This window comes from Bacillus sp. JJ1503, from assembly GCF_036965125.1.
Classification (GTDB): Bacteria; Bacillota; Bacilli; order Bacillales; family Cytobacillaceae; genus Cytobacillus.
Genome location: NZ_JBALOZ010000002.1, coordinates 1 through 55,563, shown reverse-complemented (window position 1 = coordinate 55,563; position 55,563 = coordinate 1). Strand labels below are relative to the sequence as shown.

The following is a 55,563-nucleotide window of genomic DNA, read 5'->3' as shown; positions in this document are numbered from 1 at the left end:
GCAGCGGCTGGCGTGCCGAAAGACTATCGGCTGGTGACCGTAAGCAATTCACCAGCCCGTGCGAGTCAAGCGGAGGTTTATCGGGCGGTGGACGCTTACGTCAAGACATTCGAACGGCAATTCGAAGCGAATGGCGAACGCGTAAAAAGTTTGTATCTATTTTCGGAATCACCTGGAACGGGCAAGACGACAACGGCAAGCGCGTTATTAAACGAATGGCTTATCGCACATTACGTCGGTTCGATCAAGCGGGGGCTGCAACCGTTACAGCAGCCGGCTTACTTTCTCGACGTCAACTCGTTCCAGACCGATTATAATCTCGCATCCATGACGAACGATGACGCGGGCATGTCGGCGATTAAGGCGTCCATCAAACGGACACAGCAAGCACCTTTCGCCGTTCTTGACGATATAGGTGTTCGTTCGGCAAGCGAGGCGTTCAGATCGTACATTCACGCGATAATTAACCATCGGACTACGAACGGGATGCCAACGATTTATACATCGAATTTGCCAATCGAGGACATGGCGCAAGTTTTCGATGCGAGATTATATGATAGGATGCGCGACATGTGCCTCGAAATATCATTCGTAGGCGAGTCGAAAAGGGGGCGGAGGTAGTGAGGGCGTATAAATTTCGAGCATGGGATCAAGTAGAAAATCGCATGAGATATGAAAACGATGTTGATAGCGTAAAGGAATGGCCATCGATATTAGCCGTAGGATTCCACGGTCTGCCGATTAGTATTGATACCGACAGCTTTAAAGACGGCGAAATAATCGGCTGGAATCGTGACCACAACTTAATTTTAATGCAATCCACCGGCTTGCACGATAAGAATGGGTGCGAGATTTATGAAGGCGATACTCTAAATATTTCTGATCGCCATCTTCCGCAAATAGTAACGTTTGATGAAGGAATGTTTTGTACGGACGAATTTTCTCTATTTGAACTAACGCGAAACGAATATCGGTCGTTTGAAGTCGTAGGAAACATCTACGAGAAGGAGGCGACCGAATGAACTGGCTTAAACGGATATTCAAACGCAAGCCTTCCGCCATTGAACTCGAACCGATATACGAGCCTGGCGATCTAGTTATCGTATATGACCCGTACGTCCTCGACGGCATGGATGCGCACGAAGTCAGCCGTCCGTGGATTGCTACGGTGTACCAAAGTGCGTACGTGTATAGCATCGATATATTCGCGTACCAATTCGAGGAAGGTGGCGAGTGGTATAACGAAGCATGGCTGTTTCCAGCGATATATGGAACAGAAGTGATTAACATGTACGTTCAAAAGGAGCCGACCAAGGCGGAGCAGATTGACGGGCTGCTGGACGAGTATCGCGATTACAAGGCGATGGCCGATTCGTTTGGCGATGCGGAGTATGGCGAGAGGCAGGCGGAGATCGAAGAAAAAATTAAAAATATTTTATAACACAGTTTTAACGCCGAGAGCGATCGGATGTAATAGTAGTAAGGGACGCGTTAGACATAAAATATGTAATAAAGGAATGCGAAATAGAAGGTAGGATGTGATTAACATGTTGTTCTTTGACAATTGAATAGTACGGTATCGCATAGTATATTTAATTTAAAGGCGGTGTTTTAAGTGGAATATTTAAATTTACAGGGAAAAACAATACAGAAATTAGAAAAAACAGATAAGGAGATTATTATCACATTTACAACTGGAGAAGTCTTGAGTATTAACAAAGATTTGCAAGTAAAAGCGAAATAATTGAAACATGAGAAATAAAGATACCGTACTGTTCGATAAACAGGCGGTATTTTTTGTTTAGTAAACAAAATGATAGTTTTGTTAAATAGCAGAAAGGAGGTTTAGTTTTTGTGAAAATAAATATTGTGAAGGTAACTAATAAAATCGGTTGTCCGCAATGTGGATTATGGTTCAAAGCAACATATAAGCCATCTGTAAATATAATCGTTTGCCCTCAATGTGGCAATAAAATGAATAGTTAAAAAAGATAATAAGGAGGATTATATGAGAAGTAGGGAATATATTTGGATAAAGTACAAGTTGCCTTTGTGGGAATATCGGATTTTAAAAAGAACATTCAAGCCATTTAAGAAAAAAGTAGTTCGCAGTAAAAAGATTTAAGTAAACACAAGGTAGGAGGAGTTAATTTGGAATTTAAAGATAAAGTGCAAATGTGGCGATTAGCATTAGAGGAACGAAATGCCAATCTAGGTGTTATGCAAGTGTTTGATAGTATGTTGGTTTTTATGGGCGAACAGCAGCGGGAAATTGAACGGTTAAAGTTAGAAAACGTAGCATTGCAGCCTGTATATAGCAGAAGGCAACTCGAAGAAAAACTCCAAACTTATGAAAATGCATTAAAAGAAATTGCTCTTGAGCCATACGGTAAAGGCGAATGGGCAGACATTGCCATAAGGTACGAAAGGATAGCAGAAACAGCGTTAAATATTTAAGGAAACAAAAGATAGAGTAAGTAAATTAAAAAGGGACGAAGAAGCTAAATGCTCTTCTTCATTCCACAATTACTGCATTTAGTTTTACAACAATAAATGTAATAGCAGCAATTAGATTGGAAACCCAATAAGCATTATGTTTATCAGTCTAAAAAGTAAGGAGTGGAGAAAGTGGCTAAATGCGGAGATTGTAAACATTGGATGAAAAAATCAGATTGTCCTAAAGAAAAAAGCGGACTTAATAAGCCAACGTCAAAAACATGGGCTTGCGAAAAATTCACATCAGATAAAGAAACTGAATGATAGAAGAGTTTCCCACTAACATGTAGGAGGTTGACGAATGCATTACGCAAATCTACTATTCTCGAAAGTGGTCGACGAGAACAATCCGACAGCACTCGCACGATTTAATATCACCGAACGCGACATGCCAACGGTAGGCGAACGGCAAGTTTATCGATTCATCGAGGACTACGCGGCTCGCAACCGAGGCCAAGCACCGTCGTACGCGACTCTTACGGCGGAATGCCCCGATTTCACATATACGCCACAAGTTGGCGACAGCTACGAATTTCTTTCGCGCGAAATCAAAAAACACGCAGCACAACGTGAGTTCATCGAATTAGTCAGCGGGCGAACGGACGAGCGGGGCCGACATGTTGCGGGTGAATTATCGCAAAAATTTGACGAGTTAGGCACGTCAGACATATTTTCCTATTTCGAGTGGTTGCAAACGGAGCTGGAAAGTATTAAAATGAGAACAAGTGTTCGAAACAAAGTAGGAACAGACGTCAAACACGATGGCGAAAAGTTCCTCGCAGAGTACGAACGGCGCAAGGCCGGCGAGTCCTTTCGCATATGGCGGAGCAAGTTCGACTTTATCAACGAACAGGTCGGCGGCTATGTTTCGTCAAACGTCTACACCGTTTACGGAAAGTCGGGGCGAGGGAAGTCCGTCATCACACTCGAAGAATGTATCGAGGCAGCGTTCCAGGGCGCGAACGTGCTAATTTGGGCGATGGAAATGGGCTGGTTCGAGGTGCTCGTGCGAATATTCGTCAGCATTTCGGCAAGGCGGGGCGTAACGACTGCGCAGGTGGGAAATTTGGACATGGCGGCTGGTTTCGATTCAAGCGAGTTGCGCTACGGAAAACTTAGCGAAGAATTCGAAGTTGCATTCCGTGCGTTTGTCGAACAACTCAACGATTTAATGCCCGGCAATATCACGGTGCGAGCGGTCGATGACGCGGACTTCTCAAACCGCAACCTGCAGGCGCTTGAAGCCGATATACTTGCGACAAAAGCTGACGTTGTGATGGTCGATCCGTTTTATTACCTCGATTACGAAAAGAACACGAGCAAAACAACGGGCGGGGACGCTGCAGCCACTTCGCAAAAGCTAAGACGATTGGCCGGTTCGACGCAAACGGTGATATTCGCGATAACACAGGCGGATGAAACTACTACCGAAGAAGATGACGAAGGCAATCGCGAATTGGAGCTACCGCAACGTAAAGACGTAGCGAAAACGAAGCAGTTATTACAAGACGCGTATTTGCTAATCGGAGTCGACACGGACTACAAACAAGGGCGCGGGCTGATCGGCTTGAACAAGGGACGCGATGGAGGCGAAGGGCAAAGCGCTGAAATCCTATACATTCCGCAAGTCGGCATCGTCAAGCAGCCGGAGTCAGGCGAGGCCGTTGCGAGTCATTTCGGATTTTAGCAAAAATGTTAAATTTAAGAAAAACGGAGCAAATTGGCAAAAATAAGAGGTCAGACCACTTTTCCTACTAGGGACGTTTTTGAAAATCACCGAATTTGGCGTTTTACGAGAAATTGGAAATCGGATTATAATACGAGGGAGGTCATCGAATGGCAATCGTACATGTCCGCAAGCAACCCATCGACATTGACGTTGAAGCGGAATTACGCGAATTTAACTGGACTCGTCCACGCTGGACCAGCGATAAGTTACTCGCAGCCAGCCCGTTTCGTTACGACCAAACACCGTCATTCTTCGTCCGGCTCGAACCATACGGCGATTGGCCGGCGGGCACATGGAGCGATTCGGGCGCGTACGACACGGAATGGGCAAGCGGGGGCCTCGTTAAATTACTGTCGTTTCTGCGCAATGAGACCTACGAGGAAACCGAAGAATACCTGCTAAACGCCTATGGATTTTCGTACGATACCACCGATATTAAGATAAAACCACCACGCTTAAAATTTCAACGGGTTAGGCAGCCGTTGAACGAGCGTGTGTTAGCGGATTTTACCGAAAACTATTCGTATTTGGAATCGCGTGGCATAAGCGCAGACGTCCAGCGGCAAATGAGCGTTTTGTATGACGAGCGAAATCGAGCTGTCGTGTTGCCATGGCGATTGCCTGACGGGAGGCTTGCGAATGTTAAGTACCGTAAAACACGCGGCAAAGTGTTTTGGTACGATCGGTCGGGCGCGGGTATACCGGTTCGCGATTTAATTTACGGGATTGAAAAAGTGGCGCCAGTGACGGTTTTATGCGAAGCGGAAATAGACGCAATGAGTTTTCGACAAGCAGGCTACGCGGCGATTGCGGTTGGCGGGGCGAGTTTTAACGCAGTCAAACGGGACTTGATTATGCGATCGCCTATCGAGGAATTGATTATCGCGACGGATAACGACAAAGCAGGCGGCAAACTGCGGACGGAAGTCGAACAGGCGTTGCGGGGCTTGCTTCGGATAAGGCACGCGTATGTAACTGGCGGAAAAGATGCGAATGAGGCGCTGGTGAAATGCGGTGCGGAAGCGTTGAGGGATGCGGTCGATAAGTCGGAAAGTGTTAGGGCAATACACGTTAAAGTTCGTTAATTTACGTACTCATTGCCGAGGTAAGGCGCGCGAATCGATTATCGTTCGCTCTTACCTTCCGGTATCCATTCGTAAAGATCATCAATCGAGCAATCTAGTACAATAGCAATCTTCTTTGCGCTATCGACCCACATTCCGTGTGAGCCTCGGTTTCGTACCTTGTCGTTGATGAACGATTTACTCATACCGGTTTTTGCCGCGAGTTCTTGTTGCGTCATACCTTTCGCGTCTAGTAACTCTTGAATGCGGCACTTTCCGACTTTGATCGTAATAAACACCTCCAAATAATGGGATGCCTTCCTATTTTATATTATTTTAATTATTTTTTCAAAGAGTATATATTTTCCTTTACATGCGTAAGCGCACTGTGTTATATTCTTAATAAGACGTGCGTAAGCGCATATTAAGGAGGGCGAGAATTGTGCTTGAAAATGTAATTGGAGTAAAAGAGGCCGCAGAATTATGGGGATTAGAGGCAAGTTATATAAAAAACCTGTGTTCTCAAGGCAAGGTAAAAGCAAAGAAAATCGGAAATGTTTGGGTGATTGATAAAACACAGGAAAATCCAAAGAAGAACCAATAGTAAAGTAAGCGGGAGGGGAAGGGAACAATGATTGCAGCTGAAATTGAAGAAGCTATGGATTTATTCGATAAAAAAATCACCTGGAAAGACTTAGCTATAGCCGTCAAATTGTCGCCTGGGTCATTGACCAACTTAAAAAACGGGACAGAAATGAAGTTCCCAACCCTTTTAGAAATTGCTAAATTCATCTATAAGAATGAGTACATAACTCGCTTCAAAAGATGGTGCTTAAAATTCGAGTCACCTAAGAATGTGCGTTTTGCCTTAGAATACCTGGCAGTAAACCGACAAATAGAAGAACTAGACGAACTTATAGAAAAGGTAACCACAAGTAGAACTGACCAAACGATGAATGAGTGGGCAAAAGGTTACTCGATCTTATCTTGTTATCTAAAGAGAGAAAAACCAGAGGATATTAAAATTAAGATAAGGGGATTCGCGCCCAAATCAATCGAAATGCAAGTTCTTTCAACAATTACGGAAGTTTGGTGTCGCTATAAGTTATCCGATTTCAAAACGATGAATTCACTAATTAGCGGTTTAGAGATTACTATCAGTAAAATAAAAGAAGAATATATTCGGGATTCTTATAGTATGCGACTTAAAGAAGTAATGGCGTATGTTAATCTGTACAAGCTTTATAACATTGACGAAGCTAGAAAACTTGCCGAAGAAATAATTTTTTCAAATTGTAGCGCGACTTTCACAACTAGCGCGTCATACTTATTAGGAATGTCATTCCTATTCGAAAACCACGAAAAGTGCTTGGGGCACATCATGAGACATCGAGAGTTGTTAAACGAATCCGGAAGACACAAAGAAATAGCAGTTATTGATAATTGCGACATACCTTTTATTAACAACATTTGGGGGAAAAATAAAGAGCGCCCAAAAACGAATGACATTTCCGAAATTGCACATTACGAGGCGGTGAGTGGGGACAAAGAATTAGCGCGTGAATTAATCGATGAGGCAATCAAAGAAAACGGAGCTAGCGGATTTAAGTACTACTATAAAGCTTTAGCAACAGGCGATATGACACTATTCATGAATGCGCTAATAATTTTCAGCAAGAACGGGGATAGATTTTATGCCAATCTCCCGTACCGGCATCTAAAAGAAAATGAAACTTATAAAACAATGGCCGAACTATTAATGGCCGAATAAAAATAACTAGACAAGGGGATGGATGATTTGAAAAAACTATTAGCAATCGCATTACTAGCTGGGATCATATTTGGAGGGACTGCGGTTAGTTCATCCGCGGCAACTTTAGAAGACAACACGGTGGTAGCACCTGCCAAAGCTGACCCAGGCGGTGGCGGACACTAAAATTTAATAAACCCCAAGCACTTAATTTGAAGGAGAGTTGACCACTCTCCTTTTTTCTTTTTACATAGAAAATTCAGTGTTTTTAACTTTCGAAAAATCTCTAAAATTTCCAATGATTTGCATTAATGGATGATACTATTAGGACAAGCTAGTACTTGAACTAACGAACTAAAAATAATTTTAACAAAAGTGCGCGAATCCAAATTGACGAGCGTCATACTTATTACAAGGGAGGAATTTTAAAATGAATGAATCTAGAAAACTACAAATTAACGAAATGATTGCGAAGTACATCCTAACCAAAAGCGAGATTGATTTCGAAAGAGTTTATCGCAATTTATTATCGGAATACCAACCGAAGTTAAATTATTGGGCGTCAACTACAGCGTTTCTAGCCGGCAAGCACGAAGCGCAGGAATTGTTCGATGAAACTTTTATGAGAGTAGTAGATTCGATCGAGGCTGACGGAGGTGACTTCGTAAAACTATTTAATTTTTCGCTTCATAATCGATTTAAGTCTCTACTACGAAAGTTACAGGTAAAAAGGAAATACGAGGATTACGGATTGGATTCGGATAATGAGAAGACGGCAATCTTCGAATTTGTAGACGATTTTAATCTCGAAGAACATATTACCGCAAAGAAAAAAGCCGACCAGCGGCAACTGATCGACTTCCTTCTGAACGGCGCGGACGAAACAACGACGGCAATCGTTGAAGCGTTCCTTAGTCACCCGAAACCAACAGCGACGGCAATCGCGAAGGAATTAGGATTTCACCATTCGAAAGTATTACGCGCATTAACCCGCCTGGCAGCGAAGTATGATACTAAACAATTCGGCTCTCACCGTGACTATTTAGTTGCGCTATGAGCGAATTAAGTCCCTTAGGCATTACGACCTAATTACGCTTATTTTCATTATACGTCTTGTTCGTTAAAGCGTAAACACTATTAACACAAATGTAATAATAACTAATTTCGACAAGTATTGCAAGGGGGAGTGATTTCGTCATGTCCGTAAATTATACGCAGTTTTTGCGAGAAATAGAACGCCTTATGCAACAAAAAGATTACGAAAAGGAAATAAATCTTTCGGAGCAGTTGCCGACGATAAAGGCGGTGCGTCTCGGATGATCGTTGCGGATGAATTAATTGTCAAACAAATTACGCAGCCGCCGAAAATTGACAAACACGCAAAACAACGAGCGGAAGAACGATACGGAATGACTCCGGATGAATTAAACAAGTACCTCGGTAAACACTTTCGCGAGTTTGAGTTCGTCACTGTTACTTATGGATACGGCGGAAAGCCCAGCCGAATGTTTGTACACGAAGGTAAAACGTTCATCTTTCGCATGTACGATAATTACCTACAAACGACCTTTCCTGCGAACGGTGTTAAATCGGGAACCATCACGAAGAGATTAGCGAAGAAATTCGCCGGGCTATATAACGAAGAGTTGCGAAAGTTTGAACGCTGGGAAGCGCGAAAGATTCGAGAACTTGTACGGTTCCAAGCCGAACTAGAGCGTGAGTTATCCGATATTCGCTATCGGCTTACAACCGTAAGAAGTCTAGCTAAAAAGATAGCGTATAGAGCGAGAATTGTAGCGATTGAACTTCGCATCGCCGATATACCGGAAGAGATTGCGAAAGTGCATATCGAAAAGATGCGGAAAGTTCAAGCGTTAGTTCACATATCGAAAGGGGCTGTCTAAGGTGAAAGTCGTCAACTTAAACGAAGTCAAACGCAATAAGCGACGCAAGCAAATCGAAGCGCAATACGTTGCGTTTTACGGAAATACTTGGGCGAAGGCGGCGAAATAATATGATCGAATTTATTACGGCATTCTTCGGTATCTGTGCGGTACTTAGCGCAATATCAGCATGGCGGGCAAGCGGCGAATAAGCCGCCCGTCCGTGAATGTTCCGGATCAAAGCGCTGACACAGGCGGCGGAGCCTTGCGCCCACGGCCAACTGTCCAGGACTATGCGCTTCCGGAACGTCCACGGGCGCGGGAATTATCCGGCGTTCGAAACTACAAATGGAGGTAGATAAAATGAGTATTCGCGACATTTTAAAACAGCGTGAACAGGCACGCGATCAAGCATCGAAAGGGGATTCGGAATTTCCCGAAGGCGTAACGAGATACGTCCGCATGGGCCGACACGGCGAAGTCAACGCGGACGGCAAAACGTTCGTTATCCTCGCACAGCCTGACGATTGGTACGTTTACTTCGTGCATGAGGACAAGGTTTTCGAAGGCAAAACGGTGCATAAGTTCCGCAAGCATACGTGCTTGCACTCGCCGAAGGAAGCCAATGCGGATCTGCTTACGTACTTCAAGCCGGGCAAATCCGAGTGTATTTCGTGCAAGGCGGGCGCCAAACGCAAAATGTTCTTCATGATTCCGGTGTTCGACCCCGAATACAACACGTATCGAGTCATCGACGTTGCCGAGTTCCATGCGAACAACTTAATCGCCGACTACGACAAGGCCGAAAAGCCAGCGAAAAAGTTCAACAAGGATTATTCGCTAGTGGGCGACGCGGTGTTCATCAAACAGTCCGACAAGACGTACGCACTCGAATCGGCTGAGCTGGACGACGCGGTTATCGAAGCGGCAAAGGCATTTATCGGATTCGACTTCGGCTACGCTGACCTCGCTAACTTCCGCGAAGAAGCTGACATCATTACGCTATTACAAGAGGCGACGGACGGCTCGGTTGACAAGTCGGTGCTTGGCGGCGAGCAACAACAAGCGGGCGATGCTAGCGGGCAGCAGTACGATTTTTAATAGGAGGTGACATCGTATGAAATACCTTAATTATTTTAATGTGATTATCTGGTTGCTACTATTCGTCGGATACTGTGCCGGATGGGTTAAACCTAGTAACGTATTCATTGGCGCAATGTTCTTCCTTATCACATTTAACGCATTCATTGATGGATTGGAGGCGAAAGAATGGCACATGAAACGCAAATCATCGGAGCAATATCGGAATTAACCGCAGCCACTCGAATGATGGAGACGCTCGGATGGGAAGTTGCCAAGCCGTTAGTGCCGGAGGTCTACGACTTCCTGGCGCGCGATCCGGCGAATGGTCAAAGTTATCGCGTTCAAGTTAAGACGTTGCGAATACGTGCCGACCGCGACAATGCACTCGTGGTCTATGCACGAAAGGGCAACGGTCAGCCATACACAGCGGACGACTGCGACTATATTATTGGCGTTGACGGCACTCGTGCTTTTATGTTCGAATGCGTAGGTCACGCGGAGTATTGGTCGACGGAACAAACGGCAAAGAAACGTTGGATTGAGTTGCACGGCAGTATCAATATCGAAAAAGGGGCGATTGCGTAATGGCGAATTTAAATAATATCACGGTAAACGTAAGTTTGAACGGACCATTGGACGTTGATAAAATTGCGGAGGAATTAAAAGCGACGATCCATGCGGAGATGATGCGGGTCGGTATATCGGTTGAAGTGTCGAAACAGTACCGCCTAGTCACCGATCGCGAGCCGAAAGTGGGCGACTTCGTAAAGTTCACCAAAACGGACGACGACGATTTGACAATCGGAAAATATTACGAGGTTGAGGACGTCGACTGTGACGGTGACCTTGTGATTACTGGCGATAACGGCGACACAAGCTTTGCAATGTATACCGAGGAAGAGTTCAAAGTTTATGAAAAGGTCAGCGCCGACACGTCGATCACGCACAATGGCACGGAATATTCGCAAGTTGACCGTAAAGCACAGCCGGGCGATGTCGTAGTGTTTACGGCTACGAATAGTGACTATTTTACGAACGGTAAAATTTACGGTCCGGTAAGTAAACATATGACCGTTGTAGACGATGTCGGTAATGGCTGCCTGAGCGTTTACAATAACGTCAACAAACGCACGGTCGACAACGTTAAGGTTTACGCGCCGGTGACGGACGGGCAGCCGAAGGGGCAGACGTTCAAGGTCGGTGATTATGCGAAGGTTGTAAACGCCAGCACTATTTATAACGAAAACAGCATTCCCGAAGGCGAAATCGTAGAAATTGTCGAGGACGATAAATCTGAAACGCCATACCGAATGAAATCGTTGATTAGCGGAGAACTTCGATGGGCAAAAGCTAAGCACATCGTCCGCGCAACCGATGAAGAAGTTGCGGAAGCAAAGGCGCAACAAGCCGAACTGGCGAAGTGGGCCGCCATCGGACGCAAGCCTAACGAGTTCAAGAAGGGCGATATTGCAAAACTTGTCCTATCGAACGGATCCACTTACTTCGGTGAAATTGCAGACGTACGAACGGAATCATCGGTTGGTTTTAAGCATCTTCACGCAATAAAGTACGGAACGACCAGAGAATATATTAAAAACCTAACGCTAATCACGCCAGTCGAAGCGAGGTTCGACTGGCAATGACTTGCGCAAACTGCAACGTAGACATTTCGCCAACCAACTCGCACCTTTACGACGACCATGCGGAGCTGTCGTTCTGCGACACGCAATGCTGGCGAGAATGGGCGTGTGACAAGGGCGAAGAGACGGTCCTGGCGTTTTACAAACGATTAAACGTAGACGAAGTATCATAGCGGAAAGGAGCGATATTACTTGACGCTAAACATTCAGTTGAATTTGCGGAGTAAGGCGAGCGAAGAAGTTAGCGAAAGGGTCAAGGCGGCGGGCAAACGGAAGGCATCGGCAAGTGAAACGATCGAGGAAGCATTCGAACGTGTCGGCGGGATGAAACTTAGCGACAAAGAACGGGAACTTTACGCAATAGCAAAAACGGCTTACTTTTCCGGAACGATAGGCAGGCTTCGGGAAGGTAAGCTCGCGAAAGCGGAAGTGCTCGAAATGGGACGGCGAAAGCAAACGGAAGAAGCGGAGAAGTTGCGGCAACAACGACTCCGCGAAACTGCGGACCACGTGCCCGACAATTATCACATCGTAACGGACGACGGTAAGCTCGGCAAGATGATGGACCGATTACGCGAGGAAGTTCGGCTACAGGCGTCTGACCCGTGGTTCAAAGCGATATTCGCACGATTCAACGATACTGCTATCCGAAAAAAGTTGCTCGAACGAGGCATCGAAATTCCACTCGTTCAATCACTCACCGTTTGGGATACGGAAACAAGCGGAGTCGATACGATGATTGACCTAACGGGTGGTTACTCGTTTTGGTTACCGTTGCTCAACGAAGGCTATTACGTTGCCTACGGACATTTAACTGGCGAAAAACAATGCACGCGATCGAAAGCGTTGGCGGTCATTCGCCGATTTATGGAACTGGAAGCGCATCTTAAATCGTTCCACAACGCCGAGTTTGACTTGAACATGTTTCGCAACGACGGTATGTATCCGATGGGCGTTCGCTACGACTCTATGGACGCGCAAAAGATTTTACTAGATTACGAGTCAACTTACGCATTAAAGTCGTTGTTTACGAAATACAAACAAGCAATCGGTGGCGAAGCGGCAGAAATGGACGACACGACTTTCGAAGATTTATTCGGTAACAGTTCACCGATGATTCATCCGATTAAACCGGTCGGCGTTTATGCGATAAAGGACGTTCACAAAGGCTGGCTACTCACGAAATGGCAGCTCGAAACGATGCTGAAAACGGATGATCTTGCGAAAGCCTACTTCGAAATTCGGCAGTATTTACCGCAAGTAAACGTTGAAATCACACGGACGGGCTTCGAGGTCGACCTCGAAGAACTCGCAAGGCTAGGCGTTGATTATCGTGAACAGCACGGCAAGGCTATGCGGGAGTTGTACGAAACGTACGAGTTAAACTCGTCTGACTTCCTTTACGAAATGTCAATGACGCTAAAAGGTGACAAGATAGCGGAGTGGGTCGATGCACAGCGAAAGAGAATCGAAAAGCAGGCCGAAATGTTGCGAAAATGCCAAGCGGAATTAGCAACGGCAAATCCAGTGACGAAGAAATACGATCAGCTAAAAGATCGAATTGAACGCTATCGAAATAATCCTTTGCCGGAAGCTATACCGCAAAATGCGCCGGATTATGTGCCCGAATTTAATCTCGCAAGTAACGATCATCTTGCGTTTCTAATATACGACAAGCTCGGCATCAAAGACCGTACGAAAGAAATCGTCAAGGACAAGAAGAAAACGCGGGCTGTGTCGGCTGACGTTCTCGAACGCTACTTCAAGGAGGAAGAATCGCTCAAGCCGTTAGCGACATTTACCAAGTTCGAAAAGTTGCTAGGCACATATGTCGATAAGATTCCACAAGCGCTTGACGTGGATGGTCGGATTCATACTTCGCTTAAAACCGTGTCGACAGGACGTTATGGTTCGAGTGGTTATAACGGAAAGCCAAACGAGGTCAAGCCAGCGGAAAACACCGACGAGAACTACATCGACATCATGCGAAAGTTGGTCGATTGTGACGAGAAAGTGCCGAAGGGAACGAATTTGCAGAACATACCGTCGCGAAACGAAGAAGGCCTAAAGGTGCGTAAGACGTTCAAGCCTCGCGATGGTTACACGTTCCTCGGCTCGGATTTATCATCGATTGAGCCTCGTTTGCAAGCACATCGTATGGCGACTGAGTTCGGCGATGAAATGTTCGCAGAAATGTTTCGTAAAGGACTCGACCCATATATCGAATTTGCTTCGATGATGTTCGATGTTCAGCGCGAACTTTGTGCCGAAAAGGCTTATCGCGAAGGTTTAATTAACATTCCATATCGTAAGCTGACGAAAGACATGTTCCTCGCGAAAGGTTACGGACAGGCAGAAGATCAATTCGTCAAGATTGCGGTCAAGCGTGGTATCACCGAACAAGCAGCGAAAGAAGGTTACGCAAAGTTTGACGTGATTCTGCCAGGGTTTAGCAAAATGGTCGAGGAGACATTCGAACACTTACGACAACACGGCTGGGTCGCTACATTGTGGGGGCAAAAGCGAAGGTTCCCGGATTATAAGGCGCAATGGCAGAGGTTATGTGTACTAATGAAAAAAGCGAAAATTAACGGCAAAAACGACCCCGAATTGGCGCCGAAATCACGCCGATTAAAATGGGAAGAACGGTCGGAATTTTGGGAGTTAATCAAAGCGACAGGTCGTGCGGAGCGGCAGGCGTTCAACCATACAATTCAAGGTTCGGGCGCGAACGTCTTGCAACTGTGTATGATTCGCAGTTATTACGAATGCACACTCGCGCGAGGCTGGGAATTTAATCTAACGTTGCACGACGAACAAAAACATTCGATTCCTAACGATCAATTAACGCCCGAAGCAGTTGCGCTGTACAACGACATCATGACGAATACCGTCGCGCTAGAAACTCCGTTAGAGTGCGATACGGTCATCGAAGTTTGCTGGATGGAGGAATACTCGGCGGACGAATGGGATTTCGAATTACAAAAACCGAAGGAGGCGGTCTAATGAAAACATTTTTATTCGGGCTACTAGCGATAATCGCCGTACTACTATTCGTGGCCATCATTTACGCAGCGGTCGGCGCAATCTTTTACCTCGGATTGCCGGTGCTAGGCGTTGAGATAACGTACGGACAGGCGGTTGTACTAGCGATTCTGATTTCGACAGTCGGGTAGTTGTTACGCGGTGGAAATGGCGGAAAGCAAGCGAAAGGGGACGATTAATCTGACGAATATAAACATCGAACAAATAGCGCAGGAATTTACGCAACAACTCGACAGATGGTACTCCATGCCGGAGCAATATGATAACGAACTCGACCGGCAAATTCACCAATGGTACGCAAACCCGCCGCAAGTATGGCCGAAGCGTCCGTATTTCTCGCCGTCAAATTCGAAAGCCTGTCCGCGCGAACTATACGTCAAAGCCAAACGTGCGAAAAAGGACTCGTTTCCCAAACCGCCATATCAAGGACGTTGGCAAGAAATCGGAACGGCGATCGGCGACGTCATTCAGCGGACCATTCTCGCAATGGAACGTAATCTGCCCGGCTGCCCTTTCCGATTTGAGCGCAACGCCGATGGGACGCCTGTTTTCGAGGACTTTGCGAAGAAGAATCACGAAATCACGCACAAAGGGCAACGGTTTTACCTTTACGGTACCTGCGACGGCGTCATGCAGTATATCAACGAGGATGGCGAAATAATTCGCGTGGGCCTCGAAATCAAGTCGAAGCAATCAACGCCAGCGAAAACGTCCTTGTACTCATTTAAAGAGGCGGAGGAAGGGCACCGTCAGCAATGCGTAGCCTACTCGATTATGTACGACGTTGACTACTACATCATCTTGTACGTGAACACAGCGAAAAAGGCGTGGGTCATGAGCGATGAGGATTACGCAGCGACACCGGACATTAGAGCGTTTGGCTTCGAGATAACGGACGCTGATCGTGAAGCATTACTCGATAACTTTGCGGAAATAACGAGGTGCATCAATAACGACACGCCACCAGCGATTGATTTGTCGCGATGGACGTTCAACAACTTCAAAACGGCGTGTGCGTTAAGTCTTAGCGAAGATGAATACGAAACACTTCAAGCGCAAGTCAGCCGAGCAATGCGATCGGGGCTGTCGCAACGGACGAAGGAACAGTATTACGAAGCGTTCGAGTTTATTCGCGAGGTGCGGGAAAAGGAGGCGGTTTGATGGTTAACGGAAAAATAAAGAATTTCACTCACGTAGCACAAGAAAATGCGGATGTCTTTTTCGAGAAGGTCAGCAAGAGGTTACAGGAGCTTGCCAATTTAGACGTCGAAGTTCAGTACCAATGCACAATGCAACCAAACGGGGTAGCCTTATTTTCTGCGGTGATTATCGGACGTGAGGTGAAGGCGTGAGAATTCTCGCATTTGACACCTCGCTATCAGCACCCGGCGTTGCCATCATCGAAGTTGTTCGGGGTAAACCTCGCATAGTCGACCTATCGCACGTCACGACCGACTCGAAAACGCAAACGCACGGACTCCGCGCCGACATTGTCGAGAGTTGGACGACGCTATTCATCGCCAAGCACGCGAAAAAGGGATTCGATTTCATTACTCGCGAGGATTTCCACGGACAGTCCAGCGCGCAAAACTATCCGGTGATGGCTGCGTGGAGCGGTTGCGAAAGGGCGGTCGAAAAGTTCGGCTTCAAGTTCGACAAGTTTACGTATACGCAAAAGAACGGGCGCCGGAAAACGTTGCTCGGAATCCCGCAGTCGCAAGTCAAGTTGCTAGTGGTCGGAAAGGGTAAGGCGGAAAAGGACGAAGTAGCCGTAGCCGTGCGAAAGTGGACGGGCTACACGGGCGAATTTGCGACGGATGACTGTTCGGATGCGGCGGCCGTGGGACTGGCGTATCTAATAAACGAAGGAGTGATCGCGGAATGAGTTATCTATACGGAAGTGAGTGGGTCACTGTGGAAGAGTTAGTCGGCAAAACGATTGTTAGCGTAGAAAATCGCGATAACTACGAACTTCATTTTCAAACCGACAACGGGGAGAAATACGTCATGTTTCACGAGCAAGATTGTTGCGAAAGTGTTTCAATCGAGGATATTAACGGAGACTTAGACGATTTAATCGGTACGCCTATCCTTATGGCGGAGGAAGTAATGCAAGAGGGCGAGGAAAGCGAGTGGGGCGAATCATCGACATGGACGTTTTATAAAATCGCAACTATTAAAGGTACGGTCGTCATTCGATGGCTTGGCGAGAGTAATGGCTATTATTCGGAATCAGTTGACTTCGTTAAATTAAGGGAGGCGGCGGAATGAAACAGCAAGCAATCGAAAAGGCAACGCAATATATCGAAGCAATGGCGGCGAAACTCGGAGTAGCTGCCGAGCATGTTTACGGATTGATGGTTCGCCAGCAGATTGCGGACGGGGTTGTTGCGATCGTCGGGTATCTAGCGTTCTTAGCGATAGGGATAGCGATTATTTTAATTGCGAGAAAGTATGCAGACTATAAGGACGGAAATATGGCGACCGTTATCGTGTTATTTGGAACACCGCTGTTTATGATATTCGCATTACTTTTCGGGGCATTTGACGTACTAACTGCGATTAAGCAACTAATTAACCCCGAATACTACGCGATCAAAGAAATCCTCGACGCACTATCGGGCGGGAAGTAACATGCACGCCGAAGCATACCGAAAGTTCATTCGAGTATTAACGCAAGAATTAACGGAAATTGACCGTGACCTTGCCCGTGAGAGCGAGCGCCAATCGGAATTACTCGCTAGGCGGGCGGAGGTCGTCGATGGGTTAAACGGGTTGAAAAAGGAGCTTGATAAGCGGTGATTTATTACGCCACATTAACGGGTAACGTTCGGCGGTTCATCGCCAAGACCGGACTGCAGGCCGAAGAAATCAAACCGGGCTTAATCGCAAATAAACGATTTATATTAGTTACCTACACGATAGGGCTCGGAGAAGTACCAGCCGTGGTCGCCGACTTTCTAAAAGAAAACGGCGAATTACTTGCGGGTGTAGCGGTTAGCGGTAACCGTAATTGGGGCGACTACTATGGAAGGGCTGGCGATATTATCGCGAAAGAGTACGGTGTTCCCTTAATGCTGAAATTCGAATTAGCAGGCACGCAGGACGACGTAAATAAATTTAAAGAAAAGGTGATCCAATGCAACATATAGCGTTAAACAACGAAATTATGCAACGAGATAACGACGGTAGTTTGCAACTCGATAAAGATAAAGAAGCGGTCAAAGCGTATTTTATCGACTACGTTAACCAAAATACCGTATTCTTTCATAACTTGCGTGAGAAACTCGATTACCTTGTCGAAAACGATTATTACGACAAAACGCTGCTTGATAAATACACCTTCGAAGAAATTAAGGCGGTTTATAAAACGGCATATGCGAGGAAATTTCGCTTCCCTTCGTACATGTCAGCGTTTAAATTCTACAACGATTACGCGTTGAAAACCAACGACGGGAAAAAGATTCTTGAAAGGTATGAAGATCGCATTTCAATAGTCGCCCTTTTCCTCGCGGACGGTGACGCAAAAAAGGCAATTGAATTTGCGAATCTATTAATCAATCAAGAATATCAGCCGGCCACGCCTACGTTTCTAAATGCTGGCAGGGCGCGAAGGGGCGAGCTAGTGTCGTGCTTCCTACTCGAAGTAGGCGACAGCTTAAACGACATCAACATGGCGGAATCTACAGCGAAACAATTATCAAAGATCGGCGGTGGCGTCTCGCTTAACCTTTCGAAAATCCGCGCAAAAGGCGAATCGATTAAAGGCATAGCTAACGTCGCAAAAGGCGTAGTGGGCGTTATGAAACAATTAGACCACGCTTTCCGTTACGCAGACCAAATGGGGCAAAGACCCGGCGCTGGTGCCGTTTACTTGAACGTATTCCACGCCGATATTAACGACTTTCTTGAAACGAAGAAGATTAACGCCGACGAAGATTTCCGAGTTAAAACATTGTCAATAGGCGTAGTCATTCCCGACAAGTTTATCGAACTAGCCCGCGAAAATAAACCCGCATACGTATTTTACCCTTATACGGTTTATAAGGAATACGGCGAGTATTTAGACGAAATGGATATCGACGAAATGTACGATAAATTAGTCGATAACCCTAACATTCGTAAGGACAAGGTAAACCCACGCGCCTTGCTAGAAAAGATCGCTGCCTTGCGGTTTGAGTCCGGCTACCCTTACGTTATGTTCGACGGTAACGTCAATAAGGCGCACGCACTCGGTAATCTCGGCAAGGTAAAGTTTTCGAATTTGTGTTCGGAAATCCTCCAGTTCAGCGAGTTATCCGAGTACGCAGATTACGGCGAGCAAGACGCGCTAGGGTTCGATATTTCGTGCAACCTAGGCTCTCTGAACATCGCGAATGTTATGGCGAATAAATCCATCGAAGGATCGGTCAAGCTCGCTATGGACGCGTTGACACGTGTATCTATCGAATCTAATATCGCAAATGCGCCGGCAGTTGCTCGAGCCAATCGCGAAATGAGGTCGGTAGGTCTTGGCGCAATGAATCTACACGGATTTTTAGCGCAAAATGGCATCGCGTACGAAAGCGCCGAAGCACGCGAATTTGCAGACGCATTTTTCGCAGCTGTCAACTACTATTCGCTAGTACGGTCGAATGAACTTGCGGAAGAGACTGGCGAAGTATTCCACGGATTTGAAAACTCGGCATACCACGATGGCAGTTATTTCGATGACTACGTTAAAGCGGATTACTTGCCGAAATCCGAACGTCTCAAGGCGTTGTTCGACGGTATCGAGCTTCCAACAACCGACGACTGGAATGAACTGCGTGGGCGGGTGATGGCAGGCGGTCTTTATCACTCGTATAGACTAGCGATTGCGCCGACTGGCTCTATCTCATACGTACAGTCAGCGACAGCAAGCGTAATGCCGATTATGGAGCGCATCGAGGAACGGACGTACGGAAATTCGAAAACATATTATCCGATGCCGGGCTTGTCTCCGCAAACGTGGTTCTTATTTAAAGAGGCGTATGACATGGACATGTTTCGAGTGGTCGACATGATCGCGACAATTCAGCGGCACGTCGATCAGGGCATTAGTTTCACGCTGTTTATGAAAGACACGCATTCAACACGCGATTTAACGCGAATTGACTTATACGCACACCATCGCGGAATCAAGACGATTTACTATGCTAGGACAAAAGATACGGGCCAGGCCGACTGCTTATCTTGCACGGTTTAAGGAGGACGATAACTTGACGAAAGTATACACGGCGGCTAACTGGTCGCAACAAGACGATGATTTTACGCAAATATTCTACGCACAAAATACGCGCCAGTTTTGGCTACCCGAAGAAATCTCGCTAACCGGCGACATTCATTCGTGGAAGGGACTCTCCGAAGAAGAACGGCGCGCCTACATGCAAGTCCTCGCTGGCCTAACGATGCTAGACACGATACAAGGCGATGACGGCATGACGTCAATAGTCCGGCACGTAGAAGGACACCAGCGAAAAGCCGTCCTAACGTTCATGGCAGCGATGGAAAACGCTGTGCACGCGAAGTCATACTCGAATATTTTCATGACGCTTGCTTCGAAAGAAGAAATCGACGGCTTGTTCGAATGGGTGCAGGAAAATCCGCATCTACAACGCAAGGCGGCGGTCATTCGTAAATACTACGATAATATCACGGACGACGAATCGTTATATAAGGCGATGGTTGCGTCAGTATTTCTCGAAAGCTTCCTGTTCTATTCCGGCTTTTACTATCCGCTGTATTTCTACGGGCAGGGTCGAATGATGAACAGTGGTGAGATCATAAATCTGATAATCCGCGACGAGTCGATCCACGGCGTGTATGTTGGGCTACTTGCGCAAGAGCTTTACGCTACATTTTCGACCGCCAAGCGCGAGGATTTACGCGACTTCGTAATTACACTGCTCGAGGAGCTTTACAAAAATGAAGCCGAGTATACTTGCGAAGTGTACGACCCCGTCGGGCTATCCTGCGATGTTAAGGCGTTCGTACGTTACAACGCTAATAAGGCGTTAGCTAATCTCGGATTCGATTCGTACTTTGACGACGAGCGAGTAAATCCGATTGTTATGAACGGCTTATCAACAAAGACGAAATCACACGACTTCTTTTCGATGAAAGGAAACGGCTACAAGAAAGCGAGAGTTGAGCCGGTAAGAGACGAAGATTTTATCTTCGAATAATCGAAAGTGGGGCGAAGTAAAAATGCCATTACCAGCGAATAATATGCTATTCGGCTTCGAGCCGTTATTAACCGACGAGCAACGAGCGTATGTCGATTCAATTTTCGATAACCAACTTACGATAGTCAACGCGAAATCAGGCACGGGCAAGACGACGCTCGCAGTTGCTTGCGCCAAATTACTAGGCAAGCCGTTGTTATACACATTTTCACCAGTCGAAGAAGGCTCGCTCGGCTTCACGCCAGGCACGGTCGAGGAAAAAGAATCCAAGTATATTCAACCGCTGCTCGACGCGTTAGTCGAGATTCGAGAGGACCAGCGCTTTGCAATTAAAAGCGAAAAGAATCCCGACATTATTAACGAGGGTGCGTGGATTACAGCGAAATCGCATACATTCGTTCGCGGTACGAATATTAAAGACTCCGTTCTGATCGTCGATGAGGCACAAAACTTCACTCGCGGCGAATTAAAGAAATTGCTGACTCGATGCCACGATACTACGAAGGTCATCGTAATTGGTCACGACAAGCAAATCGACCTTAAAGACCCGAAGAAGAGTGGCTTCGTGCCTTACATCGAACATTTTCGCAATGAACCGTATGCGAATGTATTGGAACTTACGAAAAACTTCCGCGGGCGATTAGCGCAGCATGCGGACGAATTAGAATGGTAGGAGGATGATAGGATGAACGTAACTGCGAAAATTAAACAATGGGCAATCGACCGCAATCTCCATACGGCTAATCCCGACAAGCAAATGCTCAAATTATTCGAAGAGTTAGGCGAGTTGGCGGAAGGAATGGCGAAAGCACGGCCGGACCAAGTAAAGGACTCAATTGGCGACATATACGTTGTGCTAACGATTCTATCGCTTCAACTCGGAATTGACATAGAAGATTGTATCACGATTGCCTACGGTGAAATAAAAGATCGCAAAGGGCGTATGGTCGACGGAGTTTTCGTAAAAGAGGCGGATTTAAAGGAGGCGGAATAATGGCTGACAAACAATATCTCGAACTAGCGCAGCACATTCTCGACCACGGCGTCGAAAAGACCGACCGAACCGGCACTGGCACGTTGTCAGTGTTCGGGTGGCAGTCGCGATATGACTTATCGAAAGGCTTTCCGTTGCTAACTACGAAAAAGCTTCACTGGCCGTCGATCGCTCATGAACTGTTGTGGTTTCTTAGCGGTGACACAAACGTCAAATATCTTCGCGAAAACGGTGTTCGGATATGGAACGAGTGGACGGACGAAAACGGCGACTTAGGGCCGGTGTACGGGGCGCAATGGCGAAGTTGGCTTGTGGAGCCTCACGTTATGATCGACCAAATCGCGCAAGTCATCGAACAAATCCGCACGAATTCCGACAGCCGGCGACTAATTGTGTCAGCCTGGAACGTTGGCGAAATCGACGAAATGGCGCTGCCACCGTGTCATCTATTGTTTCAGTTCTACGTTGTGGAGGGGCGGTTGTCGTGTCAATTATACCAACGTTCGGCTGACGCATTTTTAGGAGTTCCCTTCAATATCGCGTCTTATGCACTACTAACGCATATGATCGCACATGTGACCGGCTTACAAGTCGGAGAGTTCGTTCATACGTTAGGCGATGCACATATTTATACGAATCATATCGAACAGGTCAAAACGCAATTACAGCGTGAGCCTCGACCTTTGCCTACGCTTAAAATCAAGCGAAAAGTATCGAACATCGACGATTTCACATTTGACGATTTCGAAATTATCGGCTACGACCCGCATCCTCACATCGCAGGCAAAGTCGCAGTTTAAAGTATTGTGACCGGAATGTAATGAAGGGCAAGGAGTGATTCCATCGGTACGACAACCTTAGCGATACTACTAATGACGCAAATACTGACGCACGCAAACGAAGTAGCCAGCGAGCCTTACGAAATGCCGACCGTGCTAGTCGAGGCGGTCGAAAGCCCTTGGCGCACATTCGAAGCTACCGCATATACCGCGCAATGTGACGGATGTATCGGGATCACGAAAACGGGCGTTGACGTGCGCAACACTATTCGACATAACGGGCGGCGAATCATCGCAGTCGACCCGAATTTCGTTCCGCTTGGGTCGGTCGTGGAAGTCCGGCTGACTGATGGCAGCACTTTCGAAGCCGAGGCGCAGGACATCGGCGGGGCGATCAAGGGCGCACGCATTGACTTGTTGGTTGCAGACAAAGCAACGGCGAGGCAGTTCGGGCGACAAAACGTTGAAATACGAATTATAGAAGAAGGGAAGCGGTAAAATGGGCGGTCAATTAGTTGTATTAACGGAGGACGACATTCGGAAACAACCAGATAAGGTAATCGAATTACTTGCGAATCTAGCCCGCAGAGTCACATCGCTTGAGCAACAGTTGAAAGACGCGCAAGGTAACGTCGAGCGACAGGCGCAGGAATTAGCGGAAGTCAAACACCTCGCGGTTTCGAACGAAAAGGACATTGCGGCGTTGGACGAGCGTACTCAGCCGATACCTTGCGAAGAGGGGCCTACAACAGATGAGTCGATCGTTATCGACCTTGCGAAAATTAAGACGTTCAAACTGTCGGACTTAACCGGCAAGACTTTGCGTATTTACTCGGCGACAGATACGGCTGACGGAATTAGCGTTACAACTACGGTCGCAATCGATGGGTTTGACGGCAAAATGTACGTATTAGAAAGCGAGGTTTCCGCCAATGAATCACACGATTGAAGTTTCGCGAAAAGTCATCGTTACTAAAATTTGTCTCTGTGGGAAATTGAGGGCCGGCAAGGATGCGGTGGCACAGCAATTATACTTGCACCACGGCTTTGACAAGGTCGCGTTCGGTGACGCGCTTAAACGAGTCGCACACGAAACCTTCCCGTGGGTGAGCGAGTTTTCAAAGCCCCGCGCGCTGTACCAGCAAGTCGGCCAGCTGATGCGCGAAATCGAGCCGGACGTGTGGATTCGGCATGTCGAGCGCAGGGTTGAATCGTTTATTAACATACGCAAAGACGATCGAGATCGCGTTGGCATTGTCGTCACAGATTTGCGGCAGCCGAACGAATATGAATGGGCACGGGCTAACGGCTTTACGATTATTCGTGTCACAGCTCCCGAAGCCGACCGTTTGCTGCGGGCAAAGTTGGCTGGCGACGACTTCTCCGAGGCGGACTTAGCGCATGAAACGGAAAGCCATGTCGATGGGTTTACGGTTGATTTCGAGGTGGTCAACGATGGGACGGTCGAGGAACTACATGCGAAGGTTGACGCGATAATGGCGGAGATAAACGCGAAAGGGGCGGTTTAATGTCGTTTAATTTGACTCCACAATTACCGGCGAATGGTCTAACAGTGCTTGAATTGTTTTGCGGTGGGGGTCTTGGGGCAATCGGCTTCAAAGCGGCAGGTTACGAGATTATAAAAGCGCTAGACTTCGATAAAAACGCGGTCGCTGCTTATCGGCATAACTTCGGCGATTACGTAGAACAAGCGGATATTAGTTCGGTGGATATAGGCAGTTTACCGAACGCGGATGTCATTTTCGGAGGACCACCGTGCCAGGACTATTCTGTTGCTGGGAACGGAGAGGGGGAAGAAGGCGAGCGCGGCAAACTCGTCTTTCGATACCTCGATATTATCGCGGCGAAACAACCGAAAGCATTCGTATTTGAAAACGTAAAAGGGCTTATCGGCAAAAGGCATCGGCATACGTTTGACGCGCTACTATCTAAATTTAGCGAAATTGGATACGAAGTAAGTTGGCAACTAATTAACGCGTGGGATTACGGTGTAGCACAAAAGAGAGAGAGGGTATTTATCGTTGGGGTTCGGCAAGACCTCAGCGTTAAGTTCGAGTTTCCTACGCCGATGGAAGGAGACTACCGGACGAAAGTATTGCGGGATGTAATCAGAGATTTACCGGACCCTCATCCGGAAGAGCGTAACCCTCAAGATGGCAGGTATTCATCTCAATTTCTTTCTCGGAATAGAGTGGTTGGCTGGGAATCCCCTGCGTACACGGTCCTTACAAGTCCGCGGGATGCTTCCATTCATCCGGGGGACGGAGATCTTACGATGGATGTCGTTCGTGAACGTACCGAAAAACATTACTCATCGCCAAAAAGCGATAGCGAGCAGCCGTTTCATCCATCGGAAGCGCCGCGAAGGTTTACCGTCCGAGAGGCCTTGCGTATTCAATCTGTGCCGGATACGTATGTGCTGCCCGATTCAATCTCGCTGTCAGCGCAGTACCGCATCGTTGGCAACGGCATCGCAAGTCGGGTCGCTTGGTACATCGGAAAGGCACTAGCGGATCAATTACCGCGCTAGTCCTTCGGCAGCTCAAACGCATGCCAAAACACGCTTCCCTCGTCAACTTTTCCGACATAAACGAATTTCGCCGGTAATTGTCCGGGTATTGCGAGCTTGTCCGCAACCATCTTGCCGGCTTTCACGCCGAGGTAGCCACGCTTGTCGGGGCGGACAGTCGTCGCGTTCGGTATTTTCGCAAGGTCTTGTTTTACAACGCCAATTCGCTTGTTTTCAACGTCAACGCTGACGACAACAGGCGTAAATTGGGTAATCGCAAGCTCGCGGAGGGCTGACGCTGACACGCGCAAGCGGTAAAACTTATCGATCGTCAGCGCAACATCGCCACGCGACGTTAATTTCAACGGTTCAAAAGCCAATATAATCACGTCCTATATACGAAATAGTTAACGTTATTATAACGCAAACGAAACAAAAACGAAAGCGAGGCGGTTTATATCGACAAACAATCGAAGGAACGGGCGCTCGAATCGAAATACCCTGCGCTAGACAATCCGCAAGGCGTCCGCATGTTGCTCGGCGATTATCATGCGTTGGTCGAGCGCCAGTATGCGGGTGACTACGATGCGATCGTAATACTTGTCGACTTGGCAACGGCAATCGAGCGGGCGGGGCTTACGGATAGGCAGCGTGAAGCCCTGTCGCTCGTATATGTCGAGGATTTGACGCAAGAAAAGGCGGGCGAACGGATGGGAATTCGGAGGGAAGCAGTTAAGCGTCATGTAATCGTTGCAGAAACGAAGATTGCTAGAGTCTACGAGTCTTGGGCGAGAAAAGGCGAGGGATATTCATTAAATATCGGGGAGGAAACGGAATGACATCGAACGAATTTAACTCAAAAATAGACGAGCTGTGGTCGCAAACAAAGGCGGGTAACTTACCGCGCGAGGAAAGATTCGCCGCAATCGAGGCGCTAACGGTCGAATACGTGTCGGCAACGGGCAAGCGTCCTGATCCCGCGCAGCTCGATCGGTTGGCGACGCTGTGCTTATACGAAGAATTAACCGACCCGCATCCGGATAAAATGGCGCGCGATGAGTACCCGATTATGAGTGATTCGCAGGAAGAAGAACGTCACAAGGACGAAGTATCGCTGACTTGGGCGGAAAGTGTCGGTACTGACGGAAGAGATTACGCAAAACAGACGAGGGAATATCGTCGAAAGTTACGAAATTTATAAGAAAGTAGTACCATTTTAGGTCGTTAGTTGGCTATACCTTATAGAGGGAAGTTTATACGCTCGTCAGCGTTATGTTGACGGGCTTTTTTATTTTGCGAAGGAAAACGAATGAGTCGGGTATACTCCGACCGTCCTTCCGATTATTCAAACGGAGGGGAATCAATTGGTACAGAACTATATTTGCGGTCACAAAATGAAAGAGGTAGTCGTTGACATTACGCGAAAATCTGACAGAAAGACAGCTGAAAACGTAATCGTCAAACATTGCGAAATATGCAACGTTTACTACGTGGATTTCGAGGTGATTTCGTTTGAATAAAGCCGAACTAAGCGCGAAAGTTTCGCGGCTAATCAGCGGAGCGCCTCGTGGCACGATAACGCACACTACTGGCAATTTCGGACGCGATGAAATCGGAACCGTGTACTTTATACAATCAGCTGCTCAACGAGAAACCCAACGACGAATCATGCGGCAGAAACGAGAAGGACGCAAAGAAGCGTTCTTTTTTAGCGTTATGGAGCGAATGCACTACGTCGCGAGCGTACTAACTCCGGCTCAATGTGGTTATTTGCTCGTACTAACAAGCCACGTCGACTTTGACGGGCAACTCATTAAGTCCGAAAAAGACCCGACGCCAATGACGCCGGCCTGCATGCAGAAAACGTTGAAGCTAACGTCTACCAAACGTCGTACATTCTACGACTTTATGGACGCGTGCCTTGACCACGGAATTATTAAGCGGAAAGATGACGCCTATTACATCGAGCAGGGCTTTCATTTTCGGGGCAAGACGGAAGGTGAGCGTGTTGTTCGGACGTATATCGCACAGCTTCGCGAAATGTACAAGGAAGTAAATGCGCACGACATCGGCCTGCTGTACCGGCTTCTCCCGTTTATCCATGTTGACACGAATATCCTTTGCGCGAACCCTAACGAAAAGAATCCGAGCGCGGTCGTTAAGTTTAATCGTAAGTCCCTGGCGGAAGCGATCGGCGTAACTCCGCAAGTCATTTCACGAGCGACATCGCGTATGATTTACGACGGTAAGTCGGTCTTTGCGAAAGTGTCCACGGCTACTGACGGTACGTTTTATATGCTGAATCCGTCGATATTCCGGAGGGCTGATCGTGATGATTACGACGTGACGACGCGTGTTATATTCGGGCTGAACTAAAAGTGTGTTCCCATTCGTACAGTTTCGGCCAAAAGTGTGTTTCTATTCGTACACCGAAAAAGTGACGCAAACCCTTGTGGGAGTAGGTGTGGAGGCGGTTTTAGGGGCGAGATGATATATAATATAAGATACGTAATCCTTGCGCCCTCGTTCCGCTTTGCTACACTACGGCGCCTCGCTTTTATATTTAAATACATTTTCGCGAAAAGAAACATATGCGTAGCAGAACGTCGGCGTTAGCCGGCGGGCTGCAATGTTTTAATAACCGAAGGTTAAACGTTAGTAACGTATGAATTTACGGAAAGGAGAACGATAGACATGGCGTTAAAACGATTAAACACCGAGCATCTTATCGCTATTAAGTGGCTTGCGCTACCGAAGAAAGGCGGCAAGACTATCGCTGAAATAGCGCAGTTATGCGACGTAAGTGAACAGTCGATTTACAACTGGCGTAAGGATCCGTTGTTCGAGCGTGAGTTAAAGCGGGAAATGGTTCGTAATACGCTCGATAAGTTGCCGGAGGTACTCGAAGCTGTGCCGGATATTATCGTACGTGACGGTAACGCTGCGATGTTCAAGACGTTGTTGCAAGCGCATGATATGCTGACGGACAAGGTCGAAGTTGAGACGAAGCAGTCGGGCGATAGCGTTAATGTGGACGAGTTACGTGCGAGATTAGAACGGTTGAGGGCTGACGATTCTAAAGCGGAGTAATTTACGCACATATAATAGGAAGGTAAGCGGATGCGGGCGATTTAGTTAGGTTTAGCTTACGAGGACGTTTCGCTGAATACATCGGTTGGGGCCTCCTGACGCACGACCCCTCGGAAATTTTCAGACGCCCGCATAAACGCTGCATAAACTCGCATGTAGTTACGAAAACCGTATGCAAGAACGGTGGGAAATACCGTCGCCCAACCGACCTACCGTCCGCGTCAAATCAACAATGTATAAAATCGTGCATAAACGATATAAACAGGCGGAGTGCAAACGTTGATATACCGCGGGTTGCGATCGGACCCAACTTCCGATAGGAATTATTATGTAAACTAGAAATGAATATTTTATACATCGATATGCAGCACGAGAATATTGTCGATGAATAAATATTCTAGTAGGGGGTACCAAGGGGGACTACCCCAATTTTTTCAAAATAAAGGCGGAACTTCAATCCGCGCTTCAATTTTTAATTTTGGCTTTAGCGTAATAAAGCGTATGCCTGCCGAATGCCTAACGGTGGGCTTTTCGTATTACATAGCGTCACACCTAACGGTAGTCGGCGCAAATAAAAACGAAGGATGATGACGATGAGTAAAATCGAAGAATTAAGCGTATATCTTAAAACCTTACGCGAATTGAAAGCCTGCGGGTATAAGTGCGAAAAGGAGATTGCGGAGGCTATTCGAGAAATGCAGGACGTACTTGAAATTGGCGAAAGAGTGAAAAGTGACGATAATTATGTTCGTTACAAACTCGCTATAAGAGGAATGGTAGACTCGTATGCCGGAATACCTACGAACGAGCAAGTTAAACTAAAGGTAACGAATAAGTTTATTTACGATTTATATAAGGATTTCCCTAGGCTAACCGACGTATGTATCGGATTCGAAAGGGGTAGCGGAGTAACTACATCTATTGCCGCATTAATCAAGACGTTTGACGACGTTTACTTTATCGTTAGAAGCGATAGGGAAGCCGAACATTTAATGGCACGACTTTGCAAGTCTGATCGAGTACTAGCGGCTGCAGCAGGAAACAATTTACGAGGTAGACATTTTGGAGGGACGGTATTCGTAGACGACAGTGTGGGCGACATCTCCATAAAAGCTACGAAGGTAATACGTATTAAATCGTTCGAAGTATAAACGGAAGGGAGGTCGATGTTCTATCGCATGGGTAAACGGAAAATGGCTCGATCGTAATTCGCGGGCTGCACTTATCGATGATCTAACCGAAGTAATCGACGCAATGGGCGCAAATGTAGCGTCACTTGACGACGTGGATTTAGCGAAACTTGACGGCTATATCACCGAGCTTGAGCGCTTACGCCGTGTCCATCGTGCCGAAGTCGACCTCTTATATTTCGCATGGTGTTACTTTAGCGATGTTGCCAATCCGGACAACGACGGGAACTGGGACGGTTTTGACCTCCCCTCGGTTGATTTCGCGCCACGGTTTCACAAGGAAATCTGCGACATAATAGACGATGTAGCCATTCGGACACCTAACGCTAAGGTCGCGGTTGCAGCGCCTCGTTCGCACGCCAAATCGTCGTACTTATCGAAGGCATCGCCGTTGCGTGAGATCGTTATGCGCAGGCGAAAATATATCATTATTATATCCGAAACGCCATCGGTCGCAACGGCCAACCTCGAATGGATCGCGAACCAGCTTAAAGGAAACGCCAAGCTACGCGCCGACTTTGGGCCGTTGTTATCGCCGAAACAACAGATGAACCCTCGTGACAATTCCTCGGAGTTTATCGCATGGGAGTCGCAAGGGGAGGTAGTAGCCCCGAAACAACTAACGCTGACACAAGCGGCATCGACAGGGCAGGCGCTCCGTGGACGTAACTGGAACGGAACGCGACCCGACCTCGTTATCTGCGATGACCTAGAGGACTTGCGCTCGAACGCAGGTACAAAGGAGCAACGTGAAAAGCTGGCGGATTGGTTTAGCGCGGTAGTCATGCCGTTAGGTGACCCGAAAGGAAAGAAAACGGCGTTTCAGTATATGGGGACGGTCGTACACGCGGAATCCTTGCTGAATAACGTAATTAAGCATCGCGCCGACTTCAACTCCGTCAAATATAAGGCGCTGATAGACGAGCCTGATCGTATGGACTTATGGGAACGATGCCGTGCGCTATACCTTGATGACGCCTTGACGCCTACCGAGCGAAAAGAAGCAGCCGAGCAGTTCTACGCTGACAATTACGAAGAAATGGAGCGCGGAGCAGTCGTCTTGTGGCCGGAAGTCCAGCCGTTATGGAAGCTAATGACGTGGAAATGGGACAACGGTTCCAAGGCGTTTAACACGGAATATCAAAACGAGCCGCGCGACGAAGAATCAGCGATATTCCATGTCGATAAGTTGCGCATGTTTGACGAGTCGGATTTGTTCGATAAAGAAGGGCGCCCGATGCCGTTGGAGTTTTTCGGCTTTTGGGACATCGCATTCGGAAAGTCTCGTAGGTCGGACTACAACGCTATTGTGACGGTTGCTCGCAATCGAATCACCGGCGTTTTATTCGTTGTTGACGCGTGGGCAAAGAAATGCCAGGCGCATGAAGCACTCGAAGTCGCCGTCGAGAAAATCGAGGAATACGGTCATAAGATATTCGGCGTTGAAACAGTCGGCGCCCAGCATGACCTTTATCGCCAGTTACGCGAACGTCTCGCTAAAGACGGCATATATGGTACAAAGTTAAAGCCGATTGTAACGCGGTCAAATAAAGAAGAACGAATCGAGTCGCTTGAGCCGTTGTGTGAAAGCGGCTTTTTGCGTTTCCGAAAAGACCAACGCTTGTTGTTCGAGCAGCTTGAGCAGTTCCCTGGCGGAACCCATGATGACCTGCCGGATTCGCTCGCAGGTGCAGTTGATTTAGCCGGTGGAACTAGACGTAGGCGAACGTTCTATACCAAACCGAAAGGAGTGTAACCGTGACATTATTTAAAATTGGCGAATACTACCCGCATCCCGCACATAAAGATCGCATCTTGCGGTATCGCGAAAATAAGAAATTATTTAAGGGCGATCATTACAGCGTGCTTGAACAGAAAGCGGCTTATTTAACCGGACGACAAGCGAATCTCGTTTATATAACGGTGAATATTGCCGGTATCATATGCAAGAAATCGGCGGACTTCCTTTTCGGAGAAACGCCGATATTTAGCGCAGGAACATCGGACAATTCGAGGGAACAAAAAGCCATCGAGCGATTGGTTGCGGATAACGACCTAAGTATCACGAATTACGAATCGGCGCTAGGCAATTCCTATCGCGGCGACTCATTCTATAAGGTTCGCTGGGGGCAACGTTACGGTGGGCTACTCCCTGTTGCAACGGATCCATACCGCGTAATTATCGAAGCGCAAAACGCGGAGTATGTTTTCCCGGAAACATCGCCGACCGATGCGAATACGATTCTTGCTTACCACGTTGCGTACCCGCAATTAGTAGAACACATGAAAGGCGAAGAGTGGATTTTAAACGTAGAAACGCATTATCCAGGGCGTATCTTTTATCGCAAGTTTCGCATGAACCCGATTAACTACGTGCAAGGCACGAACGAGGTTGCCGAGTGGAAAATCTATGCGGAGCTCGTTGATGCTCGAAACGCCCTCGAAACAGGCGTACCGTTCCCATTAGTTATACACGTCCCTAATTACGCAACTGACGACGAATGGGAAGGTATCGACGACTTAACGGAACATACCGGCATATTTGACGAAATCAACAACCGCCTAAGTAAGATCGCTGAAATCCTCGACAAGCACAGCGACCCAGCGATGGCGGTTCCGGCGGGAACGCTCGGCGAGGATGAAAACGGACAGCCGATATTCCACGCAGGCCGCGATAAGATATTCGAGGTCATGGATAAAAACGAAATCATGCCGCAATACATTACGTGGAATGGTCAACTTGACGCAGCGTTTAAAGAACTCGAACGGCTTGTCGACTTGCTACTAATGAACGCGGAAATTCCAGCGGTTGCGCTCGGACGAGACAACAGCGGCACTTCGGGGTCGAGCGGTGTATCGATTAAATGGCGCATGAACTCGTTGTTAGCGAAGATTAATAGGAAGCGACAATATTACGAAAAAGGACTGAAACACGTTCTACTAATTGCGCAAATCCTAGAACACGCGCAAAGTGACGAGAAGCTAGATTACGCAATTTCAACGCCGATAATCAGATTTAAAGACGGATTGCCTGACGATGAAATGGAACAAGCGACTATTGCGCAAATCAAGACGGGCGGCAAGGCAACACAATCGCAATTATCCGCGATTATGCACCTGCACGGATACACAGAAGAACAGGCGCGCATTGAGCTGGAACGTATTCAAGCCGAAGAAAAGGCGGAAAGTTTCGTTGATTCTTCGATATTCAATAAGGAAGGCGGCGAAGAATAATGCTCTTTCCGCCACCGCCTAACTACGATTACGACGCTAAAAAACTCGTAAGATATTACGAAAAAGCTATTGACGATATTTTACGAGAATTAGAGCGTATAGATTTAACGAATTTTCAGCGCGCTAACGCCATAGCAACGCTGGGCTCCATTAGCGAGATTCTACAAGACCTTGACGGAAAAGCCGCGGCATGGGCTACGGTTGCTATTACTAAAGCGGTCACAGACGGTGTAGTCCGATCAATGATTACGCTAGGAGTCGCGGATAACGTTCAGCAAGCGCAGACAATCGTTAGGTTCAACCGAATCAACCGTGAACTTGTTAAGGCAGCGACTGCAGACACGCAAGCCGACTTACTCGCCGTTACAAAAAACGTCGACCGAAAAGTTCGTGCAGCAGTCCGACAGGTTACGGCGGAGGTGTTTCGCGCGAACTTACCGAAAGGCATAAACGCGACACAATCGTTACGGAGGGACATTACGGCTGGTCTGCGAAAACAACTCGGCGAGTCCGTAAATACCGGCATCATTGACGCGGCTGGGCGTCGGTGGAAGCCGGTAACCTACGCCGACATGCTTGTTCGCACGAAAATGATGGAAGCGCACAAAGAAGCGACTGTTAACGAAGCGATAGCGCAAGAGGCGTATTACGGGGTGATTAGTCGCCACGGCGCAAAGGACGCTTGCCGTACGTGGGAAGGTCGAATCATCAAACTCGACCGAAACGCGCCGGGCAATTATCCGTATCTGTACGACTTGCCCCGTAATGAAATTTTTCACCCGTACTGCCGGCACGTAATAACGCCGGTTAGGGTAATCGATTATTTACCCGATGACATCAAAGCATTAAACGATCTTTAATACTCCAAATCGTGTCGCACACGTTAAAAGCGAAGGAGGTAACGAGTTGAAACGATCAAACTTTTTATTACCGTTAAATTTACAAACATTTGCGGAGGATTCAAACGCAACCTCGTCGGACGCGACGTTAAACACGGGAGCACAAGCGAATGATAAACCCGCCGGCGAAGCGTCTAAACAGCAGACGGATCACATGATTCCGAAAAGCCGTTTTGACGAGGTTAACCAAAGATTCAAGGACGTCCAAGCACAATTAGACTCAATATTAGCTGAAAAGCAAGAGGCAGATCGAAAAGCGCAAGAAGAGCAAGGAAAGTTCCAGGAACTATACGAAAATACAGCGAAAGAATTTACGCAAGTTAAAACGCAGTATGAAAGCGTAGAGAATCGAGCGAAGGAATTAGAAGGCGTAATTACCGGATTACTAGAAACTAAGCTTTCAACTATTCCGGAAGATTATCACGACTTAATTCCGGGCAATCTTACGCCGGAACAGAAACTCGACTGGATTAATAAGGCGGAGACGAAAGGGCTATTCGGCAAGAAGGAACAAAAGCCAATCGGCGAGACAACCAGCCCGTCACACGCACAAGCATTCGATTTAAACACTTTATCACCGGTTCAATTATTGAAAGCGGGCTACGGCTCGAAATAAGGCGCTTATAGGCGTCTTTTTTAAATACAAAAACTATTCATAAAGGGGATATTAAACATGGCATTAACATTAGCAGAAGCAGCAAAATTATCGCAAGATACGTTACAACGTGGAGTTATTGAAACATTCGCAAGGACTTCGTCTTTCCTTGAACTATTACCACAAATGGATATCAGCGGAAACGCCTACGCATACAACCAAGAGGGCGCGTTACCTGGAATCGGATTTCGTGACGTTAACGAAGGCTACGAGGCATCCGAAGGCGTAATCAATCCGCAATCAGAGCGTTTATACATCGCTGGGGGAGACGTTGACGTTGACCGTTTTATCGTTCAAACACGTTCGAACATTAACGACGTTCGCGCTATCCACACAGAAATGAAAGCGAAGGCTTTAGCGCTTGCTATCACAAACCAATATTTCAACGGAGATCAAGCTACTAACGCGAAAGGTTTCGATGGACTTAAAAAGCGTTTAAGCGGAAAGCAAGTTATCGACGCTGGGGATAACGGTGCTCAACTAACAATCACAATGTTAGACGAGTTAATCGACGCAGTAGAAGGCGAACCTGATGCGTTGTTCGTATCTAAGGCAATGCGCCGTGAAATCAAGCGCGTTATCCAAAATCATAACGGATATAGCGAGGGTCAATACGATGCGTTCGGACGTCCAGTTATGTCTTACGGCGGTATCCAAATCCGTACGATTGAGGACGATAACACGGGCGCAGCAATTCTTGGCTTCAACGAAACGCAAGGATCAGCTTCAAACGCTGGCTCTATTTACGCGGTTAAATTCGGACCGGAGCAGTACGTGTCAGGACTACAAAATGGCGGCGTAAGCGTTCGTGACCTTGGCGAACTTAACGAAAAGCCAGTATTCCGTACTCGTATCGAATGGTACGCGGGAATGGCGGTATTCCATCCGAAAGCTGCTGCACGTCTAAAAGGCGTACTAAAAGCGTAATTAACGGCGGGCCTAGCGCTCGCCTTTACTTTTTATGACGGAAGGAGCCGAACAAAACGTGAAATATAAAATTTTAACGCCAAACGAACAGTACAACGGAGTTACCGAAGGAGTCCCGTTCGCGGTAGGCGTTGGATATACGGACAATGAAGCGATCAAGAACGTTTTGGTAAACGACTACGGATATAAGTGCGAAGAGAAGGAGGCTGTAAAGCCGAAAACACAAACGGAGGCTAAGCCGAAGAAAACCTCCGGAAAATAGGAGGTGGCGCTATTGGCGCTCAATATTACGGAAGCTGACGCTTATATTTCAACAAACGTATTAGACGTTGAGGATTGGACGGATTCAGACGGCGAACGAAAGCAACGTCTGTTAAATGTAGCGAATCGGACGCTAACAAATCGGTTCAAAAAATACACAATACCTGACAACGCGGTTTACGAATTTGCGGCTTATCTAGCGGCGGTGTTTAACGACACAAATAAGATGCAACAGTACGGTGTCAAGCAATTTACGATTAAAGGTATAGCATTTACCTTCGGCTCTGATATACCGAAAGAACTTAGCGCATTAATCCCGGAACAAGTATATATGATTGTCGGCGAAGCAAATGGCGTTAATCTTTCGAAACGGCGAGTCGGAAGGAGTGTTCGTTAATGGCACTCATACCGTTAAAACAAACCGTCACGATTAAGCGAAAAGGCGAAACCGACCGTTGGGGCAGCGAAATCACGCCACCGGTTGAATTTACGCTAAAATGTCGCGTTGAGGAAGGCGCAAAGCTGACGCGGAGAACCACGCAACAGCCCGGCGCTGTTCAAACATTATCGGAAGAAGTCGTTAGTTCGGCGCGGTTCCTGCTCGACAAGTTCGCTGACGTTCGACTGACTGACGAACTATTTTACACTGACGAATCCGGAAACACACGAAATTACCTGCCTATAAATATCGTACGTACGCGAGGGCTGAACGGTAAGGCGTTGTTGACGGAAGTGGAGGTGTAGCGAATGGCAGGAAGCGGAAGATCTTCAGATTTAGATATAAGTCCATTAATGAACCTATTACGAAGAACCACTTATGCCGCACAGCGCGGCGCGAACAGAGCCATGACCGATATTAAAAATGATTGGGTACGTAGTTCCCGTGATATTGCTCCTTTAGACACAGGTAATTTACGAAAACAAATAAGTGGAAATGTAATTAAATCAGGAAATTCGCCAATCGTTGAAATCAAAGCAAACGCAATAAATAGTTCGCACTTTAACTACGCGTACTATATCCACGAAGGCGAATTTGCTGCAGACGGAAAAAGACTACGGCATCCAGGTACAGTCGAAAAGTTTCTCGACGATTCGCAACGTCAAAATGAAGAGCGATGGAAAGCAATGCTTGAAGCGGAGATTCTGAAAGAGTTACAGCGAGAGGGGTGGTAACGTGGCATCAATCGTAAATGAAATCGAAACACTTGCGGAGTTCATCGAGCCATTATTCGCGGGGGCGTCTGTTCACTACCAGCAAGTGCCGATCGAGCCTAAAGCAAACACGCTAGTCGTGCGCTACTTAATGAGTGGTAACGAAACTGAAACCGGCTATCACTATCGAATTGACCGCGACTTTCAAATCGTCTACTACGCGCAAAACGATTTCGCATGTATGCAGAAGTTCGAACAGCTCGAACGAATATTAAACGATAACTTAGCAATCCCATTGAAAGGGTCCGACCGTTACTTACGGCTGGACTCTTTTAATTTTTCGCAGCCGTTTAAGACGGAAAGTGGCGTGACCGCGATTATTGGTGTGTTAAAAGCGCATGTTCGCGAGCCACGCACGCAACCGGTTACGCAGAAGATTCAGCATGTAACCGCAACAATTAACGAAGGGGGACGATAGAATGTCGATTACACAATGGGACCCGACCGCGTTGCCGATACGCCCAGGTCTTTACATTAACTTTAAAGATGCGGCAATCGCTCAAATTACCGGCGGCGCTCGCGGAACCGTAGCAATTCCGTTGAAAACGTACGCTGGTCAAGCGCAAGCTAAAACGTTTTACACAATCGAAAAAGAGGGCGACGCGCTCATTCTTTTCGGACAAGCGAATATACAGTCCATTAAATTTGCGCTACAAGGCGGAGCTAAAGAGGTACTTGTTTACACGATGCCAGCGACGCCAATAGCCGCAGACTACGTAGAAATGCGCGAAGCATTCGAGGCTCGCCCGTTCAATGTTTTCGTTTATGACGGCGAATTTACCGCAGACGAGCAAGATAGCACGGTAGCTTGGCGGAAGCGAAACGAAACGGAAAAGAAACACTTTTACTTCGTGACAGGCGGAAGTGCTGCCGATGACCAAGATCCAACGGTAGGTAATGCGAGATCAACGAAGTTCGCCGATGACGCAACCGTTAACCTAATCGTAGGTACGTCCAATAACGGCAAGGAATATTCAAGCGGACAATATGCAGCTTATATCGCAGGGCTTATCGCAGGCACTCCGATTAACCGTTCGATTACTTACGCACAGGTGCCGGTTGGCGATGTAACTAAGCGCCTGAGAAATAGCGAAATCGTGACGGCATTGCAGGCTGGTTCGTTGGTACTCGTACATGACGGCGAAAAGGTAAAGGTCGAGCAAGGTATCGCGACTAGCAAGTCGAAAATCCGTAAGATTCGCGCAAAACAAGCCGTTGCTACGGACGTTGAGAAAACAGCACGCGACCATTACATCGGTAAGCTCGACAACAACGAGGACGGACAAATGGCGCTAATAAACGCTATCAAAGCGTATCTTGAAACGCTAGAAGTTAATAGCGTGCTTACGGACATTGTCGTTATGCTCGACCCTCAACGCGAATCGAAGGGCGACCAAGTATTCCTATTCCTGTCGTTCACGGAAATTGACTCGATGGAAAAAATCTTCTTAACAATCGAAACACAATAAGGACGGTGATTAACGAATGTTAGACGCAAGTAAAACGCTAAACGGCTCCTTCGGGAAAATGTTTCATGACGGCGAATGGCTCACGAATGTTACGCAAGCAGAAGCAACGGGCGACATTACGAAAGAGGAAATATCTCGCGCCGGAACTCGTGTCAAAGGACACAAAGTAACAAGTATTGTCTATAGTGGCTCAATGACCGGTTATAAAATCACGAGTGCGTTGTCGAAAAGAATTGCGCAAATAGCAGACGATAGTCAAGGATCGTTTGTAACGGAATTGGTAATGAAGCTAGACGACCCGGAAAACCGTGACGGGAAAACATGGGTGAGATTAAAAGGCGTTCAATTCGATAGTATTCCGATTTTAAAGTACGAAGTTGGAAGTATTGTCGAAGAGGAAACGCCTTTTACTTTTTCCGGATTCGAATATCTAAACTAAAATACGGGCGGGCGCTGACCCGCCTTTTATAACGAAAGGATGACGTAAATGAGCGCATTAGACGCGTTTTTAAAAGCTGACACTAACCTCGAAAATGACGTTTACATTAAACGATTAGATACACATATTCGCATTAAGGCTGTCGGGGATTATCGGTTCTACGAACTGAAAGAGCAGGCAACGCATCTTACCGGGAAAGGGAAAAATCGCGAATCGGTATTCAACGAAGAAGAATTTACGAATCTATTAATCCTCGAATCTTGCGTTAATATCGACTTTGGTAATCCGAAGCTGATGGAGAAACACGGTGTTAAAACAGCCGAGACTTGTTTGCGTAAGGCACTATTTACTGGCGAAATCTTACGTTTACAAGAAGCGATTCTTAAATTGAACGGATTTGACGCGGACGAGGACTTACTTGACGAAGCAAAAAACTAATCAAGGCGGGAGGCGAGGCATGGTTTCTTCATCGCGCTTATCAGATGCACGACATCCCGCCAGATGAAATGTACGCTAAACCGTGGAAAACACGGTGGTTCATGTACGCATCGGACGAAGTGGAAATCGAAGCACGGGCAAAACTTGTGAAAGGAGGTAACGGCTAATGGCAATGGATTTAACCGCACGATTGAATCTCGATGGTTCGCAGTTCCTAAACGAGTTACAACGAATACGGGCGCAAACGCAGCGATTAAATATCGTAACTGGGACGTTAAGGGCGTCTAATTCAGCGTTAAGCAGGTCATTTACTTCGGTTACAAGCCCTATCCGTAATCTTACTAATTCCGTTTTAGGACTAGCGGGCGCTTACGCCTCTGCACAAGGCGCAAAGAAGCTATTCGAGGAAACAGTCGGCGAAGCAGCCAAGTACGAACAGTCAACGATTATGATTTCCGCGATGCTAAACGATAAGAAACTCGGTGAGGACTATATGAAACTCGTTGACCGTTTCGCTATCGATTCGCCGATTCTTGATTCACAAGGGATGCTTGCGAACTCTAAATCGTTCCTAACGGCTTCTAAAGATATGAAGCAATTAGAGCAAATGTGGAGTTTGGCGGAGCGTATGGCAGCCATCGATCCCATGCAAGGACTTGAAGGAGCCGTGTTTGCGCTTCGTGAATTATTCTCGGGCGATGCTATCTCGATGGTAAGACGTTTCGAAATGCCGCGTAAGGTAATGAACGAAATCAAGAACATGGATCTTGACGACCAATTAAAATCGCTGGACAAGTTCTTCAACAGTATCGGAATGACACAAAAACTTATTGACGACATGGGCGGAACAACGCTCGGGGTATGGGCGCAAATTAAAGAAGCTACGAACGTTATTACGCGTGACATGGGCGGGCCGGCATTGATGAAGGTTAAGACTTTCCTACAGGAAATCCGCACAGGCATGTTTACGGTCAGCGAGGTTATGAAAGACCGAAACTTATTCACTCCTGAGGAATTTAAAGAACGCTTAGACCGTGCGATGAAGTTCGAACGTTTCAAAGAAACCGGCGCAAAAATTATCGAAAATGTCATGACGGGATTTATTGAGGCCTCTAAGAGTATTGGCGGATGGATTGAGTCGATTCAGAAAAACGGGGAATTTCAGCAGCAGACGACCCTTTTCGGTAAGGTTAAGTGGGTGATTTCGGATGTTTACGAGAATTTCATTGAATGGCTCGACGGTGGCGGGCGTACCATGATCGAAAAGGCTACGGCGGATTTGACCGAAATTATATTCTCAGGTGTCGAGGCATCCGCGGAGAGTATTTTCCCGGTGGCTATGAAAGTCGGTTCTGCACTAGCGGATGGAATTATCTCCGGCGTTTCTAACTCGCTAAGTGAGTCGTGGCTATCGCAGTTAGTATCTGACCCGGTTGGATTCGCAATTAAAAAGCTGACCTTTGGTCATGTCGACCCGTTTGAAGATTCTAAGGAGTTCCGTGAAAAAAATAAATTGTTCCGAGAAAACGGGTGGAAGAGTCTACCGAAGAAAAACGGAGGTTTATCTCACGTACCGTACAACGGCTATTCGGCGTCATTACACAAAGGCGAAATGATTTTACCCCGTGGCGAAGCGGCTGAATACCGAAATGGTGGACGTGCAGGTGGCGTAACAATCTCGGGTAACACGTTCAATGTTCGCCAAGAATCCGACATTCAAAAAATAGCTTACGAGTTAGCGAGATTAATCGAAATGGAAGGGGCGCAGATGGCGTAATGGGAGCGATACAGTTTTGGTTAATTAACGGCAACAAACGCATTCAACTTCCGGTCAATCCCGAAACAATATCCGTCACCAGCCCTTTCGGATTCGAGGATGTCACGGTCGCACAACTCGGCGAGATTACCGTAATTGGTGATATTATGTTACGCGAAGTGTCCTTTTCATCTTTCTTCCCCCGCGACTATAATCCGACCTATTGCGAATACTCGAACTTACCTCGTCCGATGGACTTGCACAATTTGATTGAACGCTGGAAACGGGAGCGGAAGCCGATTCGATTCGTAATGACTGGCACTATAAACAATTTCGATGTAACCATTCGCGAATTTACTGTCGAGCCGGAAAAGGCGGGCAGTCCTGGCGATATTTACTACACGATGTCATTGAAGGAGTATCGTCATGTAACGATTAAGAAAGTCGGCGAGAACGATGGAAAGGCGAAAGCGACGAAAGGAAGCGAACGACCAGCACCTCCGCCAAATCAACCGACAACATACGTAGTTAAAAAAGATGACTCACTTTGGAAAATCGCAGCGCGAGTATACGGGGACGGAACAAAGTTTACGAAGATATTCGAAGCTAATAAGGCCGTAATCGGTAAAAATCAAAACCTTATTCTGCCGGGGCAAAAGTTGGTGATTCCAAAGTGAGCGAAGCACGTATCCAAGTGATTTACGAAAACCTCGATATTACACCGTTGGTGACTAGCGTTGATTGGTCGGGACATAGCGAAAAGCCAAATCGGCAGATTACCCTTTCGCTAAAAAATACGTTAGATGGACGTTCGCAAGAGGTAGAGTTCCTTAATGGAGGTCGAATTGAGTTTCGGAATCACAGTAAAGTAAATTTTATCGGCGTAATATTTTCAACCGACATTAGCGAAAATGGCGACATGCACATTACGGCTTACGATGAAAACATTTACTTGCTCAAATCGGTTGAAACGCGGAAGTTTTCGAAAATGAAGGCGTCAGATATTGCAAAGCGTCTTTGCGCTGACTTCGGAATTCCTGCCGGGCAAATTGCCGACACTGGCTACGTTATCCCAACGTTGATTTGCCGCGAAAAATCCTTATACGAAATACTCTTAATGGCGCTAACCGTTACGCGAAACCAAACGGGCAAGCGCTTTTTTATATGGAGTAAAAACGGTCGGCTGATGATTACGACAGGCTCCGGGCAAGTGTCGAAATACATGATCGAAGCGGGTACGAATATTTTAAACGCTAACTATTCGCAGTCTATCGAGGAAACAAAAACTCGCGTGAAAGTATTCGGAGGTAAGGACGGGAAATTCGTCGCATCAGCGAGAAACGGCACACTTGAAAATGAAATCGGAATTATGCAAGTGGTCGAGAAAATGAACGAGGATGCAACGAAATCACAAGTCGAACAACGTGCGAAGCAATTACTAAAAGAACGGGCGGTTATTGACGATCAAGCAACAGTCACGGCGTTGGGCATCGATGAAATTATTACGGGCACAGCCGTCTATGTACGCGAGCCAATGACGGGCATCATCGGAGGTTATTACGTAACGAACGATTCTCACCGATACGAAAACGGCTCGCATATTATGACGTTGCAGTTGTCACATACGTACGACTTACCATCAATCGAAGTAACGAAGGAGGAATTGGGCGTTGTCAAGCAAAAACCAAAGCCAGCTGGAAGGAAACGGAGCAGCAAAACTAATTCAGCAGATGAAAAGGCACGGAAATAACAAGGAAGTTATCGTCGAGCTTGCGACTGTAGTCACGCCGCCTCCTTCGTTAAGTATTCGAATGAATAGCGACAATCTGCCTGTCGATAGCAACGAGATTATTGTCGCTGAACATCTTACGGAACACCAACGGACTATTTCGATAAACGGCGGTTCGGTGACGGGCACGGTTACGCCCAGCGGTAATCTAACGACCTTTACGCTGACAGACGCAACTATGACGATTAAGTCCCCGTTAAAAGCTGGTGACCAAGTTATCGTGTTGACCGCAAATGACGGACAACTATATTACGTAATCGACAAGGCGGTGTTGTAGATGGCGTTATCTCCATTGGAAACGTTAGAAGAACGAGTGTTGACCGTAGAAGAACAAGAAACGATCGAGCCATCGAAAACATACCGACTCGGCTACGAATCAAACGAAATCAGCGGACTAATCGACGGTGAAGAAGCCTTGCGCCAATTCGTCGTAAAAGCGATTAGGACGGCGCGATTTCGTTTTTTAATTTACGACAACCAATACGGCTCGGAACTCGAAGAGCTAATCGGTGCTGACGTATCGCTCGAATTATTACAAACGGAAATTCCGCGCGTCATTCGTGAGGCGCTTATATACGACGATCGGGTCGCTGACGTGGTTGACTTCGAAATAGTTCGCGAAAGTGACAAGTTATTCGTTAGTTTTCGCGTGGTTACAACGACGGGCGACAACGTGGATATTAACGATTTGGAGGTGATTTAATGTACGAAACGGAAACGAAAGAAGCGATACTCGACCGGATGCTTGAGCGAATAGACAGCGACATTGATAAACGTCAAGGCGCGGTCGCATGGGATTTGACATCGCCGGCATCCTTCGAATTTGCGCAAGCGTACTTAGCGCTAGACCAAGTGCTGACGTTCGGATTTGCGACCGAGGACACACCGTCTAATTACCTCGATTTACGTTGTGCTGAAATGGGAGTTTACCGTAAGCCGTCGGTTAAAGCGATCGGTCAAGTTACGTTTAGCGGACCGGAAGGCACGATTATTCCCGTAGGCACTCGCGTTAGAACAGACGAAGTCGAGCCGGTATATTTCGTAACAACTGCCGAAGGAACAATTGTTAACGGAACTGTAATGGTGTCAGCCGAAGCAGAAGTCGGCGGGGTCAGCGGAAACATCGCACAAGGTAAAATATCGCTGGTACTCGGCGAATTAGCGGGCATTGTTACCGTCACAAACGCTCAAGCTTTCGATGGCGGTGTCGACACAGAATCGGATTTATCATTACTATCGCGATACAACGATAAGGTGAGTAAGCCAGTTACGAGCGGTAACAAATATCATTACGAGCAGTGGGCGAAAGAAGTCGCTGGCGTAGGCGATGCGAAAGTATATCCGTTACACGCCGGACCAGGAACGGTGAAAATCGTGTTGCTTGACGATGAGAAAACATCGCCAGCCCAAACGATTGTTGACGCGGCTAATACGCACATTAACAACGTAGCTCCTATCGGCGCAACAATCACGGTTGTTGGCGCGACAGAACTTCCGATCAATGTTTCGGCTACACTTACGCTTGCTCAAGGAGCGGACATTAACGAAGTAACAACGCAATTTAGCGAAGCCCTTTCGGCGTACTTAAAGTCGGTTGCTTTTACGGACGAACTAATTCGTTACACGCAAATCGCGAACTTATTGCTCGGCGTGCCTCCGATTATTGACTACGCGAATCTGACGGTTAACGGCGGAACAGCGAATATCCAACCAACTAGCGAGCAGGTCGGCGTTGTAGGGAGCGTGGTGTTTACGTGAAGTTTCTCGGAACAGATTTAACGCGGAATATTGAACGTGACATGTTCGACTATTTGCCGAAAGAATACGAGGACTTTCGCGAGTCACGAGCTGTGGTCAAAACGGAAGCTGCGGAGTTTGAACGGTTGCATGCCAATATCGCTGACGTCCTCGCGCAGTTCTTCATCGACACCGCAACGTGGGGACTTTCGCGTTGGGAGCGGATGGTTGGCGTAACAGCTGACAAAAGCAAGCCAATCGATCAACGCCGAGCAGTCGTCAAATCGAAGCTTCGCGGAGTCGGTACGGTAACGGTCGAGTTGATAAAAAACGTGACGGAATCGTGGTACGGCGGCGAAGTTGAAGTAACGCAAACTCCCGCACAATATCTTGTGACGGTTGAGTTTACGTCGAGTTACGGTGTACCTGCGAACCTTACGGACGTTGAGCGAGCCTTGCGCGATATTATACCGGCGCATTTGGACTTGGCGTTCAAGTTTCGATTTGTCACATATGACGCGACCAAGGCTAAGTATTCGAATTATGACGCGATTAGCTTGACGGGACTGACATACGCAGGATTATTAGTAACGTAAGGAGGACGGTAAATGACAACGACAAAATTAGGCTTGCCGATGATCAGCGGGAATATGAACGCAGACGTTGTACGTGATATGAATGCGTTGGCACAGGCGATTGACGATAAAGTAGGCGTGCCGAACGGTTTGGCAACGCTTGATGGAAACGGAAATGTTAACGGAGTGGACTTGAGTACGCTCGCGACAAAGCAAGAACTTAGTACGCATTTGGCGGAAAAAGTGTCAGAAAACGATGACCCACACGGTTGGTTAAGTGCGAGTAGATTTAAAATAGGTACATTTACAAGATTAACTACATTGAGCAACAGCCTTCAATCAATAACTGGACTTGGGTTTAAGCCAAAATCAATATTATTTATTGCTGCTGTTGAAGGTAAGCCGGGTAGAATGTCCATTGGATTTACAAACGGAATAGCAGAAAACCTTTCCTTATATGATTATTTTCAAACAACTAATAACTCGTATAAAGGGAGTTTTACACGGTGTATTGCGATTCAACAAGGGACATCAGAAAATCATATGTACGTAGGATTATTAAATTCTTTCGATATTGATGGGTTTACTATTGATTGGAGAAAAGGTTCCTTAGCAGTAGATGGTGAGACAATAACTGTACAATATCTTGCGTTTAGGTAGGTGAGAATACATGAGGATATGTCTTGAAAAATCGACAGGATTATTGATTGAAAGTCAATCTTTCGCATCGGAAGGTACATTAATTAAAAACGCTATTAAAAATGGTTTTTTAGAAAGTGAAGTGGAAGAGAAGGTAGTTTCTATCAACGAATATCAACAGATATTAGAATCCCTTCCAAAACCACAGCAATCGTTATCGGAAATTGAAAAGTTAAGATTGGAGCAAGCTCAAGCAAATGCTGAATTATTTGAGATGATGCTCATGTTAACAGGTGGAGGTGCTCCTTAATGTTCAATAAGGAAAGTAAACTAGTACAAGATTATGCGCTTCTCATTCATAATGGTTTAAAGACTATTGATGATGTACCTAACTTTCAAAATTTGCGAGAGGTTGTCTCAAGTGTTCTCGCTAATTAAATTAATCTATCAAATTATAAAGGAGTTTTATAAAATGACATTTACAACAAACAGTTCAATCGCTAAATCCTACGCAGTATTAATTCTTGCTGGAAAATACACTATTGAAGAAGTTCCCGATGTTGGGAATCTTCGTGAAGTCGTGCAGGAAATATTAACTGCTTAGTTTCACTCTTGGACGATAATGCGCAACAAAGCATCAACCGATTTACACTCGAATTTTAGGACGGTGAACAACGGTGGATTTTACGAATCCGGACGTAATTAAATATTTTCTAACGCAGGGGCCATGGGCGATATTATTCGTATGGCTCCTTATTTATGTCATGCGAAACAATCGCGAAAGGGAAGGACGACTACATGACCTGCTCGACAAGTTCAGCGAAAAGTATGACGTAGTTATCGAAGAACTTCGCGGCATTAAATCGAAATTGGGAGGCGATAAGTAAATGGGCGAAACTATACTGCGTGTGGCTATTGACGCAGGGCACGGAATTAATACGCCAGGCAAACGAACACCTGATGGCGAGCGCGAGTGGTCGTTCAACAATGCGGTCGCGCTTGCGCTCGTAGCCGAGTTACTGCGCTACAAAAACGTTGAAATTTTGCGATTAGACGACCCGACCGGAAAAATCGACGTACCACTCACGGAACGTACTCGCAAAGCTAACGCTTGGTGCGCGGACTTGCTTATCAGCGTTCACCATAACGCAAACAAAGCGGTATGGGGCGATTGGGGTGGGGTCGAAACGTTCGTACAAACGGGTACCGGCGGAAAATCCGTAGAAGTAGCGAAAGCGGTTCAACCTCGAATAGTTCAAGCGATGGGCTTATGCGACCGCGGCGTTAAGCAAGCGAATTTACACATGTTACGCGAATCGAAAATGCCTGCGATATTGACCGAGGGTGGTTTCATGGACAGCACTACGGACATCGGGGCTTTGCGCGATAATACGAAGTTACAAGCGCAGGGCAAAGCGATCGCCGACGGAATAGCGGAGGTTTATTCGCTAAAATTAAAGGAGGCGGAGCAAGTGTCGGCAAAAACCGAAGATTACAAACTAACGGCAAATGACGAAAAGGTTATCGCTGACCTCAAACGTTGGGGCATTACGGACGGGAAGAATCCGATGCGCCCCGTTACGCAATTATATTTGTGGCATGTCGTTCATGGCGCGTTACAAGCGATTAAAGACGGGAAGGTGACGCAATAATGAAGGCGACGAAACCAATCAACGCGGGCACGGTCACGAGATTCGTGCTTTTATTATTGGCGCTAATCAACAGCGGACTTGAAATGTCGGGCGTTGCCGTATTGCCGGTTGATGAAGAAGGTGTGCGTCAGTTCATTTCGCTGGCATTCCTCGGCGGGACTTCGCTATGGGCTTATTGGCAGAACAACGACATAAGCCGCAAGGCACGAAGCAAAGACGAATAAATAATCGAAGGGCGGGCGTGAAACTTTTCGCTTGCCCATGCGTACATAATAGTAAGTTGCCTAACGTTGGTAAACGAGGTAAAATAAGACAAAGGGAGGGCGTTGAAATGTTAAGGAAATTAGCTTTCGTTTTACTCATGATCGGAATTTTAAGCGGATGCGCCGCGTCTGCAGAAACGCCAATGTCAGCCGAAGGGATGTCGGAGGAAGAACGTTTGAAAAATGACGCAGCAGTTTTACTTGAAGAACTATCGTCGCTAGGCGCAGAACAAATCGAAATAAATTATGCGCGTGATGCTATTAAGGTATATATTTCGAAAGAAAGTACAGCACAGTACGTTAGCGAGGTCGCTGGGGATATCGTAAATAAGATCGAGTCCGTACTTAAAGAGCGACGAAGTGACCTCACGTTAGAAAAGCAATCGTATGCAGTCTACGTGTACGGCAGTGACAATCGTTTAATTTATACTTAACGCCTTAACCTATGCGGTTGGGGCGCTTTTCTTATTATTCGGGCAGCGTTTCTAATCGCATCCTTCTCACTGGCCCCACTCGCTTGTGCGCCAACGCCTTCCTTATCGTTCCACGCAACGGCCTCGAACCGACCGCCCTTTGCGCTAAACACTTTGAACTTTAAATCTCCGTTAATTAATCCGTGGATTTTCATCATAAATCACCTCGCTTACTAACGTAACTATTTCGCCAAGCTCGGCGTACTCCCTTCCCGCAATTATGACAATTCCGTTACAATTTCCGATAAACAAACATATAACGACAACAGCCCGCATACGCTTATCGTAAGCGCAGGCGCGAGAAGCTCCTTGCACAAACTACGCCCTCACGGTCAACCAAGCCGTCAGGGCGTTTTTTTTTCGTTTATTTTCGATGGACACGCATAATATGTTACGGTTTACCGTAACTTTTATTAAGTACGTGATAATACGAACTTAAGGCAGGTGATGTTCGATGGCAAACGATGGCTATACAAGACGACCTGTTGCGTTTAATCTGCGCGACCCACTACAACGAAAATTGTATGAACACACGTTGCAGTACACGAATTTTTCGGCGTATATCAAATCGTTAATCCTAGCTGATTATGTTCGCAAGGATTCCAATAGTCGCCCCAATTAATCCACCAATAATAAAAGCCATTTCGCGCAACTCCTTTCGTATGAAACGTTTGTTCAAAGTATTGCCGGAAGGTTATTAATTTATACGGCAAGTTCGCCGTAATTAAGGGGTGGTAAAATTGGCGAGAGTTCAAACGATTGACTTTCGAAAATTTGTACGGGATGAATGGCGAAGTCCTAACGAAATCAAGGTGCTTAAAATTGTCGCGCTTGGGGGCAACCTGTTCGCAGTCTTTGCGCCAAGAACCGTAGTAGCTGCGACGGCAGACGCAACATTCGGAAACGTTTGGAGTGCCGTAATGAATGTGGTTGACTGGATTGCCGTGGGAGTGTTTATATTCGCAGGTGTCTCGTGGATGTTCGGGCACCGCACGAAAGCACTCGAATACGTAATCGGTGGGTCTGTTGGGTATATTCTCGCAAGGCACGCGATCGACTTGCGCGACTTCTTAAAAGGCATCTAATTGAAGGGGGCGGTCAAAATGAGTAAATTACTCGATTGGTATAACGGTTTAGCGGATAAGGTTGTCGGCGCAGAGGTCGAATTTATTTTAAAGCCGGTAGGAAACGCAATTGTTGAAGGGGCTATATACGTAACAAATGCGCTGACTGACGTCATGCCGGAAATCGGCGTAGGTATCGTAGTTGTTTGCGCAGTCGGCATAATGCTTACGGGCGACATTCCGAAATGGCTTGCTAGGATGGCTGTCGGATTGGGAGGCGCTATCATATGGTTATTAAACGCTTAAAGACGATTAAATTAACGGACTATTTCGCATACCAACGCAATAGGATGATAACATATCGAATTATTCCGCACATCAGCGTCACCAACAATCAGAACGCGAAAATGTGGCGCGTGTTTCATAAAATGTACGAAATTTATGACGGAATGCCTTCGCGAATAACACGCCAGGGCTTCAAGTTTACTCTACGCGAAAAAGACGCCATTTGGTTCGATGTTGTGTTCCGTCCGAAATCCGTTGAATATTACGTTAGTACAACGGAAATATGGGCGAAGAAGTTTCGCGAGATCATCGAAAACCATATGCGCGTAACAGTCGAAGAAGTTGACGGGTCTGATCTAGCGGTCCCAAGCGCTGGTAACGTTAGCTTGCATGAACTCCGCCTTGCACGGCACGATATATTCGCATTACAAACGAACGCAACAGAGCAGACTTCGCCAGTTTCTTCTATATTAACTGCGCTCGACGACATTAGCGAAGAAGGCGATTATGCGCGGCTGTCCGTATGCAACGAAATAATGTCACGGAAATTGTGGGCAAAACAAGCGATTTGGGCGCACGAAAAGCTTTCGAAGGGCAAAGTTCCCCAACGTGCGAAACTCACCGCTGGCAAGGCGAAAAAGACCTTAGCCAACGCGATAATGACGTTGCTGAACGAAATATACGACGTGATAAATGACATCATTACCGCCGTGTCAAACGTGTTCTTTAAAAGCGATCGTGCCATCGAAAAGAAGCCTGCGTTTGAAAGGAGTCACGCGCTGATTGACGAAATCCAAGCGGATAGACTTTCCACGAAATCTAACGCGAAAATGAATCAGCCTGTATGGCGTACGTATATTCGAGTGGCAGCGGTAACGCAAGAAAAGCTTCGAGGTGAATTAGTCGCGAATACTATCGCAAGCGCATTCACCGAAATAGCTGGCGACAACGAGCTAGTGCCGTTTAAAGTCCGAATGAAAGCGAGGAAAGCGGAAATGATCGAGGAATTGAACACGTTACACTTATCGCAACGCACGAAAGCTGACGGGGACGTATCGCTATTATCATGCGATGAACTGGCGAAAATATCGATACAAATGCCGACTGCAACCGTTCAGCAAAGATACGAGGAAGAACTCGCAGTCAAACGCCAAGTCGAAACGGATTTGCCAAAGGTCTTGCTGCACGAGGAATCAAAAGCTGGCGTGGTCATCGATGGCATTACTATTAATATAGGAAGTAATAATATTCGCGAAGGTAAAACAGTCGAGGCGAAATCGAACGGAATCCTCGTCGGGCACAGCGAAGTAAAGGGCGTTGACTACCCGATTTGCATTCCGACCTCAAACTTCGATGAGACTTTCCGCAGTTATGGACTTGTCGGCGCGCCTCGGATGGGCAAGGACACACTTGCAAAAAACATCGTCATCGAAGGCGCCTTGAAACACGGTATCGCTTCGTTTGTTATTGACGCAATCATGGAAGATGGCGAGCGTGGATTTGCGGATGGCGTGCGTGATTCGTTGCCAGCCGATCGTATTATCGACATCGACTTGAGTGATTCCGAGTATCCCGTGCCGATGGACTTAACGGAAATAGTCGCGAAACTCGGCACAAACGGCATGAACCGATTCGCTCAAGAACTAATCGACTTCTTTGGCGACATGGAAACGATGGGACAGTCGCGCTCTATTCTACGCGAGTTTGCGAAAGCCAGCGGTGGTAGTCTGTTCAACATTAAGCGATTGCTAGAGGACGAAGATTTCCGAGGGCAACGTGCGAAAGAGTTACGCAAAGACGGGCACGTTCGGACTGCTGACTTTTTAGATAAATTCGCAACGGAGTGGGGTAAGGACACGAAAGGTGCGCCGAAGGTTATTCGCGATGGACAAAAGACTCTCGATGGCAAGGCTAGCGCAATCCTTAATCGGCTTGACGAAATGCTCGGCGATGATACTCTATTCCGTATATTTGCGCAGCCAGCTTCGCCTGACATCGATTTCGAGCGGTGGATTCGCGAAGGCAAGGTCGTTATCCTGCGAGTGCCGAATCGGAAGCTCGGCGCATTGTCGGCGAAAACATTGATACATTGGATAACGCTGAAAATATTCATGACGAAGCTACTCATGCCGCCTAGCGAAGGGCAAGCGTTTATCGTGTTTAACGAGCCACACCAATACTTAACGCCGGGCTTAAAAGCGCTAATGCAACGAATTATCCTCGAAGGGCCAAAGTGGCGTCTTGCCGGAATCTTCGCGTTCCATCATTTCGGCTTGCTCGAATACGGACTGGACGAAGATTTGATTTCGGGCGGCATTAACTGGTTCCTTTTCGCAAATGACAATCGGAAGGTATTTGAAAAACTGGAAGCGCAACTCAAGCCGACACTTGACGTTGATCTTGCGTTAATGACCGAGGCTTACCACGCAATATTCATCGGACGATTTGGCGGTCGTAGGCAGAACGCGTTTTTAATTCGAGCACTTGCGCCACCTAGCGAACGACTTCCTCAGTTTGATAACGCATTTCTGACGCGGAGGCATTCGCGCATGTACGGCCGACATTGGCAAGAAGTCGAAAAGATGCTCGCTTGACTAAGGAACGTTTGTTCGTATATACTAACGTTAAAACAACGTGGAGGTATGCAAAATGAGCATCAAAGATCGCGGGCTAATTAAGTGGCAAGGCTTCTTCATGCCGGAACAGGTCGCCATGCAACGGCAACTATACGAGGAATTATCGCAAACAGCCCAACCGATTATCGACGATTACATGCGCGGTGAGTTTGACGAGCGTGTCGGTTACGCAATGGAATATAATCTGCCGGTGGAATTTACGTTGTGGCAAGCGGGGCGGACTTCTACGATGATTGGTCGAGTGAAATACGTCGATATTATTGCGCAACAGTTTCGCGTTGAGTTACCGAGCCGGACGATTGAGCGCGTGAACATGTCGGACGTGGCTTGCGTGAAAATTGTCGAAGATTAATACGCTTTCCTTCTATAGTATGTCGTGTTATAATGAAAACGGTCGAAAGTTCGGCAAATGACCGATACAATGATCGTGCCAATTATCGGTGTTATTAACGGTTGTACACATTCGCATTAAATTGCGGGTCGGGAGTTCGAATCTCTCCTGGGACGCTAACGAAATGGGCGATAAAGCCCGTCAAATCAACCTTCTAACACGTTAAATGAAACGGTCAATGAATCGGTCAATTACCGAACTTCACCGAAACAGACGTTGTTAGGAGGTTTTTTGTTTTGTCGAAAAAACGAAAAGGTTTGCTGGTTATTAACGATGATTTATCCGATTTATTAATCGAGCGTCCTTCGCATAGAGAGGCGATTCCCGATCGTCTGTCAATCGAAAAGGCACTCGCGACAATAGTGCGACAAATGGAAATTAGCGGAAACAGGCCTCGGACAATTAGTGACTATTCTACGTACGTGAGTCACTTTATCGAATCGACCGGCCTTACGTATATGGACGAAATTACATCCGATTCCATTTATCAATGGCTTTCGCTAATGGACGTAAGTGCCCAAACGAAGCTGACCCGCGTTAAGTGTTTAAAGGCGTTCCTTTCGCGTTGTTTCGATAACGGATGGGTTGAGTCGCGGTTTTGGAAAACGATTAATATAAAGGTCGATAGCAACGTTAAAGAGGGCGCAACTGATCGCGATATAAAAACGTTGCTGTCCGTGCTGGACCTCGGTGATTTCGTACAGTTACGTGACGCAACTGCCGCATTACTTATGTACAAGACGGGCATCCGTATCAATACGATTGTACTGCTCGAAAATAAACACATCGACTTCGGCGAAAAATTACTACGGCTGGACGGCGCTATAATGAAGAATCACGAACAACTACTTTTGCCATTCGATGAAACGTTGTATCGACTGCTGTCCGTCCTAGTAAAGCACAACGATGTCATTCGTCGCGAATATAAACAGCGAAATGAGTACGTATTCATAACGAAGCAAGGCGGCATCATATCGAATAGCCCTACGCATAACAACATTCAGAAGCGATTGAACAAGTACGCGAAAATGTACGGACTTAAAAATATTAACCCGCATGCGCTACGTAGGGGCTTCGCGAAAGGCCTGCTCAACAAAGGCGCAAAGATTACGGACATATCTCGCGCGCTCGGGCATAGTAATCTCGCGGTAACTTCGCAATATTTACATTTGGACAAGGAAGAAATAGCGGAAAATTTACGGAAATTTTTATAGCGTTGCGCCAATTCGTCAGCCTTTTCGAAGGTTGGCGATTTTTTTTTGTGCGGAAATTCGAAATTATTTTCGATAAAAGTGTGCGGATCGGGAAAGTCGCGCGTCAATATAAGTGTAAGGCGAAATAAATCACGCAGTTAAATCTACACCAACGCATATATAACTTACGCAAAATTAAACGGAGGTGCTTGACGGAATGGCAGACGAAATTAAAGGCGGTGGTGCTTCGGAAATAGTAGAAGTGGCTTCGTCACAGTTGACTGAACATAGCTTGCAGTCAGAATTATCACCTATGATGAACGATAAAGCTTGGCGTAAATTTCTCGCAGGCATTGTAACGAAAGGTATTCTTCAACCAATAGTCGCAACGAGGGGTTTTCGTGTTATTGACGGTAAACATCGCCTACGAGCTGCGAAAGAGTTGGGAATCGAGAGCGTACGCGTGGTATTTGAGGATATTTCCGAAGATAAAATTGCGGAATATATAACGGAAACAAAACTTAGCCGCGACGACTTGAAAAGTGGACAGAAATCGGCAATAGTTATTCGCTTGTTTTATGAGGAAGAACGTCAGGAAGCAAGAAAGCGTCAATTGTCTACATTGGTTCAGAATGCCGATACTGAAATATTTCAGGAACGGGATGTAAGTGGAGAAGCTGCCCAAATTCTAGCTGATAGAGTAGGTGTATCTGCAAGATATATGTATCAATTACTCGCTGTATACAAATCTAGACTCGATCTCTTCCAACTCGTATTCGATGGAAAGTATTCGATTAATAGGGCCTACTCTCAAATGAAAAAAGACGAAGCGCCCGAAGTTGTTGAATTAAAAGAGTCGTCTATTACGTCTGAAAAACTAAATAGAATTGCCGAAGAATCGGAAGCTATCGCGAGTAAGGTCGTTGTAACTGACGATGACTTAGAATCTCTATCGCCTATGAGTATTCTACGGAATAAAGCATCGAACAGGTTACCACAATTTACTCGAGAGTTTGTTCACGACTTCGAGTTATTATCAGAAGCGGACGAAGATACGGTTATCGCGTACAACAAACAGATTCATTCAGTTGCGGAAGGGGCGTTGCTGTTGCTTGAAGCTTTCGAAACTGACGCAAAAAAACGCTTGTTCTTTGAGTTTGTTACTAAAACGTTCCTATTATCAAAGGATGAAAAGAAACTAAATAAATTCTTAGAAACGATGGGAGGAATTTTAAATGAAGAAGAATAGATCGGATGAAACTATTGGTAGCGCAGTATTCTCAAGACTCGAGAGAAACGCAACAAGAGAAGTAGGTTTCAGGTTATTCGCGGAAGAGAAAGCGTCAGAACTCCTTTATCATTCACCTTTATTTGTTGATGTACTTAGGTCGAGCGGAGTATTAAGAAAAGACGAGCATCATGCTAAATTTATCGGTGTTTACAAAGCTAACTTAGCTTGCCAACGTTACGGAGTACTAGAAGGTAATTCGGAAATTCTTACCACTAAATACGCAGGAGACAGAGCGAAAGCACTTTTGGAACATTTTCAAAAGACGGGAAATCCACTACTAAAGGATATGAAGGAAAGAGGCGTATCGATACACAAGTTGTATTACGTACTAAGAGATTTATTTTTAAAAGAAACACTCCAAACAGATTATATTGCTGGTATATTACTAAAGCCAGAAACAGAAATAATTGCTGGAATAGCCGTAAATAAACGACTTATAGGTGCTAGTAAAGAATATGAGAGTTGGTTGAAACTAGCAGACATTAACCCGCATGATGATACAGAATTAAAAGACGCAGTACGAGAATCAGACTTTCGAAAAGTGATAGTTGACCATTTCCGCGACGAACCATTTTACGCAAGACGAGAAAGTGCTATTGAGTCGAAGAAACAATCAGTAACAGACAATCTAACGTTCGCTAATGTCGAAACAGATACGGCGCCTTTATTTGCTAAAGTTACTGGGAAAACTAAAGACGTTATTACTGAAAAAGCATTTATTCACTTCGTTGATACATTAGGAATTGATCGAAACAAATTAATTCGTTTGCTCGCACAATAAAAAGTCTAACGCAATAGGCAAGCGC

The 55,563-nt window shown here is 46.6% G+C and carries 78 protein-coding genes (1 of these 78 only partly in view); 75 read left to right on the top strand and 3 right to left on the bottom strand.

Annotated elements, in window-relative coordinates; all coding sequences use genetic code 11:
• The 8 genes from V7149_RS00430 to V7149_RS00395 form a co-directional block, all read left to right on the top strand.
• Positions 1-621 carry the 3' portion of a DNA replication protein gene (locus V7149_RS00430; RefSeq protein ID WP_335343712.1) on the top strand. Its footprint begins 123 nt before the window's first position, so only the last 621 of its 744 coding nucleotides appear in the window; its start codon lies beyond the left edge, outside the window; its stop codon occupies positions 619-621.
• Positions 621-1,022 carry a YopX family protein gene (locus V7149_RS00425; RefSeq protein WP_335343711.1) on the top strand — a complete coding sequence of 134 codons (402 nt, stop codon included), beginning with the start codon at positions 621-623 and terminating at the stop codon, positions 1,020-1,022. Before V7149_RS00430 ends, V7149_RS00425 begins: the two co-directional genes overlap by 1 nt.
• Complete coding sequence (locus tag V7149_RS00420) at positions 1,019-1,441, top strand: hypothetical protein (RefSeq protein WP_335343710.1); 423 nt, start codon at positions 1,019-1,021, stop codon at positions 1,439-1,441. The genes V7149_RS00425 and V7149_RS00420 overlap by 4 nt, the downstream gene beginning before the upstream one ends.
• A gap of 174 nt (positions 1,442-1,615) precedes the next feature.
• Positions 1,616-1,744, top strand: coding sequence for a hypothetical protein (locus tag V7149_RS00415; RefSeq protein WP_335343709.1), 129 nt, complete (start codon positions 1,616-1,618; stop codon positions 1,742-1,744).
• A 407-nt stretch (positions 1,745-2,151) separates the two neighbouring features.
• Positions 2,152-2,457 carry a hypothetical protein gene (locus V7149_RS00410; RefSeq protein ID WP_335343708.1) on the top strand — a complete coding sequence of 102 codons (306 nt, stop codon included), beginning with the start codon at positions 2,152-2,154 and terminating at the stop codon, positions 2,455-2,457.
• 171 nt (positions 2,458-2,628) lie between these two features.
• Entirely contained in the window at positions 2,629-2,760 is a 132-nt protein-coding gene (locus tag V7149_RS00405; RefSeq protein WP_335343707.1) for a hypothetical protein, read from the top strand.
• 37 nt (positions 2,761-2,797) lie between these two features.
• Entirely contained in the window at positions 2,798-4,183 is a 1,386-nt protein-coding gene (locus V7149_RS00400) for a DnaB-like helicase C-terminal domain-containing protein (protein ID WP_335343706.1), read from the top strand.
• Between the two features lie 149 nt (positions 4,184-4,332).
• Positions 4,333-5,310, top strand: coding sequence for a toprim domain-containing protein (locus V7149_RS00395; RefSeq protein ID WP_335343705.1), 978 nt, complete (start codon positions 4,333-4,335; stop codon positions 5,308-5,310).
• Positions 5,311-5,348: 38 nt separating this feature from the next.
• Here V7149_RS00395 and V7149_RS00390 read toward each other — a convergent pair whose 3' ends face one another.
• Positions 5,349-5,588, bottom strand: a complete 240-nt coding sequence (locus V7149_RS00390) for a helix-turn-helix domain-containing protein (protein ID WP_335343724.1) — start codon at positions 5,586-5,588, stop codon at positions 5,349-5,351.
• Between the two features lie 143 nt (positions 5,589-5,731).
• Between V7149_RS00390 and V7149_RS00385 the strand changes: the two genes are divergently transcribed.
• The 26 genes from V7149_RS00385 to V7149_RS00260 all read left to right on the top strand — a co-directional run bounded on the left by V7149_RS00385 (position 5,732) and on the right by V7149_RS00260 (position 25,220).
• Positions 5,732-5,893, top strand: coding sequence for a helix-turn-helix domain-containing protein (locus tag V7149_RS00385; RefSeq protein WP_335343704.1), 162 nt, complete (start codon positions 5,732-5,734; stop codon positions 5,891-5,893).
• Positions 5,894-5,920: 27 nt separating this feature from the next.
• The gene (locus V7149_RS00380; protein ID WP_335343703.1) at positions 5,921-7,060 is read left to right on the top strand and encodes an AimR family lysis-lysogeny pheromone receptor; all 1,140 of its coding nucleotides are present in this window, start codon (positions 5,921-5,923) and stop codon (positions 7,058-7,060) included.
• A gap of 27 nt (positions 7,061-7,087) precedes the next feature.
• The gene (locus tag V7149_RS00375) at positions 7,088-7,225 is read left to right on the top strand and encodes a hypothetical protein (RefSeq protein ID WP_335343702.1); all 138 of its coding nucleotides are present in this window, start codon (positions 7,088-7,090) and stop codon (positions 7,223-7,225) included.
• A 244-nt stretch (positions 7,226-7,469) separates the two neighbouring features.
• On the top strand, positions 7,470-8,096 hold the full coding sequence (locus tag V7149_RS00370; protein WP_335343701.1) for a sigma-70 family RNA polymerase sigma factor: 627 nt from the start codon (positions 7,470-7,472) through the stop codon (positions 8,094-8,096).
• A gap of 259 nt (positions 8,097-8,355) precedes the next feature.
• Positions 8,356-8,943, top strand: coding sequence for a hypothetical protein (locus V7149_RS00365; protein WP_335343700.1), 588 nt, complete (start codon positions 8,356-8,358; stop codon positions 8,941-8,943).
• Between the two features lie 342 nt (positions 8,944-9,285).
• Positions 9,286-10,023 carry a single-stranded DNA-binding protein gene (locus V7149_RS00360; RefSeq protein ID WP_335343699.1) on the top strand — a complete coding sequence of 246 codons (738 nt, stop codon included), beginning with the start codon at positions 9,286-9,288 and terminating at the stop codon, positions 10,021-10,023.
• 168 nt (positions 10,024-10,191) lie between these two features.
• Entirely contained in the window at positions 10,192-10,590 is a 399-nt protein-coding gene (locus V7149_RS00355) for a hypothetical protein (protein WP_335343698.1), read from the top strand.
• The gene (locus V7149_RS00350; protein WP_335343697.1) at positions 10,590-11,648 is read left to right on the top strand and encodes a hypothetical protein; all 1,059 of its coding nucleotides are present in this window, start codon (positions 10,590-10,592) and stop codon (positions 11,646-11,648) included. The genes V7149_RS00355 and V7149_RS00350 overlap by 1 nt, the downstream gene beginning before the upstream one ends.
• Before the next feature lie 189 nt (positions 11,649-11,837).
• Positions 11,838-14,651, top strand: a complete 2,814-nt coding sequence (locus V7149_RS00345; RefSeq protein ID WP_335343696.1) for a DNA polymerase — start codon at positions 11,838-11,840, stop codon at positions 14,649-14,651.
• Positions 14,612-14,821 carry a hypothetical protein gene (locus V7149_RS00340; RefSeq protein WP_335343695.1) on the top strand — a complete coding sequence of 70 codons (210 nt, stop codon included), beginning with the start codon at positions 14,612-14,614 and terminating at the stop codon, positions 14,819-14,821. The genes V7149_RS00345 and V7149_RS00340 overlap by 40 nt, the downstream gene beginning before the upstream one ends.
• Positions 14,822-14,837: 16 nt before the next feature.
• Entirely contained in the window at positions 14,838-15,851 is a 1,014-nt protein-coding gene (locus V7149_RS00335) for a hypothetical protein (RefSeq protein ID WP_335343694.1), read from the top strand.
• Complete coding sequence (locus V7149_RS00330) at positions 15,851-16,042, top strand: hypothetical protein (RefSeq protein ID WP_335343693.1); 192 nt, start codon at positions 15,851-15,853, stop codon at positions 16,040-16,042. The genes V7149_RS00335 and V7149_RS00330 overlap by 1 nt, the downstream gene beginning before the upstream one ends.
• Positions 16,039-16,575, top strand: coding sequence for a hypothetical protein (locus V7149_RS00325; protein ID WP_335343692.1), 537 nt, complete (start codon positions 16,039-16,041; stop codon positions 16,573-16,575). Before V7149_RS00330 ends, V7149_RS00325 begins: the two co-directional genes overlap by 4 nt.
• On the top strand, positions 16,572-16,961 hold the full coding sequence (locus V7149_RS00320; protein ID WP_335343691.1) for a DUF7448 domain-containing protein: 390 nt from the start codon (positions 16,572-16,574) through the stop codon (positions 16,959-16,961). Before V7149_RS00325 ends, V7149_RS00320 begins: the two co-directional genes overlap by 4 nt.
• On the top strand, positions 16,958-17,323 hold the full coding sequence (locus tag V7149_RS00315) for a hypothetical protein (protein WP_335343690.1): 366 nt from the start codon (positions 16,958-16,960) through the stop codon (positions 17,321-17,323). Before V7149_RS00320 ends, V7149_RS00315 begins: the two co-directional genes overlap by 4 nt.
• Before the next feature lies 1 nt (position 17,324).
• Positions 17,325-17,492, top strand: a complete 168-nt coding sequence (locus tag V7149_RS00310) for a hypothetical protein (protein ID WP_335343689.1) — start codon at positions 17,325-17,327, stop codon at positions 17,490-17,492.
• A complete protein-coding gene (nrdI, locus tag V7149_RS00305) occupies positions 17,489-17,842 on the top strand; it encodes a class Ib ribonucleoside-diphosphate reductase assembly flavoprotein NrdI (protein ID WP_335343688.1) in 354 nt (117 codons plus the stop codon). Before V7149_RS00310 ends, nrdI begins: the two co-directional genes overlap by 4 nt.
• A complete protein-coding gene (gene nrdE, locus V7149_RS00300) occupies positions 17,830-19,917 on the top strand; it encodes a class 1b ribonucleoside-diphosphate reductase subunit alpha (RefSeq protein ID WP_335343687.1) in 2,088 nt (695 codons plus the stop codon). Before nrdI ends, nrdE begins: the two co-directional genes overlap by 13 nt.
• Before the next feature lie 13 nt (positions 19,918-19,930).
• Entirely contained in the window at positions 19,931-20,896 is a 966-nt protein-coding gene (nrdF, locus tag V7149_RS00295) for a class 1b ribonucleoside-diphosphate reductase subunit beta (protein ID WP_335343686.1), read from the top strand.
• 22 nt (positions 20,897-20,918) lie between these two features.
• Entirely contained in the window at positions 20,919-21,569 is a 651-nt protein-coding gene (locus V7149_RS00290) for a PhoH family protein (protein ID WP_335343685.1), read from the top strand.
• Between the two features lie 12 nt (positions 21,570-21,581).
• Complete coding sequence (locus tag V7149_RS00285; RefSeq protein ID WP_335343684.1) at positions 21,582-21,890, top strand: MazG-like family protein; 309 nt, start codon at positions 21,582-21,584, stop codon at positions 21,888-21,890.
• Positions 21,890-22,690: a thymidylate synthase gene (locus tag V7149_RS00280; protein ID WP_335343683.1), complete on the top strand. Its 801-nt coding sequence runs from the start codon at positions 21,890-21,892 to the stop codon at positions 22,688-22,690. The genes V7149_RS00285 and V7149_RS00280 overlap by 1 nt, the downstream gene beginning before the upstream one ends.
• Positions 22,691-22,762: 72 nt before the next feature.
• Positions 22,763-23,167 (top strand): 3D domain-containing protein, encoded by a 405-nt coding sequence (locus tag V7149_RS00275; protein WP_335343682.1) that lies wholly within the window; start codon positions 22,763-22,765, stop codon positions 23,165-23,167.
• Position 23,168: 1 nt separating this feature from the next.
• A complete protein-coding gene (locus tag V7149_RS00270) occupies positions 23,169-23,618 on the top strand; it encodes a hypothetical protein (RefSeq protein WP_335343681.1) in 450 nt (149 codons plus the stop codon).
• Positions 23,602-24,198, top strand: a complete 597-nt coding sequence (locus V7149_RS00265) for an AAA family ATPase (protein WP_335343680.1) — start codon at positions 23,602-23,604, stop codon at positions 24,196-24,198. Before V7149_RS00270 ends, V7149_RS00265 begins: the two co-directional genes overlap by 17 nt.
• Positions 24,198-25,220 (top strand): DNA cytosine methyltransferase, encoded by a 1,023-nt coding sequence (locus V7149_RS00260; protein WP_335343679.1) that lies wholly within the window; start codon positions 24,198-24,200, stop codon positions 25,218-25,220. The genes V7149_RS00265 and V7149_RS00260 overlap by 1 nt, the downstream gene beginning before the upstream one ends.
• On the opposite strand, the gene V7149_RS00255 is transcribed toward V7149_RS00260, so the two are convergent.
• Positions 25,217-25,579 (bottom strand): hypothetical protein, encoded by a 363-nt coding sequence (locus tag V7149_RS00255; RefSeq protein ID WP_335343678.1) that lies wholly within the window; start codon positions 25,577-25,579, stop codon positions 25,217-25,219. The two genes, V7149_RS00260 and V7149_RS00255, sit on opposite strands and share 4 nt — an antisense overlap.
• A 174-nt stretch (positions 25,580-25,753) precedes the next feature.
• On the opposite strand from V7149_RS00255, the gene V7149_RS00250 reads away from it, so the two are divergent.
• The 34 genes from V7149_RS00250 (at position 25,754) to V7149_RS00085 (ending at position 47,858) form a co-directional block, all read left to right on the top strand.
• Entirely contained in the window at positions 25,754-26,038 is a 285-nt protein-coding gene (locus V7149_RS00250; protein ID WP_335343677.1) for a sigma factor-like helix-turn-helix DNA-binding protein, read from the top strand.
• Positions 26,035-26,400, top strand: a complete 366-nt coding sequence (locus V7149_RS00245) for a hypothetical protein (protein WP_335343676.1) — start codon at positions 26,035-26,037, stop codon at positions 26,398-26,400. Before V7149_RS00250 ends, V7149_RS00245 begins: the two co-directional genes overlap by 4 nt.
• A 163-nt stretch (positions 26,401-26,563) precedes the next feature.
• Positions 26,564-26,719 (top strand): hypothetical protein, encoded by a 156-nt coding sequence (locus V7149_RS00240; RefSeq protein WP_335343675.1) that lies wholly within the window; start codon positions 26,564-26,566, stop codon positions 26,717-26,719.
• Complete coding sequence (locus tag V7149_RS00235) at positions 26,712-27,575, top strand: hypothetical protein (protein WP_335343674.1); 864 nt, start codon at positions 26,712-26,714, stop codon at positions 27,573-27,575. The genes V7149_RS00240 and V7149_RS00235 overlap by 8 nt, the downstream gene beginning before the upstream one ends.
• A gap of 318 nt (positions 27,576-27,893) precedes the next feature.
• Positions 27,894-28,289 (top strand): phBC6A51 family helix-turn-helix protein, encoded by a 396-nt coding sequence (locus V7149_RS00230; RefSeq protein ID WP_335343673.1) that lies wholly within the window; start codon positions 27,894-27,896, stop codon positions 28,287-28,289.
• Positions 28,290-28,882: 593 nt separating this feature from the next.
• Positions 28,883-29,440 carry a hypothetical protein gene (locus tag V7149_RS00225; protein ID WP_335343672.1) on the top strand — a complete coding sequence of 186 codons (558 nt, stop codon included), beginning with the start codon at positions 28,883-28,885 and terminating at the stop codon, positions 29,438-29,440.
• 103 nt (positions 29,441-29,543) lie between these two features.
• Positions 29,544-31,235, top strand: a complete 1,692-nt coding sequence (gene terL, locus V7149_RS00220; RefSeq protein ID WP_335343671.1) for a phage terminase large subunit — start codon at positions 29,544-29,546, stop codon at positions 31,233-31,235.
• 2 nt (positions 31,236-31,237) lie between these two features.
• The gene (locus tag V7149_RS00215) at positions 31,238-32,713 is read left to right on the top strand and encodes a phage portal protein (RefSeq protein ID WP_335343670.1); all 1,476 of its coding nucleotides are present in this window, start codon (positions 31,238-31,240) and stop codon (positions 32,711-32,713) included.
• Positions 32,713-33,573: a phage minor capsid protein gene (locus tag V7149_RS00210; protein ID WP_335343669.1), complete on the top strand. Its 861-nt coding sequence runs from the start codon at positions 32,713-32,715 to the stop codon at positions 33,571-33,573. The genes V7149_RS00215 and V7149_RS00210 overlap by 1 nt, the downstream gene beginning before the upstream one ends.
• A gap of 46 nt (positions 33,574-33,619) precedes the next feature.
• Entirely contained in the window at positions 33,620-34,228 is a 609-nt protein-coding gene (locus V7149_RS00205; RefSeq protein ID WP_335343668.1) for a hypothetical protein, read from the top strand.
• A 57-nt stretch (positions 34,229-34,285) separates the two neighbouring features.
• Positions 34,286-35,194: a major capsid protein gene (locus V7149_RS00200; protein WP_335343667.1), complete on the top strand. Its 909-nt coding sequence runs from the start codon at positions 34,286-34,288 to the stop codon at positions 35,192-35,194.
• Positions 35,195-35,252: 58 nt separating this feature from the next.
• On the top strand, positions 35,253-35,456 hold the full coding sequence (locus V7149_RS00195) for a hypothetical protein (protein WP_335343666.1): 204 nt from the start codon (positions 35,253-35,255) through the stop codon (positions 35,454-35,456).
• A 12-nt stretch (positions 35,457-35,468) separates the two neighbouring features.
• Positions 35,469-35,852: a hypothetical protein gene (locus V7149_RS00190; RefSeq protein WP_335343665.1), complete on the top strand. Its 384-nt coding sequence runs from the start codon at positions 35,469-35,471 to the stop codon at positions 35,850-35,852.
• On the top strand, positions 35,852-36,199 hold the full coding sequence (locus tag V7149_RS00185) for a hypothetical protein (protein ID WP_335343664.1): 348 nt from the start codon (positions 35,852-35,854) through the stop codon (positions 36,197-36,199). Before V7149_RS00190 ends, V7149_RS00185 begins: the two co-directional genes overlap by 1 nt.
• Before the next feature lie 3 nt (positions 36,200-36,202).
• Complete coding sequence (locus V7149_RS00180; protein WP_335343663.1) at positions 36,203-36,628, top strand: hypothetical protein; 426 nt, start codon at positions 36,203-36,205, stop codon at positions 36,626-36,628.
• Between the two features lies 1 nt (position 36,629).
• Positions 36,630-37,085: a hypothetical protein gene (locus V7149_RS00175; protein ID WP_335343662.1), complete on the top strand. Its 456-nt coding sequence runs from the start codon at positions 36,630-36,632 to the stop codon at positions 37,083-37,085.
• A 1-nt stretch (position 37,086) separates the two neighbouring features.
• Positions 37,087-38,136, top strand: a complete 1,050-nt coding sequence (locus V7149_RS00170; protein WP_335343661.1) for a phage tail sheath subtilisin-like domain-containing protein — start codon at positions 37,087-37,089, stop codon at positions 38,134-38,136.
• Positions 38,137-38,152: 16 nt separating this feature from the next.
• The gene (locus V7149_RS00165; protein WP_335343660.1) at positions 38,153-38,575 is read left to right on the top strand and encodes a phage tail tube protein; all 423 of its coding nucleotides are present in this window, start codon (positions 38,153-38,155) and stop codon (positions 38,573-38,575) included.
• A gap of 48 nt (positions 38,576-38,623) precedes the next feature.
• A complete protein-coding gene (locus V7149_RS00160) occupies positions 38,624-39,013 on the top strand; it encodes a phage tail assembly chaperone (RefSeq protein WP_335343659.1) in 390 nt (129 codons plus the stop codon).
• A gap of 166 nt (positions 39,014-39,179) precedes the next feature.
• Positions 39,180-40,790 carry a hypothetical protein gene (locus V7149_RS00155; protein WP_335343658.1) on the top strand — a complete coding sequence of 537 codons (1,611 nt, stop codon included), beginning with the start codon at positions 39,180-39,182 and terminating at the stop codon, positions 40,788-40,790.
• A 245-nt stretch (positions 40,791-41,035) separates the two neighbouring features.
• Positions 41,036-41,446: a LysM peptidoglycan-binding domain-containing protein gene (locus V7149_RS00150; RefSeq protein ID WP_335343657.1), complete on the top strand. Its 411-nt coding sequence runs from the start codon at positions 41,036-41,038 to the stop codon at positions 41,444-41,446.
• 50 nt (positions 41,447-41,496) lie between these two features.
• Positions 41,497-42,519, top strand: a complete 1,023-nt coding sequence (locus V7149_RS00145; protein ID WP_438824068.1) for an XkdQ/YqbQ family protein — start codon at positions 41,497-41,499, stop codon at positions 42,517-42,519.
• On the top strand, positions 42,440-42,835 hold the full coding sequence (locus V7149_RS00140; protein ID WP_335343655.1) for a DUF2577 domain-containing protein: 396 nt from the start codon (positions 42,440-42,442) through the stop codon (positions 42,833-42,835). Before V7149_RS00145 ends, V7149_RS00140 begins: the two co-directional genes overlap by 80 nt.
• On the top strand, positions 42,836-43,261 hold the full coding sequence (locus V7149_RS00135) for a DUF2634 domain-containing protein (protein WP_335343654.1): 426 nt from the start codon (positions 42,836-42,838) through the stop codon (positions 43,259-43,261). It begins immediately after the preceding gene.
• Entirely contained in the window at positions 43,261-44,316 is a 1,056-nt protein-coding gene (locus V7149_RS00130; RefSeq protein WP_335343653.1) for a baseplate J/gp47 family protein, read from the top strand. Before V7149_RS00135 ends, V7149_RS00130 begins: the two co-directional genes overlap by 1 nt.
• Positions 44,313-44,891 (top strand): YmfQ family protein, encoded by a 579-nt coding sequence (locus V7149_RS00125; RefSeq protein WP_335343652.1) that lies wholly within the window; start codon positions 44,313-44,315, stop codon positions 44,889-44,891. The genes V7149_RS00130 and V7149_RS00125 overlap by 4 nt, the downstream gene beginning before the upstream one ends.
• Positions 44,892-44,903: 12 nt before the next feature.
• Positions 44,904-45,530 (top strand): hypothetical protein, encoded by a 627-nt coding sequence (locus V7149_RS00120; protein ID WP_335343651.1) that lies wholly within the window; start codon positions 44,904-44,906, stop codon positions 45,528-45,530.
• Between the two features lie 10 nt (positions 45,531-45,540).
• Positions 45,541-45,819, top strand: a complete 279-nt coding sequence (locus V7149_RS00115) for a hypothetical protein (protein WP_335343650.1) — start codon at positions 45,541-45,543, stop codon at positions 45,817-45,819.
• Positions 45,819-45,947 carry a CD1375 family protein gene (locus V7149_RS00110; RefSeq protein WP_335343649.1) on the top strand — a complete coding sequence of 43 codons (129 nt, stop codon included), beginning with the start codon at positions 45,819-45,821 and terminating at the stop codon, positions 45,945-45,947. Before V7149_RS00115 ends, V7149_RS00110 begins: the two co-directional genes overlap by 1 nt.
• Before the next feature lie 34 nt (positions 45,948-45,981).
• Positions 45,982-46,113, top strand: coding sequence for a CD1375 family protein (locus tag V7149_RS00105; RefSeq protein ID WP_335343648.1), 132 nt, complete (start codon positions 45,982-45,984; stop codon positions 46,111-46,113).
• A gap of 73 nt (positions 46,114-46,186) precedes the next feature.
• On the top strand, positions 46,187-46,396 hold the full coding sequence (locus V7149_RS00100; protein WP_335343647.1) for a BhlA/UviB family holin-like peptide: 210 nt from the start codon (positions 46,187-46,189) through the stop codon (positions 46,394-46,396).
• Positions 46,397-47,161 carry an N-acetylmuramoyl-L-alanine amidase gene (locus V7149_RS00095; RefSeq protein WP_335343646.1) on the top strand — a complete coding sequence of 255 codons (765 nt, stop codon included), beginning with the start codon at positions 46,397-46,399 and terminating at the stop codon, positions 47,159-47,161.
• Positions 47,161-47,385, top strand: coding sequence for a phage holin (locus V7149_RS00090; RefSeq protein ID WP_335343645.1), 225 nt, complete (start codon positions 47,161-47,163; stop codon positions 47,383-47,385). The genes V7149_RS00095 and V7149_RS00090 overlap by 1 nt, the downstream gene beginning before the upstream one ends.
• A 107-nt stretch (positions 47,386-47,492) precedes the next feature.
• Positions 47,493-47,858 carry a hypothetical protein gene (locus tag V7149_RS00085; RefSeq protein WP_335343644.1) on the top strand — a complete coding sequence of 122 codons (366 nt, stop codon included), beginning with the start codon at positions 47,493-47,495 and terminating at the stop codon, positions 47,856-47,858.
• 171 nt (positions 47,859-48,029) lie between these two features.
• Here the strand turns inward: V7149_RS00085 and V7149_RS00080 are convergent, their stop codons facing one another.
• Complete coding sequence (locus tag V7149_RS00080; RefSeq protein ID WP_335343643.1) at positions 48,030-48,212, bottom strand: hypothetical protein; 183 nt, start codon at positions 48,210-48,212, stop codon at positions 48,030-48,032.
• A gap of 425 nt (positions 48,213-48,637) precedes the next feature.
• On the opposite strand from V7149_RS00080, the gene V7149_RS00075 reads away from it, so the two are divergent.
• From V7149_RS00075 to V7149_RS00045, 7 genes are all read left to right on the top strand, one after another.
• Positions 48,638-48,982, top strand: coding sequence for a glycosyltransferase (locus tag V7149_RS00075; protein WP_335343642.1), 345 nt, complete (start codon positions 48,638-48,640; stop codon positions 48,980-48,982).
• A gap of 18 nt (positions 48,983-49,000) precedes the next feature.
• Entirely contained in the window at positions 49,001-49,267 is a 267-nt protein-coding gene (locus tag V7149_RS00070) for a hypothetical protein (RefSeq protein WP_335343641.1), read from the top strand.
• Entirely contained in the window at positions 49,249-51,840 is a 2,592-nt protein-coding gene (locus tag V7149_RS00065; RefSeq protein WP_335343640.1) for an ATP-binding protein, read from the top strand. The genes V7149_RS00070 and V7149_RS00065 overlap by 19 nt, the downstream gene beginning before the upstream one ends.
• 55 nt (positions 51,841-51,895) lie before the next feature.
• Positions 51,896-52,234 carry a YolD-like family protein gene (locus V7149_RS00060; protein ID WP_335343639.1) on the top strand — a complete coding sequence of 113 codons (339 nt, stop codon included), beginning with the start codon at positions 51,896-51,898 and terminating at the stop codon, positions 52,232-52,234.
• Positions 52,235-52,509: 275 nt separating this feature from the next.
• Entirely contained in the window at positions 52,510-53,487 is a 978-nt protein-coding gene (locus V7149_RS00055; protein ID WP_335343638.1) for a tyrosine-type recombinase/integrase, read from the top strand.
• A 241-nt stretch (positions 53,488-53,728) separates the two neighbouring features.
• Positions 53,729-54,715 carry a ParB/RepB/Spo0J family partition protein gene (locus V7149_RS00050; protein WP_335343637.1) on the top strand — a complete coding sequence of 329 codons (987 nt, stop codon included), beginning with the start codon at positions 53,729-53,731 and terminating at the stop codon, positions 54,713-54,715.
• The gene (locus V7149_RS00045) at positions 54,702-55,538 is read left to right on the top strand and encodes a hypothetical protein (RefSeq protein ID WP_335343636.1); all 837 of its coding nucleotides are present in this window, start codon (positions 54,702-54,704) and stop codon (positions 55,536-55,538) included. The genes V7149_RS00050 and V7149_RS00045 overlap by 14 nt, the downstream gene beginning before the upstream one ends.
• Positions 55,539-55,563 lie beyond the last annotated feature (25 nt).

What these genes read in the sequence shown, in the direction of transcription:
- V7149_RS00090 (WP_335343645.1), top strand. Translation starts at nt 47,161, where the DNA reads ATGAAGGCGACGAAACCAATCAACGCGGGCACGGTCACGAGATTCGTG.
- V7149_RS00165 (WP_335343660.1), top strand. Translation starts at nt 38,153, where the DNA reads ATGTTAGACGCAAGTAAAACGCTAAACGGCTCCTTCGGGAAAATGTTT.
- V7149_RS00065 (WP_335343640.1), top strand. Translation starts at nt 49,249, where the DNA reads ATGGTTATTAAACGCTTAAAGACGATTAAATTAACGGACTATTTCGCA.
- V7149_RS00120 (WP_335343651.1), top strand. Translation starts at nt 44,904, where the DNA reads ATGACAACGACAAAATTAGGCTTGCCGATGATCAGCGGGAATATGAAC.
- V7149_RS00395 (WP_335343705.1), top strand. Translation starts at nt 4,333, where the DNA reads ATGGCAATCGTACATGTCCGCAAGCAACCCATCGACATTGACGTTGAA.
- V7149_RS00365 (WP_335343700.1), top strand. Translation starts at nt 8,356, where the DNA reads ATGATCGTTGCGGATGAATTAATTGTCAAACAAATTACGCAGCCGCCG.
- V7149_RS00085 (WP_335343644.1), top strand. Translation starts at nt 47,493, where the DNA reads ATGTTAAGGAAATTAGCTTTCGTTTTACTCATGATCGGAATTTTAAGC.
- V7149_RS00290 (WP_335343685.1), top strand. Translation starts at nt 20,919, where the DNA reads ATGCCATTACCAGCGAATAATATGCTATTCGGCTTCGAGCCGTTATTA.
- V7149_RS00130 (WP_335343653.1), top strand. Translation starts at nt 43,261, where the DNA reads ATGTACGAAACGGAAACGAAAGAAGCGATACTCGACCGGATGCTTGAG.
- V7149_RS00170 (WP_335343661.1), top strand. Translation starts at nt 37,087, where the DNA reads ATGTCGATTACACAATGGGACCCGACCGCGTTGCCGATACGCCCAGGT.
- V7149_RS00185 (WP_335343664.1), top strand. Translation starts at nt 35,852, where the DNA reads ATGGCACTCATACCGTTAAAACAAACCGTCACGATTAAGCGAAAAGGC.
- V7149_RS00315 (WP_335343690.1), top strand. Translation starts at nt 16,958, where the DNA reads ATGAAACAGCAAGCAATCGAAAAGGCAACGCAATATATCGAAGCAATG.
- V7149_RS00230 (WP_335343673.1), top strand. Translation starts at nt 27,894, where the DNA reads ATGGCGTTAAAACGATTAAACACCGAGCATCTTATCGCTATTAAGTGG.
- V7149_RS00200 (WP_335343667.1), top strand. Translation starts at nt 34,286, where the DNA reads ATGGCATTAACATTAGCAGAAGCAGCAAAATTATCGCAAGATACGTTA.
- V7149_RS00360 (WP_335343699.1), top strand. Translation starts at nt 9,286, where the DNA reads ATGAGTATTCGCGACATTTTAAAACAGCGTGAACAGGCACGCGATCAA.
- V7149_RS00180 (WP_335343663.1), top strand. Translation starts at nt 36,203, where the DNA reads ATGGCAGGAAGCGGAAGATCTTCAGATTTAGATATAAGTCCATTAATG.
- V7149_RS00115 (WP_335343650.1), top strand. Translation starts at nt 45,541, where the DNA reads ATGAGGATATGTCTTGAAAAATCGACAGGATTATTGATTGAAAGTCAA.
- V7149_RS00210 (WP_335343669.1), top strand. Translation starts at nt 32,713, where the DNA reads ATGCTCTTTCCGCCACCGCCTAACTACGATTACGACGCTAAAAAACTC.
- V7149_RS00225 (WP_335343672.1), top strand. Translation starts at nt 28,883, where the DNA reads ATGAGTAAAATCGAAGAATTAAGCGTATATCTTAAAACCTTACGCGAA.
- V7149_RS00160 (WP_335343659.1), top strand. Translation starts at nt 38,624, where the DNA reads ATGAGCGCATTAGACGCGTTTTTAAAAGCTGACACTAACCTCGAAAAT.
- nrdE (WP_335343687.1), top strand. Translation starts at nt 17,830, where the DNA reads ATGCAACATATAGCGTTAAACAACGAAATTATGCAACGAGATAACGAC.
- V7149_RS00110 (WP_335343649.1), top strand. Translation starts at nt 45,819, where the DNA reads ATGTTCAATAAGGAAAGTAAACTAGTACAAGATTATGCGCTTCTCATT.
- V7149_RS00260 (WP_335343679.1), top strand. Translation starts at nt 24,198, where the DNA reads ATGTCGTTTAATTTGACTCCACAATTACCGGCGAATGGTCTAACAGTG.
- V7149_RS00275 (WP_335343682.1), top strand. Translation starts at nt 22,763, where the DNA reads ATGACGCAAATACTGACGCACGCAAACGAAGTAGCCAGCGAGCCTTAC.
- V7149_RS00420 (WP_335343710.1), top strand. Translation starts at nt 1,019, where the DNA reads ATGAACTGGCTTAAACGGATATTCAAACGCAAGCCTTCCGCCATTGAA.
- V7149_RS00270 (WP_335343681.1), top strand. Translation starts at nt 23,169, where the DNA reads ATGGGCGGTCAATTAGTTGTATTAACGGAGGACGACATTCGGAAACAA.
- terL (WP_335343671.1), top strand. Translation starts at nt 29,544, where the DNA reads ATGGGCGCAAATGTAGCGTCACTTGACGACGTGGATTTAGCGAAACTT.
- V7149_RS00265 (WP_335343680.1), top strand. Translation starts at nt 23,602, where the DNA reads ATGAATCACACGATTGAAGTTTCGCGAAAAGTCATCGTTACTAAAATT.
- V7149_RS00135 (WP_335343654.1), top strand. Translation starts at nt 42,836, where the DNA reads ATGGCGTTATCTCCATTGGAAACGTTAGAAGAACGAGTGTTGACCGTA.
- V7149_RS00320 (WP_335343691.1), top strand. Translation starts at nt 16,572, where the DNA reads ATGAGTTATCTATACGGAAGTGAGTGGGTCACTGTGGAAGAGTTAGTC.
- V7149_RS00380 (WP_335343703.1), top strand. Translation starts at nt 5,921, where the DNA reads ATGATTGCAGCTGAAATTGAAGAAGCTATGGATTTATTCGATAAAAAA.
- V7149_RS00310 (WP_335343689.1), top strand. Translation starts at nt 17,325, where the DNA reads ATGCACGCCGAAGCATACCGAAAGTTCATTCGAGTATTAACGCAAGAA.
- V7149_RS00330 (WP_335343693.1), top strand. Translation starts at nt 15,851, where the DNA reads ATGGTTAACGGAAAAATAAAGAATTTCACTCACGTAGCACAAGAAAAT.
- V7149_RS00340 (WP_335343695.1), top strand. Translation starts at nt 14,612, where the DNA reads ATGGGATTTCGAATTACAAAAACCGAAGGAGGCGGTCTAATGAAAACA.
- V7149_RS00285 (WP_335343684.1), top strand. Translation starts at nt 21,582, where the DNA reads ATGAACGTAACTGCGAAAATTAAACAATGGGCAATCGACCGCAATCTC.
- V7149_RS00280 (WP_335343683.1), top strand. Translation starts at nt 21,890, where the DNA reads ATGGCTGACAAACAATATCTCGAACTAGCGCAGCACATTCTCGACCAC.
- V7149_RS00245 (WP_335343676.1), top strand. Translation starts at nt 26,035, where the DNA reads ATGACATCGAACGAATTTAACTCAAAAATAGACGAGCTGTGGTCGCAA.
- V7149_RS00350 (WP_335343697.1), top strand. Translation starts at nt 10,590, where the DNA reads ATGGCGAATTTAAATAATATCACGGTAAACGTAAGTTTGAACGGACCA.
- V7149_RS00060 (WP_335343639.1), top strand. Translation starts at nt 51,896, where the DNA reads ATGAGCATCAAAGATCGCGGGCTAATTAAGTGGCAAGGCTTCTTCATG.
- V7149_RS00095 (WP_335343646.1), top strand. Translation starts at nt 46,397, where the DNA reads ATGGGCGAAACTATACTGCGTGTGGCTATTGACGCAGGGCACGGAATT.
- V7149_RS00105 (WP_335343648.1), top strand. Translation starts at nt 45,982, where the DNA reads ATGACATTTACAACAAACAGTTCAATCGCTAAATCCTACGCAGTATTA.
- V7149_RS00400 (WP_335343706.1), top strand. Translation starts at nt 2,798, where the DNA reads ATGCATTACGCAAATCTACTATTCTCGAAAGTGGTCGACGAGAACAAT.
- V7149_RS00070 (WP_335343641.1), top strand. Translation starts at nt 49,001, where the DNA reads ATGAGTAAATTACTCGATTGGTATAACGGTTTAGCGGATAAGGTTGTC.
- V7149_RS00370 (WP_335343701.1), top strand. Translation starts at nt 7,470, where the DNA reads ATGAATGAATCTAGAAAACTACAAATTAACGAAATGATTGCGAAGTAC.
- V7149_RS00155 (WP_335343658.1), top strand. Translation starts at nt 39,180, where the DNA reads ATGGCAATGGATTTAACCGCACGATTGAATCTCGATGGTTCGCAGTTC.
- V7149_RS00355 (WP_335343698.1), top strand. Translation starts at nt 10,192, where the DNA reads ATGGCACATGAAACGCAAATCATCGGAGCAATATCGGAATTAACCGCA.
- V7149_RS00045 (WP_335343636.1), top strand. Translation starts at nt 54,702, where the DNA reads ATGAAGAAGAATAGATCGGATGAAACTATTGGTAGCGCAGTATTCTCA.
- V7149_RS00335 (WP_335343694.1), top strand. Translation starts at nt 14,838, where the DNA reads ATGGCGGAAAGCAAGCGAAAGGGGACGATTAATCTGACGAATATAAAC.